A 56798-nucleotide genomic window follows, 5' to 3' on the forward strand; every position below is an offset into this window, starting at 1 on the left:
CAGCGCCTTCATGCGCGCGAGGAAGGCCTCGGCGCGCTTCTGTTCCTTGAAAGGCGGCGCCTCGATCTCGGTCAGCGTCCGGAGCTCCTCCACCGTGCGCTCGTGATCGGCCTTCACTGCCTCGAGCAGCTTCTGGATCGCGGGCGCGGCCATCAGCTGCGTGTAGACCTTGTCGACGTCGGGGCTCACCTGCGCCGGCGTGGGCGCCACCGGCGCGCTCTGCGCATGGGCGAGGGGGACGGCGGCGAAGGCCGCCAGGGCCAGGGCGACGGTCAGCGGGGCGAGCCGGGGCACGCGAAGCGGTCGATGCATGGGCGGGAGATCCTTTGGAAACGATGCAATGGAACGTGAAGCCCCATTGTTCCGAAAGGCCCGCGGACGTGCGTCGCGGAAAACACCCAGGAGGATGCGGGGCCGGCTCAGGCGAGGCGCACGAGCGCCGCGAGCGCGGCCGTCTCGGCGCGCAGCACGCGCGGGCCCAGGGTCACGGGGGCGAAGCCGCGCGCGAGGGCCTCGGCCTCCTCGGTGCCGCTCAGGCCGCCCTCGGGGCCGCTGAGCACCCGCACCGCGGCCGGATCGCCGCCGGCCTGCGCGAGCGCCTCGCCGAGCGCGCGCGTGCCCTCGGCCAGGCTCAGCACGAGGCGAAGCACCGGGCCGGGCCCATCGGCCTCCGGCGCCGCCTCGAGCCAGCCCGCGAACGGCCGCACCGGATGGATCGCCGGCACCCGGTTGCGCCCGCACTGTTCGCAGGCGGCGATCGCGATGGCCTCCCAGTGCGCGCGCTTCTTCTCGGCGCGCTCGCCGGCCAGCCGCAGCACGCCGTGCGCCGTGACCAGCGGCTGGATGCTCGCCACGCCGAGCTCGGTGGCCTTCTCGACCAGCCAGTCCATGCGCTCGTTGGCCGGCATGCCGACCGCCAGGTGCACGGCGCGCGCGGCCTCGCTCTCGCGCGCCGTGTGCGCCCCGACCGTCACGCTGACCTCGCTGCGGCCCATGCGCTCGACCGTGGCCGCGTACTCGCCGCCGTTGCCGTCGAACAGCGTGATGGTGTCGCCGGGCTGCAGCCGCAGCACCTGGACGTGGCGCGCGGCACCCGCGGGCAGCGCCAGCGTGGTGCCGGCGTGCAGCGGGACGGCGCAGTGAAAACGCGGCATTGCTATGAGATTCGTAGCTGTATCCCCATGGGAAATGGGCGATACGGCATTGTTTTCTTCAGATTTCGTTCAGTGCTTCTTCAGCGCTCAGACCCGGCCATAGGCGAAGCCCGTGACCGCGGTCGTGCCCTCGACCTCGTCGATCACCCGCAGCAGCGGCGTGAGTTCGCTGTAGCGGCTGGCGGTGGCGCGGATGTAGGCGATGAAGCGCGGCGTGTCGGCGAGGTAGCGCGGCTTGCCGTCGCGCAGCGTGAGCCGCGCGAAGATGCCCGCGACCTTGAGGTGGCGCTGCAGGCCCATCCACTCGACCGCGCGGTAGAAGGCGCCGAAGTCCTCGTCGACCGGCAGGCCGGCCTTGCGGGCTTTCTGCCAATAGCGCACGGTGATGTCGAGCACGAACTCCTCGTCCCAGCTCAGGAAGGCATCGCGCATCAGGCAGGCGATGTCGTAGGTGATCGGGCCGTGCACGGCGTCCTGGAAGTCGAGCACGCCCAGCGGCGTCTTGGCGCGTTCGGCGAGCGTGTCGCCCGGCGCCACCATGAGGTTGCGCGGCATGAAATCGCGGTGCACGTAGACGCTGGGCGCGGCGAGGTTGCTGTCGACGATCAGCTTGAAGCTGCGCTCCAGCCGTTCCTTGAGCTTGCCCTCGATGGCGACGCCGCGGTGGCGGCCCAGGTACCACTCGGGAAACAGCGACAGCTCGCGCTCGAGCAGCGCCCGGTCGTAGGGCGGCAGCACGCCGGGCTTCGACGAGAGCTGCCAGCGGATCAGCGCGTCGATCGCCTGGTCGTAGAGCGGGCGGCTGGTGTCGGGGCGCGCGGGGTCGAGCACCTCGAGCATGGTCTGGCGGCCGAGGTCGTCGAGCAGCAGGAAGCCGTGGGCCTGGTCCCATTCGAGCACCCGCGGCGCATGCACGCCGGCCTCGGCCATGAGCCGTGCCACCTGGACGAAGGGGGCGCTGTTCTCCTTGTCGGGTGGCGCGTCCATCACGATGCGCGTGCCCTCGGGGCCGCTGCTGTCGAGGCGGAAGTAGCGGCGGAAGCTCGCATCGGCCGAGGCGAGCCGCACGGTGTCCGGGCGCAGCGCGTGTGCGTCGGCGATGCCGGCAAGCCAGGTCCGGAACGCTTCGGCCCGTTGAGGATCAGTCCAGGAAATGGCCCCAGGGAGGGCCGGGGCCGTCGGGGCCGGGGGCAGGGGTGCTGTCATGGATAATCGATTCTACAAACCGCCCGGCGCGGCAACCTCTGCGATCGAAGCCCGATCGGACCGGTTCGCCGTCGGCTCCCGCAACCGGCCGGCCTGCCGCGCCGCCTCCCCCGACGTTTCCTTTGTCCGAACCGATGCCTACGAATCCATGCCCCGACGCCTGGCACCTTGTGCGCTCGCTGCCTTCCTCGGGAGGACGCCGGGCTCTCCTCGGAACGGATCGGCGGGAGGTCTGATGAGCCGACGAGTCGACGTGCGCCGTTCCGGCCCGCCGCTGCCGCTGGCCATCCTCACGCTGGCGCTGCTGCACGCGCATGGCGCATCGGCCCAGGGAACGGGCCTCGACGGCCCGCTCACGCTCAAGCGCACGCCCCAGCTGGCGGAGACCATTCCGCCGCTGCTGCGCAGCCAGCTGCCCAGCCTCGTCACCGGCGACCGCATCTCGGGCCGGCCCGACCTCGAGACCGTGGTGGAAGGCAATGCCAGCCTGCGGCGCGGCGAGACCGCCATCACCGCCGACCGCCTCGAGTACTACCAGCCCGACGACCGCGCGCGCGCCACGGGCAACGTGCGCGTCAACCAGGCCGGCAACGTCTACGAGGGCCCCGAGCTCGAGCTCAAGCTCGAGACCTTCGAGGGCTTCTTCAACAACGTGCGCTACACCTTCCTCGCCAACGGCGGGCACGGCGACGCGCAGCGCATCGACTTCGTCGACGCCAACGTGTCGGTCGCGCGCGAGGCCACCTACACCACCTGCCGGCGCGAGGACTTCCCGGGCTGGATGCCCGCCTGGATCCTGAGCGCCGCGTCGATCACCACCGACACCGAGGAGAACGTGGGCGTCGCCAAGGACGCGCGGCTGAGCTTCATGGGCATCACCACGCCGGCGCTGCCCAGCATGAGCTTCCCGCTGTCGAACGAGCGCAAGAGCGGCCTGCTGCCGCCCACCATCGGCATCGACAACACCAACGGCATCGAGTACGCGCAGCCGTACTACTGGAACATCGCGCCGAACCGCGATGCCACTTTCACGCCGACGCTGATGTCCAAGCGCGGCATCAACCTGGGTTCGGAGTTCCGCTATCTCGAGAAGGGCTACAACGGCACCATCCGGCTCGACCTGATGGGCAGCGACCGCCTGGTGGGCCAGCGCTTCAACGAGTCGCGCGCCACGCAGCTGCAGCAGCTGGCCAGCGGCCAGATCCAGGCCAAGGACCTCGACCTGCGGCAGCCCAATTCCCGGCGCTGGGGCATCTGGGCCAACCACCGCCAGGATTTCGACGCCAAGGCGCTCGGCCTCGATTCGCTCTCGGGCAGCATCAACATCAACCGCGTCAGCGACGACGACTACTGGCGCGACTTCACGCGCACGCCCACGCTGTCGCAGCGCCTGCTGCCCAACGACGCCACGCTCAACTGGAGCAAGGGCGACTGGAACGGCGTGGTGCGCGCGCTGCGCTACCAGACGCTGCAGTACAGCCTGGCGCCGGTCGTGCCCTCGTACGACCGCATGCCGCAGATCACGGCCAACTACAACAAGTACGACTGGGGCGGCTTCGACTTCTCGTTCACCACGGACTACACGCGCTTTCGCGTGAACCGCATCGCCGCCGGACAGCCCGGCTACGACGCGATCCAGCAGTCGCAGCCCGACGGCGACCGCCTGTACGCCGTGGCGGCGCTGAGCCGGCCCTTCATCACGCCGAGCACCTTCGTCATTCCGAAGGTGCAGCTGCACGCCACCAGCTACAGCTACTACGTGCCGCAGGCCGACATTCCGAAGCTCACGGTCAACGGCGTGCAGTACGTGAACGGCATTCCGTACGACCCGAGCTCGCCGGTGTTCTGGTCTACCTCGGCCAACCGCACGGTGCCGACCTTCAGCCTCGACAGCGGCCTGATCTTCGAGCGCGACGCCAGCTTCTTCGGCCGTGCCTTCCGCCAGACGCTGGAGCCGCGCGCCTACTACGTCTACACGCCCTACCGCGACCAGAGCAAGCTGCCCAACTACGACACGGCGGCCAACGACTTCAGCTTCGCGACCATCTACACCGAGAACGCGTTCTCGGGCAACGACCGCATCTCGGACACCAACACGCTCACCATGGGCGTGACCTCGCGGCTGATCGATCCCGACACCGGTGCCGAGGCCGCGCGCTTCGGCGTCGCGCAGCGCCTGCGCTTCTCGGACCAGCGCGTCACGCTGCCGGGCGCGAATCCGGTCACGGACCGCGCGAGCGACCTGCTGCTGGGCGGCCAGATCAACTGGACGCCAAAGTGGAGCCTGGACACGGTCATCCAGTACAACCCCGACACCCGCAAGTCCACGCGCAGCGCCATCAGCGCGCGCTACAACCCCGCGCCCTATCACAACGTGAACATCGCGCTGCGCTACCAGGCGCCCAGCGATGCCTACCTCGCGGCCAAGGCACTCAACCCGAACACCACCGCCGTCAACGACGGCAGCAAGTCGATCGACGTCGGCTGGCAGTGGCCGCTCAACGACTTCTGGGGCGACAAGGGCAAGGACCTCGGCCCCGGCAAGGGCCAGGGCGGCGGACGCTGGTACGCCGTGGGCCGGCTCAACTACGACCTGCAGGACCGCAAGCTCACCGACGGCGTTCTCGGCGTCGAGTACGACGGCTGCTGCTGGATCGGGCGCGTGGTGCTGCAGCGCATCACCACCGGCCAGGTGACGGCCAACACCCGCATCATGTTCCAGCTCGAATTCGTCGGCTTCGCGGCCATCGGCTCGAGCCCGATGCAGGCCCTGCGCACCAACATCCAGCGCTACCAGCCCCTGCGCACGCCGGTCGAAGGGCCGAGCCGCTTCACCAATTACGACTGAGACCAGAGACCGAGCTACGCCATGAAACACATCCGTTCCATCCTCAGCCTGGCCTGCCTCGCCGCGCTGGCCGCAACTGCCGGCGCCCAGCAGGGTTTCCGTTCCGGCGGCGGCATCACCGACATCATGCGCACCGGCCCGCGCCTGGCAGCGCCGGCCGCCCGGCCCGCCGCGCCCGCTGCGCCGGTGCAGCGCGCGGCCGAGTTCATCGTCGCGCTGGTCAATTCCGAGCCGATCACCAACACCGAGGTCCTGACCCGCGTGCAGCGGCTGATCCAGGAGAACCCCGACGCCGAGCGCGTGCCGCGTCCCGAACTCGCGCGCCTGGTGCTCGAGCGGCTGATCTCCGAGCGCGCGCAGCTGCAGCTCGCCAAGGAAACCGGCATCAAGGTCGACGAGATCGCGGTCGACCAGGCCGAGCAGACCGTCGCGCGCCAGAACCAGCTGACCCTGCCCGAGCTGCGCCAGCGCGTGGCCGCCGAGGGCATCAGCCAGCAGGCCTTCCGCAACGACCTGCGCGACCAGCTCATGCTCACGCGCCTGCGCGGCCGCGAAGTCGATTCGAAGGTCAAGGTCAGCGACGCGGAAGCCGACCAGTTCCTGCAGGACCAGCGCAACAGCGGCGGCAAGGGCGATCCGTCCATGCTGAACCTCAACCTCGCGCAACTGCTGGTGGCCGTGCCCGAGAACGCCACCGAGGCGCAGGTGGCGCAGGCGCAGCAGAAGGCCCAGGGCCTCGCGCAGCGCGCGCGTTCCGGCGAGGACTTCGCCAAGCTGGTGCAGACCAGTTCCGACGCGCCCGACCGCGCCAATGGCGGAGCGCTCGGCATGCGCACGGCCGACCGCTATCCGCCGCTGTTCGTCGAGGCCGTCCAGTCCACGGCCGTGGGCGGCATCGTCGGCCCGGTGCGCTCGGGCGCGGGCTTCCACGTCGTCAAGGTGATCGCCAAGGAGCAGATCGGCTCGGCCGACGCCGTGGTCACGCAGACCCATGCGCGCCACATCCTGCTGCAGAACGACCCCAAGCGCACCACCGAGCAGGCGGTGGCGCAGCTGGCCGAATTCAAGCGGCGCATCGAGGCCAGTGGCGGCAGCGTCGACTTCGCCAGCCTGGCGCGCGATAACTCTCAGGACGGCAGCGCCAAGGACGGCGGCGACCTCGGCTGGGCGCGCCCGGGCATGTTCGTGCCCGAGTTCGAGGAGGCCATGAATCGCCTCGCGCCGGGCCAGATCAGCGATCCGGTGGTGTCGCGCTTCGGCGTCCACCTGATCCAGGTGCTCGAGCGCCGCAACGTCAAGCCGAGCCAGGACGAGCAGCGCGAAGCCGCGCGTGCCGTGCTGCGCGAGCAGCGCACCGAGGAAGCCTTCAACACCTGGGCGCAGGAAGTGCGCGCGCGCGCCTACGTCGAGTTCCGCGACCCGCCGCAGTCCTGATTGACACACGATGGCGCACATTCCCAGGAAGCGCTTCGGCCAGCACTTCCTGTCCGACGGCGGCATCATCGACGCGATCGTGCGCGAGATCGCGCCGCAGCCCGGCGACCCCATGGTCGAGATCGGCCCCGGCCTCGCGGCGCTCACGCAGCCACTGGTCGAGCGGCTCGGCCGGCTCACCGTCATCGAGCTCGACCGCGACCTCGCCAAGCGGCTGCGCAGCCATCCGCAGCTCGAGGTGGTCGAGTCCGACGTGCTCAAGGTCGACTTCGCGGCGCTCGCGGCGAAGGTGCCCACCACCGCGCTGCGCGTGGTCGGCAACCTGCCCTACAACATCTCCACGCCGATCCTCTTCCACCTGCTGGGCTATGCCCACCTGGTGGCCGACCAGCACTTCATGCTGCAAAAGGAAGTGATCGACCGCATGGTGGCGCGGCCCGCCACCTCGGACTACGGCCGGCTGAGCGTGATGCTGCAGTGGCGCTACGCGATGGAGAACGTGCTGTTCGTGCCGCCCGAGAGCTTCGATCCGCCGCCGCGCGTCGACAGCGCCGTGGTGCGCATGGTGCCGCTGGCCGCGCCGCCGGCGGTCGATGCGAAGCGGCTCGAGGAGATCGTGCAGGTCGCGTTCAGCCAGCGCCGCAAGCTGCTGCGCCATACGCTGGGCCGGTGGCTCGACGAGCACGGTTTCGCCGGCGAATTCGACACGCAGCGGCGGGCCGAGGAAGTGCCGGTCGAGGCATACGTGGCGCTGGCGCAGACGCCGGGGCTCGGTTGAGCAGGCGGCATGGAAACGAAAAAAACCCGTCGATGACGGGTTTTTTCATGCGCTGCCGGAACGCGTCCGGCGAACTCTTTCTTAAGCCGCGGCGAGCCAGTAACCCGCGTTGAACGGGCTGCTCATGCGCAAGGCGAGCGGCGAGACGTCGACGAGCTTGTCGGTCGGCATTTTCTCGCCGGTCGGTTCGTCGGTCGCGGTGGCGGTCACCGCGGGGGTGACGGTGGCCGGGTCGATCTGGATGCCATCGAGGGTTGCCGCACCGGTCGGCTGGGCCTCGTTCGCCCGTTCTGCTTGGCTGGTTTGTGCAGAACGGGCTACAGAAAAGAATAGAAGCACCGGAAGGGGACCTTGCGGTCGCCCCAGTAGTCCGACGCGTCGCGGAAGATGTCGAGCAGCTGCTCGCGCGCTTCCTTGTCGAACTTGCCGTTGGCCGGGATCTGCTCGAGCACGATCACGAAACCGGGCTGCGGGCCCGATTTATGCAACGGGTCGGTCATGCAGTCGTACAGCGCGTCGAAGTTCTTGCCGAAGTGCGCCGGAAAGGTGAACTGCTGGGCGATCAGGTCGAGCACGTCCTGCTTCGTCTGCGCGTTGCCCAGGTTGGCATACAGGAAGTGCTGGCCTGCTGCGTTGGCGGCGTCCTGCAGGTCGCTCACGCGGAACGCGCGGATCGATTGCACGATGTTCGGGCGTACGCCACGAAGGGATAAAGTCATCTCCGCTGGTCTTTCCATAGTCATCATCATTTCTTCGGGGCGCTTCGGTGCACCGCTCAAATCGTTGTCGTCGCCGCTCATGGCTTGATCCGTCTGAAACTCGCGTAATGGTCCGCCGTGTACCAGCAGGCCTCGGGTGCCGTGCGCTGCTCGCCGCCGCAGACGATGCGCCGGGCGCCGCGATCGCGCGATCCGGGCGTGGTCACCGTGTACTCGCGATAGTGGCCGCGCCGGGCCGGGGGCAGGAGCCGCTCGCGATTGCCGAACACCGAGCCGTCCTTGTCGTACCGGAAGGGACCGCCGTTCAGGATGGCTTCGTAGGTACGCTGGCCTTGCACCGGCAGTTCGGCCAGCGCAATCGTTTCCTGGGCGGTGGAATTCCCGGCGCCGAACCATCCGCGGGCCTCGGCCCCCGTCGTCGCCAGCGCCGCCAGCATGAAGCCGGTGAGCGCAAACTTAGCGACAGAGGACGTGATCGAGGCGCAAGACGCCATCGCCATAAAGAGGCACCACAAGAAAAGAGCGGGGGGGTTCGGATCAGCGATCAACCTTGGGGTTAACCCGCAAATCCAAGCCCGCGAGTGTGCACCACGCTGGCGAAAATAGCAAGCGACTGCCCAAAGTTTGAGCAGTATCGAGGGCTTGACAGGGACGCCATAAGTTGGCGTCCACTCTCGAAGAAATGCTTGCTAAAGCTTAACGTTCTGCGTTGGCGTCGGCCACTGTGAGTGCCGTCATGTTCACAATGCGCCGCACCGTGGCGCTCGCCGTGAGAATGTGCACAGGTTTGGCCGCTCCGAGCAGCACCGGGCCGATCGCGATGTTGCCGCCGGCCGCCGTCTTGAGCAGGTTGTAGGAAATGTTGGCGGCGTCGATGTTCGGGAAAACCAGCAGGTTGGCGTCGCCGGCCAGCGCGCTGTGCGGCATGACCACCGCGCGCTGCTTGCTGTCGAGCGCCACGTCGCCGTGCATTTCGCCGTCGACCTCGAGCCAGGGCGCCTGCACGCGCAGCAGGTCGAGCGTGCGGCGCATCTTCAGCGCGCTGGGCTCGTTGCTGGTGCCGAAATTCGAGTGCGACAGCAGCGCCGCCTTGGGCTTGAGGCCGAAGCGCATCATCTCCTCGGCCGCCATGGTCGTGATCTCGGCGAGTTCCTCGGGCGTCGGGTCGTAGTTGACGTGGGTGTCGACCAGGAACACCTGGCGCTCGGGCAGCAGCAGGCCGTTCATGCAGGCGTACACCGGCACGTCCTGCGGGGTGCTGGCGCAGCCGCCGGGCCGTTTGCCGATCACCTGGTCGATGTAGTGCAGGTGGATCAGCGTGGTGCCCCAGGTGCCGCAGATCATGCCGTCGACCTCGCCCTTGTGCAGCAGCATCGCGCCGATCAGCGTGAGGCGGCGGCGCATCTCGATCTTGGCGACCTGCACCGTGATGCCCTTGCGCTCGGTCATGCGGTGGTAGGTCTGCCAGAAGTCGCGATAGCGGTGGTCCTGCTCGACGTTGACCACGTCGTAGTCGAGCTCTTCCTTCAGGCGCAGGCCGAACTTCTCGATGCGCTGGGCGATGATGGCCGGGCGGCCGATCAGCGTCGGGCGCGCGATGCCCTCGTCGACCACGATCTGGGCGGCGCGCAGCACGCGTTCTTCCTCGCCCTCGCAGTAGGCCACGCGCTTCTTCGGCGCGCGCTTGGCGGCGTCGAAGATCGGCTTCATGGTGGTGCCCGAGGCATAGACGAAGCTCTGCAGCTTGTCGCGGTAGGCGTCCATGTCCTTGATCGGACGCAGCGCCACGCCGCTTTCCTCGGCCGCCTTGGCCACGGCCGGCGCGATCTTCATCATCAGGCGCGGGTCGAAGGGCTTCGGGATCAGGTATTCGGGGCCGAACGACAGCTTCTCGCCGACGTAGGCGGCCGCCACGCGCTCGCTCTGTTCGGCCTGGGCCAGCTCGGCGATGGCATGCACCGCGGCGATCTCCATCTCGTCGGTGATCGTGGTCGCGCCCGAGTCGAGCGCGCCGCGGAAGATGTACGGGAAGCACAGGACGTTGTTGACCTGGTTCGGGTAATCGGTGCGGCCGGTGGCCATGATGATGTCGTCGCGCACCGTGCGCGCGTCTTCGGGCGTGATTTCCGGATTCGGATTGGCCAGCGCGAAGATCACCGGGCGCGTCGCCATCTTGGCGACCATCGCGGGCTTGAGCACGCCGCCGGCCGAGAGGCCCAGGAACACGTCGGCGCCCTCGATCACCTCGGCCAGCGAGCGCGCCGTGGTGTTCTGCATGTATTGGCGCTTGTCGTCGTCCATCAGCTCGGTGCGGCCTTCGTAGACCACGCCGGCCAGGTCGGTCACGAACACGTTCTCGCGCTTGAGGCCGACCTTGAGCAGCAGGTTCAGGCAGGCCAGCGCCGCGGCGCCCGCGCCCGAGGTCACGAGCTTCACGTCGGCGATGTTCTTGCCGGCCACCTTCAGGCCGTTGAGCATGGCCGCGGCCACGGTGATCGCCGTGCCGTGCTGGTCGTCGTGGAAGACCGGGATCTTCATGCGCTTGCGCAGCTCGCGCTCGACGTAGAAGCAGTCGGGCGCCTTGATGTCCTCGAGGTTGATCGCGCCGAAGGTGGGCTCGAGCGCGGCGATCACGTCCACCAGCTTCGCCGGGTCCTTCTCGTCGATCTCGATGTCGAACACGTCGACGCCGGCGAACTTCTTGAACAGGACGCCCTTGCCTTCCATCACCGGCTTGGAAGCCAGCGGGCCGATGTCGCCCAGGCCCAGCACCGCGGTGCCGTTGCTGATGACCGCCACCAGGTTGCCGCGCGCGGTGTACTTGAAGGCGTTGGCCGGGTCCTTGACGATCTCCTCGCAGGGCGCCGCCACGCCGGGCGAATAGGCCAGCGACAGGTCGCGCTGGTTGACCATCTGCTTGGTCGCGGCGATCGAGATCTTCCCGGGGACCGGAAGCTCGTGGTACTCGAGGGCGGCACGTCGAAGTTCGGCGCGTTTGTCTTCGGGCGAGGGAGTCGAGGATGACGAAGGGGTCGTGTCGGACATGTGCCGTAGCTCCTGAGGCGCTTCTTCTGGGGGCGCCGATTGTAGACCTCGGACGGTGACGGACTATGACGCCTGGCCAGGGTGCAGCCATGACCAAAATGACCAAAAGCACGGGTCTGCGGTCAAGTCGCTGTGGCAATATGCCAAGTCCGCACAAAAACCCTCTAGAGGAGCGCAGCCATGGCCCTGATGGATTTCATCAAGAAACAGTTCATCGACATCATCCAGTGGACCGAGTCCGGCGATGGCACGCTGGCCTGGCGCTTCCCGATGGCGGAGATGGAAATCCAGAACGGTGCCTCGCTGACCGTGCGCGAGTCGCAGGTCGCGGTGTTCGTCAACGAAGGCCAGGTGGCCGACGTGTTCGGTCCCGGCATGTACAAGCTCACCACGCAGACGCTGCCGGTGCTGACGTACCTGAAGAACTGGGACAAGCTCTTCGAGTCCCCCTTCAAGAGCGACGTCTACTTCTTCAGCACGCGCCAGCAGGTCGACCAGAAGTGGGGCACGCCGCAGCCGATCACCATCCGCGACAAGGACTTCGGCGCCGTGCGCCTGCGCGCCTTCGGCAACTACTCGTTCCGCATCGGCGACGCCAAGCTGTTCCACACCGAGATCTCGGGCACGCGCGACACCTACACCGTGGCCGACCTCGACGGTCAGCTGCGCGGCCTGGTGCTGCAGAACATCAGCAACGCCATCGCCTCGAGCGGCGTGCCCTTCCTCGACCTCGCCGCCAACCAGATCCAGTTCGCGCAGGCGTTGGCGGCCCAGCTGGTGCCCGAGTTCGCCAAGATCGGCATCAAGCTCGAGAACATCACGGTCCAGAACGTCTCGCTGCCCGAGGAACTGCAGAAGATCCTCGACCAGAAGATCGGCATGGGCATGGTCGGCAACGACATGGGCAAGTTCATGCAGTACCAGACGGCGCAGGCGATCCCCAAGTTCGCCGAGGGTGCCGCCAACGGCGGCGGCATCGCGGGCGACGCGATGGGCCTGGGCGCCGGCGTGGCGCTCGGCCAGGTGCTGGCGCAGAACCTCGCGCAGGGCCTGAGCCCGAACGCGGCGGCGCAGGCGGCCGCGACCCAGCAGCAGCCGGCGGTGGCGGTGGTGAATCCCAACGACGTGATGACCACGCTCGAGAAGCTCGGCGAACTCAAGACCAAGGGCATCCTGACCCAGGAAGAGTTCGACGCCAAGAAGGCCGAACTGCTCAAGAAGCTGGTCTGACCCGGCGCTATGTTCTGTATAGCGCCTGACGCCCGCTCGACGGGCGTGAGAGGCATGATCGGCTGGAAGAATGCTGCGGGCCTCGAGCCCGCGCGTGCGCGCCATGGCTGAGGAAGCCGGCGGCATCCAGCGCTACTACCGCGCGCCCTGCCCCGGCTGCGGCGCGCCGGTCGAGTTCCGATCGGCCCAGTCGACCCATGCGGTCTGCCCCTACTGCCAGAGCACGGTCGTGCGCCAGGGCGACACGCTCGCGCGCACCGGCAAGATGGCCGAGCTGTTCGACGACTTCAGCCCGCTGCAGCTGTTCGCCGCGGGCCGGATCCAGGACAAGCCCTTCACCATCGTCGGCCGGCTCCAGTACAAGTACGCCGGCGGCCGCTGGACCGAGTGGATCGCGGCCCTCGACGGCGACCGCACCGGCGTGCTCAGCGAGGACAACGGCGCCTACGTCTTCTCGCTGCCGTTCGAACTGCAGCGCACGGCGCCGGCCGCGGCCGACCTGCGCGTGGGCGCCACCAGCGCTTTCAACGGCCAGAGCTACACCGTCGCCTCGAACGAAGAGGTGACGCTGGTCTCGGCGCAGGGCGAACTGCCGCACCTGCCCGAGCTGGGCCGGCCGTTCCAGGTGGTCGAGCTGCGCAACGACAAGGGCCTGGTGCTGAGCCTGGACTACGGTTCGCAGCCGCCCACGGCCTCGCTGGGCCGCTCGGTCGATCTCGAATCGCTGCAGCTCACGGGCCTGCGCGAGGATTCGGCCAAGGACGAGAAGGGCCGCAGCTTCAACTGCCCCAACTGCGGCTCGCCGGTCACGCTCAACCTGGCCGACAGCAAGAGCGTCACCTGCCGCTCGTGCAACAGCATCATCGACCTCACGCAGGGCATCGGCGGCGAGCTCAAGCACGCGGCGCAGAACGAGCCGGTGCGCCCGCTGATCGCGCTGGGCAGCATCGGCCAGCTGCAGGGTGCCCAGTGGCAGGTGGTGGGCTTCCAGCACCGCATGGGCAGCGAGCCAGGCGACGACGAGCAGTTCGGCTGGGACGAATACCTGCTCTACAACAAGAAGCGCGGCTTCAGCTTCCTGGTCGATGCCGAGGACGGCTGGAGCATGGTGCGTCCCACCACCGGCGCGCCGGTGATGGCCGAGAACGGCAGCACCGCCACCTACCTCGGCAAGCGCTACCAGCAGCAGTACGCCTACAACGCCGAGACCACCTACGTGGCCGGCGAGTTCTACTGGCAGGTCGAGCGCGGGCAGAAGACCTTCAACCGCGACTTCGCGGTCGGCGGCGCCCTGCTGTCGATGGAGCGCTCGGTCAACGAGCTCACCTGGTCCTCGGGCAGCAAGATCGACAGCGGCGCGGTCGCCACGGCCTTCAAGCTCGACGCCAAGAAGGACCTGTTCGAGCGCTCCGACGCGTCGCCGGTCAGCGCGGCCTCGGGGCTGGGCTGCGGCACCATCGTGGTGATCGCGATCGTGATCATCGTGCTGCTCATCATCCTGAGCACCTGCAGCAGCAGCGGTTCGAGCGGCGGCTACCGCAGCTCGGGCGGCTCCTACGGCGGCTCGTCGAGCGGCGGCGGCCACAAATGACGAAGATCGCATGGCCGCTACCGATTCATCGACTGATAGATACGACTGGAGGTCCCCATGGGATTTGAATGGCTGAAACCTGGCGTGGTCCTCGGATCGCTCGTGTACGCGCTGATCGGCGTGGTGATCTTCTGGGTCTGCTTCCTGATCATCGACAAGATCACGCCCTATGACCTGTGGGGCGAGATCGTCGAGAAGCAGAACGTGGCGCTGGGCCTGGTGGTCGCCGCCATGAGCCTGGGCATCAGCATCATCGTCGCCGCCGCCATCCATTGAGCGAAGAGCAGGCCCTGTCCGCGCGCCCGGCCGATGCGCGCGGGCCGCAGCCCGTCGAGATCGCGCTGCTCGCCAGCGTCTTCGTGGTCGCCGCCTGCGGCCTGGTCTACGAACTCAGCGCGGCGGCGCTCAGCTCCTACCTGCTGGGCGACTCGGTGCTGCAGTTCAGCACCATCATCGGCACCTACCTGTTCGCGATGGGCGTGGGCTCGTGGCTGTCGCGCTACTTCGACCGCCAGCTGCCGGCCCACTTCCTGCGTATCGAGCTGATGGTGGCGCTGATCGGCGGCGCGCTGCCGGCGGTGCTGTTCCTCGCCAACGCCTACGCGCCGGGCGCGTTCCGGCTGCTGCTGTACGGGCTGGTGATCGTGGTGGGCACGCTGGTCGGGCTCGAGATCCCGCTGGTGATGCGCATCCTGCGGCGCAATGTGGCGCTCAAGAACCTGGTGTCGCAGGTGCTGACCTTCGACTACCTCGGCGCGCTCGCCGTGTCGGTGGCCTTCCCGCTGATCCTGGTGCCGCAGCTCGGCATGATCCGCACCGGCCTGCTGTTCGGCTTCATGAACGCGGCGGTGGCGGTGTGGGCGCTCTGGCTGTTCCGCCACGAGCTGCGGCGCGTGGGCGCGCATGCGCTCGCCTGCTTCCTGTCGCTGGCGGCGCTCTTGGGCGGCTTCATCGGTGCCGACCACATCACCACGCTGGCCGAGGACAAGTTCTACCAGGACCGCATCGTCTTCAGCGCCACCTCGCCCTACCAGCGCATCGTGGTCACGCGCGGGCTGCTCGGGCACCGGCTGTTCCTCAACGGCAACCTGCAGTTCGCCGAGCGCGACGAGTACCGCTACCACGAGGCGCTGGTGCACCCCGTGATGGCCGCGCACGGCGCGCCCAAGAAAGTGGCGGTGCTCGGCGGCGGCGACGGCATGGCGGTGCGCGAGGTGCTCAAGTACCCCTCGGTGGAATCGGTCACGCTGGTCGAGCTCGATCCGAACATGACGAAGCTGTTCACCGATCACGAGACGCTGGCCGCGCTCAACGGCCATTCGCTGTCGTCGCCGAAGCTCAGGATCGTCAACACCGATGCCTTCCAGTGGCTGCAGCAGCGCGGTGACGACGACCTGTTCGACGTGATCGTGGTCGACTTTCCCGATCCCACCAACTTCGCGATCGGCAAGCTCTACACCAACAGCTTCTACGCGCTGCTCGACAAGCGCCTCGCGGCCAGCGGCTACGCGGTGATCCAGACCACCTCGCCGCTGGTGGCGCGCAAGAGCTTCTGGACCGTGGCGCAGACGGTCGAGTCGGTGGGCCTGACCGCGACGCCCTACCACGTGCACGTGCCGAGCTTCGGCGAATGGGGCTTCATCATCGCGAGCCATCGGCCCTACCGGAAGCCCGATGCGCTGCCCGCGGGCCTGCGCTTCCTGTCCGCGCCCACGCTGCCGCTGATGTTCGACTTCCCGCTCGACATGGCGCGCGTGCCGGCCGAGGTCAACCGGCTCTCCAACCAGGTCCTTGTCACCACCTACGAACAGGAGTGGGGCAAGGTCATGGCACATTGAGCGCGCGGGCGATGCGGCCATGAGGCGGCGCGGCTTCCTCGGCACGGTCGGCGCCGCCGGTGCGCTCGCGCTCGCCGGCTGCGATGCGCCGCCACCCATCGAAGGCGGCTTCACCGGGATCGACATGGCGCGCGGCCACGCGATGCGCGACGGCACGCTGAAGTCGCGCGCGCCCGCGAGCACCCGCAAGACCCGCGTGCTGATCGCCGGCGGTGGCGTCGCCGGGCTCGCGGCGGCGCGCGCGCTGCGCCTCGCGGGCATCGACGACTTCGCGCTGCTCGAGCTCGAGGACAGCGCGGGCGGCAATGCGCGCGGCGGCATGGTCAACGGCATCGCCTGCCCGCTCGGCGCGCACTACCTGCCGGTGCCCGGCGACGATGCGCGCGAGGTGCAGGACCTGCTCGAGGAACTGGGCCTGCGCCAGCGCGTGGCCGGCCGCTGGGAATACGACGAGCGCACGCTGTGCCACAGCCCGCAGGAGCGGCTGTTCTTCCACGGCGAGTGGCAGGACGGCCTGCTGCCGGTGCATGGCGTGGACGCCGGCACGCAGGCGCAGTACCGCCGCTTCGCGCAGCGCATCGACGCGCTCCAGCATGCGGCCCACTTCGCCATTCCCACGCTCAAGGTCGCGGTCACGCCCGAGCTGCTGGCGCTCGATGCGCAGGCCTTCTCGGCCTGGCTCGACCGCGAGGGCCTGAGCGATCCGCACCTGCGCTGGTACCTCGACTACTGCTGTCGCGACGACTACGGAGCGGGCATCGAGCAGGTCTCGGCCTGGGCCGGCATCCACTACTTCGCGAGCCGGCACGGTTTCCACGCGCCCGGCGATCCGTCGGGCAGCGCCAACGACACCAACCCCGAGCGCGACGGCGTGCTGACCTGGCCCGAAGGCAACGGCTGGCTCACGAAGCAGCTGGCCAAGCCACTGGGCGAACGGCTGCGCACGGGCCAGGTGGTCGTGCGCATCGCCGAGGTGCGCGGCGGCGTCGAGGTCGATGCCTGGGATGCGGCCTCGCAATCGCTGGTGCGCTGGCAGGCCGCGCATTGCATCGTCGCGCTGCCGGTGTTCGTCGCCGCGCGCGTGGTCGAGAACGCGCCCGCGGTGCTCGTGCATGCCGCCGCCCACGTGCGCCATGCGCCCTGGCTGGTGGCCAACGTGCACCTGCGCGGCCCGCTGATCGACCGCCCCGGCGCCGCGCCGAGCTGGGACAACGTGGTCTACGGCACGCGCGGCCTCGGCTATGTCGATGCGCGCCACCAGACGCTCGACCCCACGCCGCGCGGCACCGTGCTGAGCTGGTACCGGCCGCTGGGCCCGAGCCGCTACGACGAGGGCGACGGCCGCCGCCTGCTGCTCGAGCGGCCCTGGACCGGCTGGCGCGACGACCTGCTGGCCGAGCTCTCGGTGCCGCACCCCGACCTGCCCGCGCTGGCCACGCGCATCGAGATCACGCGCTACGGGCACGCCATGGCCATTCCACGGCCCGGCCTGCTGGCGCAGATCGGTTCGCAGCGCACCGCGCCCGACGACGCGCACCGCGGCAGCGTGATCGCGGGCCGGCTGTCGTTCGCACATGCCGACTGGTCGGGCTATTCGATCTTCGAGGAGGCCTTCACGCGTGGGCATGTGGCGGGAGCGAGCCTGGGATGAGGACGCTGGTGCTCGAAGGCTTCGGCAACTTCGGCGCGCGCGTCGGCCGCCCGGCCGATGACGAGCGCCTGCTGCGTCTGAGCCTCGTCCCGGTGAACAGGCAGGGTCGCCAGGCCTGAACCGGACCGGGATGCGCGCCCGTGCGGTTTTCACGCAGACTTCACACACGCCGCGATTGCTTCACAGACAGCCTGGAGACTGCCAGGCGCCAACAAAAACACCGGGGGAGCTTCCATGCTTCAAGTTGCCAATCGAAAACTCGCGTCGCTCAGCGACGTGCTCTTCACCGGGCTGGGCCGCGCGCTCGGCTTCCTGCGCCCGCTCGCGCGCGGGCTCATCGGTTCCTGGCGACCCCCGGGCTGGCTGCGCATCGCCGGTGCCCTGCTGCTGCTCGGACTGCAATGGCTGCAGCAACGGCTCGCCTGGGTGCTGCTGCTGGTGCTGCTGGCGTTCGCGGGATGGATGACCAGCCCGCAGCTCCTGAAGTGGTGGCATGGCCTCACGCCCGATCGCGTCGAGCCCATCGTGGCGACCGCGCAGATCGTGCCGCCGCCGCGCACGCAGATCGAGCTCGACAAGGGGCCCAATCCGGTCGTCATCAACTTCTCGGCCTCGGTCGCGCCGATCGCGCGTGTCGGCCAGGAGGCGACGGGCGTCGGCATCGAGCCGGCCATCGCGGGCCGCTGGACCTGGACCGATGCCAAGAAGCTGGAGTTCCTGCCCGCGCAGGATTGGCCGGTGGGCCAGGCCTACAAGGTGCAGCTCTCGAAGGAGGCGCTCGCGCCGCACATCGAGATCGAGCAGCGCAAGTACGACTTCAGCTCGGCCGAGTTCAGCGCCCGCATCGCCGGCGCCGAGTTCTATCAGGACCCGGTGCAGGCCAACGTGCGGCGCGCGCTGTTCCAGGTGCGCTTCTCGCATCCCGTGAACACCGCCGAGTTCGAGAAGCGGCTGGTGCTGACCTATGACCAGGCCTGCAGCAGCTCGTTCTTCAGCGTCGGCAAATGCGCGAGCGAGAAGTTCACGGTCAGCTACGACAAGCTGCGCCTCACGGCCACGGTCCAGTCCGAGCCCCTGCCCATTCCCGAGAAGACCCGCCCCGTGCTGCTGAGCCTCACCGCCGGCGCGGTGGCGCAGAAGGGGGGCCCGGGCCAGCGCAACGACGTCTCGCGCGCGGTCGACATCCCAGGCCTCTTCAGCCTCGATATCGCGAGCGTCGAACCCACCATCGTCACCGGCGAGAACGGCGAGCCCGAGCACGTGATGCACGTCAGCGCCTCGATGCCGGTGCACGAGCGCGAGATGGCGCGCCTGGTGCAGGCCTGGCTGCTGCCGGCCACCGAAGATCCCAAGGGCGACCCGGAAGACAAGTTCGACTGGTCCGCCGATCCCGCGAAGATCACCGACGCGGTGCTGCGCCGCGCGAAGAAGATCGGCCTGCAGCCGATCGCCAGCGAGCGCGAGGTGACCGAGACGGTCAGCTTCCGCCTGCCGCAGGCCGAGGGCGGGCGCTACCTGCTGGTGCGCGTGGCCAAGGGCCTGAAGACGCCCGGCGGCTACCAGCTCGGCACGGCCTTCCAGAGCGTGCAGCTGCTCAAGACCTTCGCGCCCGAGCTCACGATCATGAGCCAGGGCTCGCTGCTCGCGCTGTCGGGCGAACGCAAGCTGCCGATCCTGGTGCGCGACCTGCCGGGCGTGCGCGTCGAGATCGGGCGCCTGCTGCCGCAGCAGCTGCAGCACCTGGTGACGCAGAGCAACGGCGATTTCTCGCATCCCAAGTTCTACGGCGGCCTCGGCTCCGACAACCTGGTCGACCGCTTCGAGAAGCAGATCCCGCTGGCCATTCCGCCCGGCAAGGCGCACTACGAGACGGTCGATTTCGCCGAGTACCTGCGCAGCGACATCAGCGACCGGCGCGGCGTGTTCCTGCTCAAGGTGCAGGGTTTCGATCCCAAGGCGAAGAAGAAGCCCGAGGGCGAAGCGGACGCCACCGAGACGTCGTCCGAGGACGAGGAGCAGCAGTCGTCCGGCGAGGACGAGGGCAACCCCGAGAGCGGCAACCCCGAGGACCAGAAGGACGAGCGGCTGGTGCTGGTCACCGACCTGGGCATCGTCGCCAAGAAGTCGCTCGACGGCACGCGCGACGTGTTCGTGCAGAGCATCGCCAACGGCCAGCCCGTGGGCGGCGCGCTGGTCGAGGTGTGGGGCCGCAACGGCATGATCGTGGCGTCGCAGGCCACCGACGCCACGGGCCGCGCGAAGCTGCCCAACCTCGCGGGCTTCCAGCGCGAGAAGCAGCCGGTGGTGCTGGTGGTGCGCAAGGACGGCGACCTGAGCTTCCTGCCCTTCAACAAGACCGACCGCACGCTCGACATCTCGCGCTTCGACGTCGGCGGCCTGCGCGCGGCCGGCGTGCCGAACCAGATGACGGCCTATGTCTTCAGCGACCGCGGCATCTACCGTCCGGGCGACACCATGCACATCGCGATGATGGTGAAGGCCGGCAACTGGGGCACCTCGCTGCGCGACCTGCCGCTCGAAGCTGAGATCATCGATGCGCGCGGCCTGAGCGTGCGGCGCGAGAAGCTGCGCCTCGGCCCCGGCGGCGCGGCCGAGATCGCGCACGCCACGCAGGACACCTCGCCCACCGGCAACTACACCGTCAACCTCTACCTGCCGCGCGAGTCCTCGCCCGGCGCGCCCGAGGTGCAGGGGTTGCTGCTGGGCAGCACCACGGTGAAGGTGCAGGAGTTCCTGCCCGACCGCACCAAGGTCACGGCCAAACTCAGCAGCGAGATCGCCGAAGGCTGGGTGAAGCCCAAGGACATGAAGGCGCTGATCGACGTGCAGAACCTCTTCGGCGCGCCCGCGCCCGACCGCAAGGTCGAGGGCACGCTCACGCTGAGCCCGGCCTTCCCGGTGTTCCGCGCCTTCGCCGACTACGCCTTCTTCGATCCGCAGCGCGCGGCCGAGAAGCAGGTGGACGACCTCGGCAGCGTGCAGACCAGCGCCGAGGGCAAGGCCGAGTTCGACCTGCGGCTGTCGCGCTTCGAGGCCGCCACCTACCAGGTGCACGTGCTGGCCAAGGCCTTCGAGCCCGAGGGCGGGCGCAGCGTGTCGGCCGAGGCGCGCACGCTGGTGAGCGACCTGCCCTACCTGGTGGGCGTCAAGGTCGACGGTGACACCGGCTACGTGAGCAAGGGCGCTGCGCGCAATGCACACGTGATCGCGATCGACCCGCAGGCGAAGAAGACCGCGGTGGCCGATCTCGTGCTGCAGCGCGTGGAGCGCAAGGTGCTGTCGGTGCTGATCAAGCAGGACAACGGCCTGTACCGCTACGAATCGCGCCGCAAGGAGATCGTGCTCGACGAGAAGCCGCTGGCCATCGCCGCGGCCGGCAACAACGTGGCGCTCGACACCGGCACGCCCGGCAACTTCGCCTACGTGGTGCGCAATGCCGGCGGGCTCGAGCTCAACCGCGTCGAGTACAGCGTGGCGGGCAATGCCAACGTCAGCCGCTCGCTCGACCGCAATGCCGAGCTGCAGCTCACGCTCGACCGCAAGGACTACGAACCCGGGCAGGAGATCGAGGTCAGCATCCGCGCGCCCTACGTCGGCGCGGGCCTCATCACCATCGAGCGCGACAAGGTCTATGCGCATGCCTGGTTCAAGACCGACAAGACCGCCTCGGTGCAGAAGATCGTGCTGCCCAAGGACTTCGAGGGCACCGGCTACATCAACGTGCACTTCGTGCGCGACCCGGCCTCGGACGAGGTCTACATGAGCCCGCTGTCCTACGGCATCGCGCCCTTCGCCACCAGCCTGTCGAAGCGCACGGCCAACCTGCAGCTCACCAGCACCGAGCTCGTGAAGCCCGGCCAGACGGTGAAGATGAAGCTCACCAGCGACCAGCCCACGCGCGCCGTGGTGTTCGCGATCGACGAGGGCATCCTGCAGGTGGCGCGCTACAAGACGCCCGACCCGCTCAAGCACTTCTTCCAGAAGCGCGCGCTCGAGGTCGGCACGCTGCAGACGCTCGACCTGATCCTGCCCGAGTTCAAGAAGCTGATGCAGGGCGCCGCGCCCGGCGGCGATGGCGAAGGCGAGCTCGGCAAGCACCTGAACCCGTTCAAGCGCAAGCGCGACAAGCCGGTGGCCTACTGGTCGGGCCTGGTCGACGTGAACGGCAGCCGCGAGTTCAGCTACACCGTGCCCGAGAGCTTCAACGGCAGCCTGCGCGTGATGGCGGTGGCCGTGAACGACGAGACCACGGCCGCGAAGGGCACCCGCACCACGGTGCGCGGCGACATGGTGATCCTGCCGAACGCGCCGCTTGCCATGGCGCCCGGCGACACGGTCGAGGTCGGCGTCGGCCTGGCCAACAACATCGCGGGCTCGGGCAAGGAAGCGCCCATCGCGCTCACGCTCACCGCCTCGGGCGGGCTCGAGGTGGTCGGCGATGCGACGCAGACGCTCAAGGTCAACGAGCGCGGCGAGGCCAGCACGAAGTTCAACGTGCGCGCCAAGCCTGGCGAGCAGGCTGTGCTGGGTTCGTCGGCGCTGGTGTTCACCTCCACGCACAAGAACTTCAGCGCGCGGCTCGCCACCGAGGTGAGCGTGCGGCCCGCCTCGCCCTTCGTCTCGCTGGTGCAGGCCGGCAGCTTCCAGCGCTCGGGCGAGATCGCGAGCAAGGGCGACTTCTATCCGAACTTCCGCCGCAGCGACCTCGCGGTGTCGGCCGCGCCCTGGGCCTTCGCCACCGGCCTCATGCAGTACCTCGAGGCCTATCCGCATGGCTGCACCGAGCAGATCACGAGCCAGACCTTCCCGGCCGTGCTGCTCTCGGGCCGGCCCGAGCTGCTGAAGGAAATGGCGCGGGGCCGCACGGCCGACCAGGGCCCGCTGCCCGAGGCGCGCAAGACGCTCGAGCGCTACCTCGTGCAACTGCGCGCGCGCCAGACGGCCGACGGCGGCTTCTCGCTGTGGCCCGGGGCAGGTGCCGATCCGTTCGCGACGCTCTATGCGGTGCACCTGCTGGTGGAGGCGCGCGACCACAAGCTGCCGGTGCCGCAAGACCTGCTGCAGCGCGCCAACACCTACCTGCAGGGCTGGCTCGGCAGCGGCGACTCGTCGCTCGACGGCTGGCGCCAGCGCACGCAGGCGGCCTACCTGCTGACGCGCCAGGGCATCGTGGTGCCGGCCGCGCTGGCGAACCTGCGCGAGACCTGGCGCAACCAGCAGTCGAAGCAGACCGCGGGCTGGAGCGACGACCTCGGCGCCGTCTACCTCGCGGCGAGCTACCAGCTCGTGAAGCAGGAGCAGGTGGCCAACGAGTTGCTCAACCCCGTGTGGGCCGACCTGCTCGCGCGCAGCGAGAAGAACCAGCGCCGCAACGTCTGGGGCCGCTACTACGACCCGCTGGTGCACGACAGCATGATGCTGCACCTGGTGGGCCGGCATTTCCCGGCGCGGCTCAAGACGCTGAAGCCCGCCGTCTGGGAAGGCATGGCCGGCATGGTGCGCGACGGCTGGTACAACAGCCTGTCGTCGGCTGCGATGCTGATGGCGGTCGATGCCTACTTCGACGCCGTGGCGCAGAACGCCGAGGGCAAGCTCACGGCCTCGGCCATCGATGCGCAGGGCAAGGCCGCGGCGCTCGCGCTCGGCGCCGTCAACCCGGTGGCGCGCGCCGCGGTGCCCGCCGGCACCGCGAAGCTGGGCCTCGCGAACGACAGCGACTTCAACCTCTACTACAGCTGGACCGAACAGGGCTTCGAACGCAAGCTGCCCGACACCGCGGTGAACCAGGGGCTGGAGGTGTTCCACGAGGTGCTCGACGCCAAGGGCAATCCCGTCATCAAGGCGAAGCTCGGCGAAGAGGTCACCGTGCGGGTGCGCGTGCGCAGCCTCGAGCGCCCGCAGATCGCCGACGTCGCGCTGGTCGACCTGCTGCCCGGCGGCCTCGAGCCCGTGCTGCAGGCCGTGGGCGACGATGCCGAGGGCGAGAACGCCGACGCACCGGTCTGGAAGAAGCGCCTGGGCGGCAACGGCTCGTGGAAGGTGCAGTACGCCGACATCCGCGAGGACCGCGTGGTGTTCTACGGCAGCGTCGACAAGAACCTGCTCGAAGTGACCTACAAGGCGCGCGCCACCAACGTCGGCGACTTCGTGGTGCCCGCGGCCTATGGCGAGGCGATGTACGACCGGCGCATCTACGCGCGCTCGGCCGGTGCGCGCTTCCAGGTGGTCGCGAACTGAGGCCGGAGCGGAACGCGGCATGACCCGGACCTTCGCGCGTCGGGCCCTGGTCGCGGGCGTGCTGCTGGCCCTGCTGCTCGCGCTGCTGCGGCTGTGGCCTCATGCCCCGCTCAGCGAGACCGTGGGCAGCTCGCGCGCCGTCTACGCGCGTGGCGGCGAGCTGCTGCGGCTCACGCTCGCGGCCGACGAGCAGTACCGGCTGTGGGTGCCGCTCGATCGCATCTCGCCCACCCTGATCGACGCGGTGCTGCTCTACGAGGACCGGCGCTTCTACGCCCACCCGGGCGTCAATCCCGCGGCGCTGGTGCGCAGCGCCTGGCGCATCGCGAGCGGCGAGCGTCGCCAGGGCGGCTCCACCCTCACGATGCAGCTCGCGCGCCGGCTCTACGGCATCGACAGCCGCACGGCCGGCGGCAAGGTCGCGCAGATCGCCGCCGCGCTGTGGATCGAGGCGCGCCACGGCAAGCGCGAGATCCTCGAGGCCTACCTCAACACCGCGCCCTACGGCGGCAACATCGAGGGCGTGCAGGCCGCGAGCCTGATCTATTTCCGCAAGGATGCCGCCAGGCTCAGTCTGCCCGAGGCGCTCACGCTCGCGGTGATTCCGCAGAACCCGGTCAAGCGCATCGCCGAGCGCGGCCGCAACACCGAGCTGCAGGCCGCGCGCGAACGCCTCTGGGCGCTGTGGGCCGAGCGCGATCCCGCCGCGCGCCAGCATGCGCCCGACGCGCAGCTCGTGCTCTCGGCGCAGTCGCGCGGCAGCCTGCCCTTCCTGGCGCCGCACCTCACCGACATGTTGCTCGCGCAGCCGCGAAGCGATGCCGGCGTCGCGGCGCCGGTCGAGATCCGCGCCACCCTCGACCTGCGCATGCAGTCCACGCTCGAGCGCGTGATGGCCCAGTACCTGCGCACGCATGCCGACGTCGGCATGAACAACGCGAGCGCGCTGCTGCTCGATGCCTCGACCATGCAGGTGCGCGCGCTGATCGGCTCGGCCGACTGGCACGACGACGCCATCGCGGGCCAGGTCAACGGCACCCAGGCCAAGCGCTCGCCGGGCTCCACGCTCAAGCCCTTCATCTACGCGCTCGCGCTCGACCAGGGCCTGCTGCATCCGAAGACCATGCTGAAGGACGCGCCGACCGCCTTCGGTCCCTACACGCCCGAGAACTTCGACCATCGCTTCGCGGGACCGTTGGCGGCACAGGAGGCGCTGATCCGCAGCCGCAACGTGCCCGCGGTCGCGGTGGCCGCGAAGCTCTCGAAGCCGGGCCTCTACGACTTCATGCGGCTGGCCGGCGTGCAGAAGCTGCAGAGCGAATCGCACTACGGCCTCGCGCTGGTGCTCGGCGGCGGCGAGGTCACGCCCGAGGAGCTCGCGGGCCTCTACGGCACCCTGGCCAACGGCGGCATCGCGCAGCCGCTGCGCTACACCGAGCCCGCGCCCGACGAGCGGCCCGCGCAGCCGCTGCGACTGCTGAGCGAGGAGGCCTCGTTCATCACGCTCGACATGCTGCGCCAGACGCCGCGCCCCGACACCACCTTGCCCGCGCGGCCCGCCATCGCCTGGAAGACCGGCACCTCCTGGGGCTTTCGCGATGCCTGGACCGCGGGCGTGTTCGGCCGCCACGTGCTGGTGGTGTGGGTCGGCAACTTCGACGGCAGCAGCAACCCCGCGCTGGTGGGCGTCGACGCAGCCGCGCCGCTGTTCCTGCGCATGGTCGACGCGCTGCGCGCCGAGCGGCTCGATCCCGGCGAGGTCGCGACCACGCAACCGGCCAACCTGCGCCAGGTCGAGGTCTGCGCCGCCACCGGTGGCCTGCCCGATGCGCTGTGCCCGGTGCGCACGCGCACCTGGTTCATCGCCGGCAAGTCGCCGATCCAGGTCAGCAACCTGCACCGCGCCGTGTGGGTCGACGAGACCACGGGCAAGGTGGTCTGCGGCCCGCAACCGAACGCGCGGCAGCAGGTGGTCGAGCAATGGGGCAGCGACATGCGCCGCCTGTTCCGCCAGGCCGGCCTGCCGCGCGCCAGCGTACCCGCCGACGGCTGCGATGAGAAGGACGCGGGCGCGCCCGAGGCGGCCCCGCTCATCAGCTCGCCGCTGCGCGGCGTGCGCCACACGCTGCGCGTGGCCAGGCCCGAGCCGCTGGTGCTGCGCGCCGAGGCCGCGGCCGGCACGCAGACCCTCTACTGGTTCGCCGACGACGCGCTGGTCGGCCGTGCCGCGCCCGGCGAGGGCATCGCCTGGATGCCCGACCTGGCCGAGTCGGGGCGGCGCTACGTGCTGCGCGTGGTCGACGACCAGGGGCGGGCCGAGTCGCGTGAAGTGATCGTCGATATCGCACCTTAGTGGCAGTCATGTCACCGCGGCGTCACGCGTGGTCGGCAAGGTCTCGCGTTTTCGACTCGGACTCCCGACCTCCATGAAGAAGACGCGCCTTTCCCTCCTCGCCCTGGCCGCCGCCGCTGCGTTCGCCGCCACCGGTGCCTCGGCCCAGACCGCCTTCCCCGCCACCCTCGCCGGCCATGCCGTGCTGCCCGCGCAGAGCTTCGTCGCCGCGCCCAAGGACGCACCGGCCGACCTGCAGGTCAGCGGCAAGTTCACCACGCCGAAGCGCGTGGAAGCCATCGGCAGCGTCGAGGGCCTCTCGGGCGGCCGCGGCACCGGCGTGTCGCTGCCCTTCAAGGGCCAGCCGCTGCAGGGCCACTCGGGCATCAAGAAGATGGACGACGGCAGCTTCTGGATCCTCACCGACAACGGTGCCGGCGCGAAGGCCAACTCGCCCGACTTCATGCTCTACCTCAACCACTACAAGGTCGACTTCAAGAGCGGCAAGTTCCAGCGCCTGGCCACCGTGTTCCTGCACGACCCCGACAAGAAGGTGCCGTTCCGCATCGTCCACGAGGGCAGCAAGCAGCGCTACCTGACCGGCTCCGACTTCGATCCCGAGAGCTTCCAGTTCGCCGGCGGCGCGCTGTGGATCGGCGAGGAGTTCGGGCCCTACCTGATCAAGGCCGACCTCAAGGGCAAGGTGCTCGCCGTGTTCGACACCCAGGTCGACGGCAAGGTCGTGCGCTCGCCCGACAACCCCGCCGTGACCACGCCCGGCGTGCCCGGCGGCGCGGTCGAATTCCAGATCAAGCGCTCCAAGGGCTTCGAGAGCATGGCCGCCTCGAAGGACGGCAGCAAGCTCTACGCGCTGCTCGAAGGCCCGGTGTGGAACGCCGAGGCCAAGGACTTCGAGAAGGTCGAGGGCAAGGAAGCGCTGCGCGTGCTCGAGTTCGACGTGGCGGGCGAGAAGTGGACCGGCCGCCACTGGAAGTACGTGCTCGAGGCCAACGGCAACGCCATCGGCGACTTCAACATGATCGACGGCACCACGGGCCTGATCATCGAGCGCGACAACGGCGAAGGCACCAGCGACAAGGCCTGCCCCGAAGGCCAGAAGCGCAACGACTGCTTCCACGACATCGCGAAGTTCAAGCGCGTCTACAAGGTCGAGCTCGGCGACGCCAACGTCGGCGGCCCGGTGCGCAAGATCGGCTACATCGACCTGCTGAACATCGCCGACCCCGACAAGCTCGCGCGCAAGCCGCTCAACGACGGCGTGCTCAAGTTCCCGTTCTTCACCATCGAGAACGTCGACGTGGTGGATGCCACCCACATCGTCGTCGGCAACGACAACAACCTGCCCTTCTCGAGCAGCCGCGAGCCGAACAAGGCCGACGACAACGAGCTGGTGTTGCTGGAGGCGGGGGCGCTGCTGCAGGCGAAGTGAGCGGCGGGAACGCCCGCTATCGCCCTGCGCCCGGGTCGAGATAGCAGGGTGTTTCCTTGGGGAAATCGTGCCAGATGAGTATTATTCTCATTCTCCAGGCCTTGGCCTTTCCCCTTTTTCCATGACTTCCCGAACGACTTCGCACGCCGTCCGGCGCGCGGCGTGAGCGCCGGCCTGCGCTACCGCCTCGGCGTGGCCTCGCGCGCCGTCGCCGCCATCGCCGGCGGCTACGGCGTGGCCGCGCTCTCCGCCGCCGCGCTCGCGCTGTGCCTGCCCGCCGCCTTCGGCATGGCACGAAGCGAAGCCGCGATGACCGGCACGCTGGCCTCCTTCCTCGTGTTCGCGGTCGCGGTGATGTGGGTGTTCGCGGCGCGCAGCGCATGGCGTGCCTGGATCGGCCTGGTCATCGCCGCGGCGCCGCTGGGCGCGCTGCTGCTCGTGTTGCCGACGCCGGGAGCGGGCGCATGAAGGAAGGCTTCCGCCAGTCGATGGCCTGGCTGCACACCTGGTCGGGCCTCCTGGTCGGCTGGGTGCTGTTCATGGTGTTCGCGGCCGGCACGGCCTCGTACTTCAAGGACGAGATCACGCTCTGGATGAAGCCCGAGCTACACGGGCTCTCGCGCGCGCCGGTGCCGCAGGCGCAGGCCACCGAGGGTGCCTACGCCTATCTGCAGCAGCATGCGGCCGATTCGCCGCGCTGGTTCATCACGCTGCCCACCGAGCGCGAACCCTCGACCAGCCTGTTCTGGACCCGGCCCGCGCCGCCGGCCGGCTCGCCGCCGCGCGACCGGCGCGACCGCTTCGGCCGCGCGGTGCTCGACGCGGCCAGCGGCCAGCCCTCGGCGGCGGTGCGCGAGACGCGCGGCGGCGAGTTCTTCTACCGCCTGCACTTCGACCTGCACTACATGCCCGCGATCTGGGGCCGCTGGATCGTCGGCTTCTGCGCGATGTTCATGCTGGTGGCGATCCTCAGCGGCATCGTCACGCACAAGCGCATCTTCAAGGACTTCTTCACCTTCCGGCCGAAGAAGGGCCAGCGCTCCTGGCTCGACGCGCACAACGCGACCGCGGTGCTGGCACTGCCCTATCACGCGATGATCACGTACACGGGCCTGGTCACGCTGATGTTCATGTACATGCCCTGGGGCCCGCAGGCGGCCTACAAGGACAGCGGCGGCACGCAGACCTTCTTCTCCGAGGCCTTCGCGGGCGGCGTGCGCGAGCAGTTCAAGGCCGCGGGCCAGAAGGCGCCGATGGCACCGGTCGCACCGATGCTCGCGCAGGCTTCCGCGCACTGGGGCGGCGCGCCGGTCGGCCGCCTCACGGTCAACTCGCCGAACGATGCCAATGCGACGGTCATCGTGCGCCGCGCCGAAGGGCCGCAACTGGGGTCCGAGCAACCGTCGATGGTCTTCAACGGCGTGACCGGCGCCCTGGTCGGTGCCTACGGCGACAGCATGCGGCCCGCCGTCGAGACGCGCAGCGTGCTCTACGGCCTGCACATCGGCCGCTTCGGCGATCCGCTGCTGCGTGCGCTGTTCTTCATCTCGGGCCTCGCGGGTTGCCTGATGGTCGCCACCGGCCTCCTGCTGTGGGCCGTGAAGGAGCGCCAGAAGTTCGCGAAGCGGCTCAAGCAGGGCGGCCGCGTGAGCTTCGGCCTGCGGCTGGTCGACGGGCTCAACCTCGGCGCGATCGCGGGCCTGCCGCTCGCGATGGCCGCCTTCTTCTGGGCCAATCGGCTGGTGCCGTTCGACACGGCCGACCGCGGCGCGGCCGAGATCGGCTGGTTCTTCGCGGTCTGGGGCGCGGCCGCGCTGCTGGGTCTCGCGCGGCCCACGCTGCGCATGTGGCAGGCGCAGCTCGCCGCGGGCGCGCTGCTGTTCGCGCTGCTGCCGGTGCTCAACGCCTTCACCGGGCCGGCGCCGCTCACGGTCAGCCTGCGTTCGGGCCCGAGCGCCGTCGCCGGCTTCGACCTGGTGTCGATCGCGCTGGGCCTGGGGCTCGCGGGCGCGGCCTGGATGGTGGAACGCAAGCGGCGCAAGGCCCTGAGCGTTTCGGCGAAAAAAACCGCGAAGGCCGGCCCGGCCGATGGCGCGGTGGAATCGCCTTCGCTCGCCACCTCGGGCCAGGGATCGTGATGAACGCCTTGCTGATCGCGACGGTGTTCGCCGCTTCGCTCGCGGGCTTCTGCGCGCTGGGCCTCGCAATGGACCGCCACAGCGAGGACGTCTTCGGCCGCGGCAGCACGCCCGGCCCGTGGCGCCGCTGGCTGCAGCTCGGCGGCAGCGTGGCGCTGTGCCTGTCGCTCGTCGCCAGCCTGCGCGCCGCCGGCCATTCGATCGGCTGGGTGCTCTGGTTCGGCGCGCTCACGGCGGCCGCGCAGACGGTGGTGGGGCTGTTGAGCTATGCGCCGCGCCGCTTCCACTGGGTGGCGTCGGCGGCGGCGGCGATCGCGGTGCTGGCGGGGCTCGGGTGCCTGGTGTTGGCCGCGCTGGGCGACTGAGCCTCTCTCACTCCCCGCGGCGCGTCGAGGTGCCGCCATGCAGCACCCCCTGCGTCATCGGCAGCGCCATGAAGTCGTGCGGAAACCCCAGTGCGATCGCGCTCGCCGCATCAAGCCGTCGCAGCGCCTGTGCATCGAGTTCGATCTCGAGCGCTCCGAGGTTGTCCTCGAACTGCGCGAAGGTGCGCGCGCCGATGATCGGCATCACCGTCGGCCCGCGCCGGTGCAGCAGCCAGGCCAGCGCGATCTGCGCGCTCGAGCGGTCCTGCTCCTTCGCGATCTGTGCCACCACGTCGGCGATGGCGAGGGCGCGTTCCGAGAGCGCGCCGTTGCCCACGGCCACGTCCTTGCGCGTGCCGGTCACGCGCGGGTCGAGGCCCTTGGCGTGGTCGAGGTCGGCGCGGCTGTACTTGCCGGTCAGCACGCCACTGCCCAGCGGCGACCAGGCCATCACGCCGAGGCCGAGCTCGCGCGCCATCGGCAGCAGCTCGCGCTCCACGGTGCGCTCGATCAGGCTGTACTCGATCTGCAGTGCCACCAGCGGCGCCCAGCCGCGCAGTTCGGCCAGGGTCTGCATGCGCGCGACCTGCCAGGCGGGCGTATCGGAGATGCCCGCGTAGAGCACCTTGCCCGCGCGCACGAGGTCGTCGAAGGCGCGCATCACTTCGTCGAAGGGCGTCAGGCCGTCCCAGATGTGCAGGTACAGCAGGTCGATGTAGTCGGTGCCCAGGCGCTTCAGGCTGGCCTCGACCGAGCGCACCATGTTGCGCCGGTGGTTGCCGCCCGCGTTGGGATTGCCGGGCTGCATGTTGAGCGTGTACTTGGTGGCCAGCACCACCGACTCGCGCCGGTCGGCGAGGAACTGGCCCAGCAGCCGCTCCGAGCTGCCGTTGGTATAGAAGTTGGCGGTGTCGACGAAGTTGCCGCCGCGTTCGAGGTAGGCGTCGAACATGCGGCGCGATTCGCCGGCGTCGGCACCCCAGCCCCAGTCGCTGCCGAAGGTCATGGTGCCGAGCGAGATCGGGCTGACGCGCAGGCCCGAGCGGCCGAGAGTGAGGTAGTCGTCGAGTTGCATGGGGATGTCCTTTCGAGGGGGGAAGGCGCCGCGGTGCGCGAGCGCCATGGACTCGAATGTCGTTCCACCATTGCATTGGAAAAATACCGCTGTGCTTGATGCTTTGTGAAGCCTCTCTTCATAATGCCCACATGTCCCCCGACCTTCTCCCCGCCATCGCCGCCTTCGCCCGCGTGGCCCATCACGCCAGCTTCACGCGCGCGGCCGAGGAACTCGGCGTCTCGCCCTCGGCGCTGTCGCAGACCGTGCGCACGCTCGAGGCCAAGCTCGGCGTGCGGTTGCTCGACCGCAGCACGCGCAGCGTCGGCGCGACCGAGCTGGGCCGGCAGTTCCTCGAGGGCGTGCGGCCGGCGCTCGCGGCGCTGGCACAGGCAGTGGAAGGCATCGACGAGGCACGCGACAAGCCGGCGGGGCTGCTGCGCCTGAACGTGGCGCGGGTCTCGGCCGAGCTGCTGCTCTATCCGCACTTCGGCGATTTCGCCGCGGCCTATCCAGACATCGTGCTCGAGCTGGTCTGCGACAACCGCATGGTCGACCTGGTCGAGGGCGGCTTCGATGCGGGCATCCGGCTCGGCGAGAGCCTGGCGCAGGACGTGGTGGCGCTGTCGATCGCGGGGCCGCAGCGCATGGTGAGCTTCGCCGCGCCGCGTTACCTGGAGGGACGGACGCCGCCGCGCACGCCCGAGGACCTGCGCGAGCACCGCTGCCTCAACTTCCGGCTCACGACCGGCGGTCTCTACCGCTGGGAGTACGCGCAGGACGGCCGCGAGCTCGACGTGGAGGTGGCGGGGCCGGTGATCGCCAACGACAGCGAGGTGCTGCTGGCGGCCGCGCGCGCCGGCGCGGGCATCGCGGTGGCCTTCGAGGGCACGGTGCGCGAGGACTTCGACAGCGGCCGGCTGGTGCCGCTGCTCGAGCCGTGGTGGCCGACCTTCCCGGGCTTCTATCTCTACTACCCGAGCCGCGCGCAGATGCCGCGCAAGCTGCGGGTGTTCATCGACTTCCTGCAGGCGCGGCATGCGCCGCAGGCCCCGCAGCGCGCGGCGCTCAGGCCCGCATCAGCGCCTCGATCTCGTCCGCCTTCACCGGCACGCCGCGCGAAATGAGCTCGCAGCCGGTGGCCGTGACGATGGCGTCGTCTTCGGTGCGGATGCCGATGTTGTGGAACTGCTCGGGCACGCCGTCGGCGGGGCGCACGTAGATGCCGGGTTCGAGCGTGAGCACCATGCCGGGCTGCAGGATGCGGCTCGGGCGGTTCTTGATGAGTTCGTTCGACAGCGGATCCTTGCGTTCGCTGACCTCGCCGACCTGCGTGGGCTCGACGTAGCTGCCGCAGTCGTGCACGTCCATGCCGAGCCAGTGGCCGGTGCGGTGCATGTAGAACTGGAAGTAGGCGCGGCTGTCGATCACGTCGTCGAGGCCACCGACCTTGTTGGCGTCGAGCAGGCCCAGGTCGAGCATGCCCTGCGCGAGCACGCGCACGGCGGCGTCGTGCGGGTCGTTGAAGCGGTTGCCGGCCTTGGTGGCGGCGGCCGAGGCGTCCTGGCTCGCGAGCACGAGGTCGTACAGCGCCCGCTGCGGGCCGGTGAACCTGCCGTTGGCCGGAAAGGTGCGCGTGATGTCGCTGGCGTAGCCGTCGAGCTCGCAGCCGGCGTCGATCAGCACCAGCTCGCCGTCGCGCACGGGCGCGGCATCGGCGCGGTAATGCAACACGCAGGCGTTGGCTCCGGCCGCGACGATGGAACCGTAGGCCGGGTACTGCGAGCCGCCGAGGCGGAACTCGTGCAGCAGCTCGGCGTCGAGGTGGTACTCGCGCACGTCCTTGCCCTCGCGCAGCATGCGCGCCGACAGCTGCATCGCGCGGATGTGGGCGCGGGCGCTGATCTGGGCGGCGCGGCGCATGATGTCCTGCTCGTGCGCGTCCTTCACGAGGCGCATCTCGTCGAGCGGGCCGCACAGGTCGCGCTGCTCCTCGGGGCACAGCGCGCCGTAGCGCACGCGCGCGCGCACCGACTGCAGCCAGCCGTCGACGCGGGTCTCGAGGCCCTTGTGGGTGGCGAACGGATACCAGACGACCGAGCGGTTCTCGAGCAGCTTGGGCAGCTTCGCATCGAGCTCGGTGACCGAGAAGGCCTCGTCGAGGCCGAGCGCCTCGGGCGCGGCGTCGGGGCCGAGCCGGTAGCCGTCCCAGATCTCGCGCTCCAGGTCCTTGGGCGCGCAGAACAGCGTGGCGCGGCCGTCGCCGCCGAGCACCAGCCAGGCATTGGGCTCGGTGAAGCCGGTCAGGTAGTAGAAGTAGCTGTCGTGGCGGAACAGGAAGTCGCTGTCGCGGTTGCGCTGGCGTTCGGGCGCGGTCGGGATGATCGCGATGCCGTCCTTGCCCAGTTGCGAGGCGAGGCGAGCGCGGCGCTCGGCGTAGATCTTCTTGGTGTCGGTGGTGGTCATCGCGTGGAGACTTCCTGTGAGACGGGCTGGCTACGAAGGCCGGTTGAGTTCGGCGAGGCGCTCGGGCGTTCCCACGTCGGTCCAGGGGCCGGTGTAGAGCTCGGCGCTCACCAGGCCATTGTCCATCGCGGCACGCAGGATCGGCGCCAGCGGGGCTTTGACGCCGCCGGGGTTGCCGCCAGGGATGGCGCAGTACGGCGGCGCGAACAGCGCGGCGCGGTACAGGCCGATGGTCGAGAAGGTGTGGCGCGGGCCGTCTTGCGTGTTGAGCGCGAGGCCCTCGGCCGAGAGGCCGAAGTCGCCCTTCGGGTTGTGCGCGGGATTGGGCACCAGCCACAGGTGCGCGAGCTTGCCGCCCGCCACGAAGCGCTCGACCGCGGCCTGGGTGAAGACGAAGCCGGGCGCGAACACGTCGCCCGCCGCGACCCAGAACGGATCGCCCAACAGCGGCAGCGCGCGCACGATGCCGCCCGCGGTCTCGAGCGCGCCGCCGAAGTCGCGGGCCTCGTCGGAGTATGAAATCGATAGCGGCACCTGGCCACCCAGCAACGGTTTCGGGCCGAAGTGGCTGGAGATCCGGTCGCCGAGCCAGGCGGTGTTGAACACCAGCTCGGTGAAGCCGCCGGCCGCCAGCGCCTCCATCGGCCATTGCATCAGCGGCTTGCCGCGAACCTCGAGCAGGGGCTTGGGGGTGGTGTCGGTCAGCGGCCGCATGCGCTCGCCGCGACCGGCCGCGAGCACCATGGCCTTGGCCGCCACCGTCGCGTTCCCGCTCAAGCGCCGGCCGCCACGCGCCCGCGTTGCAGCTCGTTGCGTTCGCTGTGGCGCGGGCGGAACAGCGAGACCAGGCAGTCCATCAGCGCATGGGCCTTGGCCGAGTGGTCGCCGCCGAAGTTGCAGACGTAGACGTCGAGCGTGACGGCGCGCTGCTCGGGCCAGGTGTGCAGGCACAGGTGCGATTCGGCCAGCAGCACGGTGGCGGTGACGCCGCCCGGGCCGTGCGCGGTGGCCGGGAAGCCGTGGACCAGCTTGCCCACCGGCTGCAGCCCCGCGGCCGACACGGCCTTGAGGCAGACGGCGCCGAGCGCCTCGCCGTCGGTGAGCCACTGCGCGCCGCATTGGCAGTCGTGAAGGTCGGCGGTGAGGTGCAGCCCGTGCATATGTCCGCGACTTTAGTACATCGCCCATGCGGGAAAACGCGGGTCCGGCCGGCTGCGCAAAATAAGCGCAGAGGGGTGTAAAGAGGCTGTCGGTGCCGGTTCGGGCTCGCCCGGTAAAATCGCGGGTTCTCCCGAGTCCCACCCACCCAACTCCCCCGAAAGTTCCCTGCCCATGGCCAACCAAGCCCTGATGGCCAACGCGATCCGCGCGTTGGCGATGGATGCCGTTCAACAAGCCAACTCCGGACATCCGGGCGCACCGATGGGGATGGCCGACATGGCCGTCGCGCTGTGGGGCGAGCACCTGCGCTACAACCCCGCCAACCCGCACTGGTTCGACCGCGACCGCTTCGTGCTGTCGAACGGACATGCCTCGATGCTGCTGTACGCGGTGCTGCACCTGACCGGCTACGACCTGCCGATCGACGAGCTCAAGAACTTCCGCCAGCTGCACAGCAAGACCGCGGGCCACCCCGAGGTCGACGTGACCCCCGGCGTGGAAACCACCACCGGCCCGCTGGGCCAGGGCATCACCAATGCCGTGGGCTTCGCGCTGGCCGAGAAGCTGCTGGCCGCCGAGTTCAACCGCCAGGGCCACGACATCGTCGACCACCACACCTACGCCTTCCTGGGCGACGGTTGCATGATGGAAGGCATCAGCCACGAAGCCTGCGCCCTGGCCGGCGCCTGGCACCTCAACAAGCTGATCGCGCTGTACGACGACAACGGCATCAGCATCGACGGCCAGGTCAAGCCCTGGTTCATCGACAACACGGAACAGCGCTTCAAGGCCTACGGCTGGAACGTCATCGGCCCGATCGACGGCAACGACGCCCAGGCCGTGTCGAAGGCCATCGCCGAGGCGAAGAAGGAAACCTCGCGCCCGACGCTGATCGCCTGCAAGACCACCATCGGCAAGGGCAGCCCGAACCGCGCCGGCACCGCCAAGGCGCACGGCGAGGCGCTCGGCGCCGAAGAGATCAAGCTCACGCGCGAAGCCCTGGGCTGGACCGCGCCGGCCTTCGAGATCCCGACCGAGGTCTATGCCGACTGGAACCACAAGGACGAAGGCCACCGCGTCGAGACCGACTGGAACGAGCGCTTCGCCGCCTACGCCGTCGCCTATCCCGAGCTGGCCGGCGAGTTCACGCGCCGCATGAAGGGCGAGCTGCCCAAGGAATTCCACCAGGTCGCGTTCGACACCGTGGTGGCCGCGCACACCAAGGCCGAGACCGTGGCCAGCCGCAAGGCCAGCCAGCTCGCGCTGGAAGCGTTCACCGCCGCGCTGCCCGAAATGCTCGGCGGCAGCGCCGACCTGACCGGCTCGAACCTCACCAACACCAAGAGCACGGCCGCGCTGCGTTTCGATCCGAAGACCGGCGCCGTGGTGCTGAACGTGCCGGCGGTCGAGGCCAAGCCCGCCGCCGAAGACGAAGCCAAGCCGGCAGCGCCGGCCGAAGTCCCGCACGGCACCATCGGCCGCCACATCAACTACGGCGTGCGCGAGTTCGGCATGGCCGCGATCATGAACGGCGTGGCGCTGCATGGCGGCTACATCCCCTACGGCGGTACCTTCCTGACCTTCAGCGACTACAGCCGCAACGCGATCCGCATGGCCGCGCTGATGAAGCGGCGCGTGATCCACGTGTTCACGCACGACTCCATCGGCCTGGGCGAAGACGGCCCGACGCACCAGTCGATCGAGCATGCCGCCTCGCTGCGCCTGATCCCGAACCTCGACGTCTGGCGTCCGGGCGACACGGCCGAGACCGCCGTGGCCTGGGCCGTGGCGCTGCAGAACCAGTCGCGCCCGACCGCGCTGCTGCTGAGCCGCCAGAACATCGCCTACGCACCGAAGAGCGAACTCGGCGACATCAGCCGCGGCGCCTACGTGCTCGCCGAGCCGGAAGCGGTCGGCCTCAAGAGCAAGAAGACGGCTGCCGTCATCATCGCCACCGGCTCCGAAGTGCAGCTCGCGCTGGCCGCGCAGAAGCTGCTGGCCGAGAAGAAGATCGCGGTGCGCGTGGTGTCGATGCCCTCGACCACCACCTTCGACCGCCAGGACCTGGCCTACAAGAAGGCCGTGCTGCCGAAGAAGCTGCCGCGCATCGCGGTCGAGATGGGCTGCACCGGCGGCTGGTGGAAGTACGGCTGCGCCGCCGTCGTCGGCATCGACACGTATGGCGAATCGGCACCCGCGCCGGTGCTGTTCAAGCACTTCGGCTTCACGGCCGAGAACGTCGCCGCCACGGTCGAGGCCGCGCTGCGCGACTGAGGCAGAGCGTCTTCCGTCCGATCAAGATCAGAGAAGTTTTTCAACCTTAGGAGCAAGTCAGATGGCTATCAAACTCGGTATCAACGGCTTCGGCCGCATCGGTCGCAACGTGCTGCGCGCGGCCGTGCAGAACTTCAAGAACGACATCGAAATCGTCGCCATCAACGACCTGCTCGAGCCCGACTACCTGGCCTACATGCTGCAGTACGACTCGGTGCACGGCCGCTTCAAGGGCGAGGTCACGGTCGAGGGCAACACGCTGATCGTGAACGGCAAGAAGATCCGCCTGACGCAGGAGCGCGATCCCGCGAACCTGAAGTGGAACGAAGTCGGCGCCGACGTCGTGCTCGAGTCGACCGGCCTCTTCCTCACCAAGGAAACGGCGCAGAAGCACATCGACGCGGGCGCCAAGAAGGTGATCCTGTCGGCGCCGTCGAAGGACGACACGCCGATGTTCGTCTACGGCGTGAACGACAAGAAGTACGCCGGCGAAGCCATCGTCAGCAACGCCAGCTGCACCACCAACTGCCTGGCCCCGCTGGCCAAGGTGCTCAACGACAAGTGGGGCATCAAGCGCGGCCTGATGACCACCGTGCACGCCGCCACCGCCACGCAGAAGACCGTGGACGGCCCGAGCAACAAGGACTGGCGCGGCGGCCGCGGCATCCTGGAAAACATCATCCCGTCGTCGACGGGCGCGGCCAAGGCCGTGGGCGTGGTGATCCCCGAGCTCAACAAGAAGCTCACCGGCATGAGCTTCCGCGTGCCGACCTCCGACGTGTCGGTGGTCGACCTGACGGTCGAGCTGGTGAAGGAAGCCACGTACAAGGAAATCTGCGCCGAGATGAAGGCACAGAGCGAAGGCGCGCTCAAGGGCGTGCTGGGCTACACCGAAGACAAGGTGGTGGCCACCGACTTCCGCGGCGACCCGCGCACCTCGATCTTCGACGCCGAAGCCGGCATCGCGCTCGACGGCACCTTCGTGAAGCTCGTGAGCTGGTACGACAACGAATGGGGCTACTCGAACAAGTGCCTCGAGATGGTGAAGGTCGTCTCGAAGTAAGCCTTCGACGCCACCAGGAAAAAACGCGCTCCCCGGAGCGCGTTTTTTTTGGGCGCCGCGCGACGTTCAGCGCAGCTTCTCGTTGCGCCGTATCTCGCTCGCGAGCTGCGCTGCCATGCGTGCCGCGGCGCGGCGCGCGGCCAGGCCGAAATCGCTCTTGTATTCGTCGAACTCGGCGGTGCCGTTGCCGACCGCGCGCACCCGCGTGACCTCGGCGCCCGCGGCATCGGTGACCGTGCACTGCACCTCCGCGGTGAACGAGGTCGGCGGCCAGGCGAGCAGCGAACTGGAGCTCGAGTCGGTCGTGATCCTCGGCGTGAACACCAGCGCGATGCCGGTCGCCTGGTTGGCCTTCACGTCGTTCGCGGTGCGCAGCACCACCACGTCGCGGTACACCGCGCGCAGCGCATCGCGCACCGGCTTCTCGAGGTCGCGGTACGGGTAGTAGCTGACCTTGCTGCCGCTGCCGCCGGGCGTGACCACCTGGGTGTCGCGCTGCGCGTCGGTCATCACGTAGGCCACCTTCTTCTGCACCAGGTGCTGCAGCGAGCGCGGCGGTGCCGGGTCCGTGACCATGGTGATCGGATGGGTGCAGGCCGCGAGCAGCAGCGCGCCGAGGGCCAGGGCGGCGATGCCGGTGGCGCGCGAGAAAGCGGAAAGCAGGGACATGGCGGCGCCTCCTGTGGTTGTCGTCATGGCCGGATCGCCGCCACGAACTGCGCATCGGCATAGACCTGGCGCAGCAGCGCGCGCACCAGCCGCGGGTACTCGGCCTGGCCGGCCGGCACGGCCACCGCGCCGCCGTAGCCCGACTCGAACTTGGTCTCGGCGCGGTAGGTGCGGCGCAGCCGTTGCGTGTCGGCGCGCGTGACCACGATCTCGACCTCCATGCGGCCGCCGCCGTTGAGCACGCCGAGGTCGAGCTCGTTGACGAGGATGCGCGCCGCGATGCGCGTGGGCGCCTTCGGGTCGAGGATGGAGATCTCGGCCAGGTCGCGCCGCATCGCCTCCTCGAGGTAGAGCGCGAAGCTGCCGTTGGGCGAGACCAGGCGCGTGCTGCGCATGCGCACGTTGTTGACCTTGTCCTCGGGATCGGTGGGCTGGGCGCGCGCCACCGCCACCATGCCGGGACGCGTGGCCTCGAGGCGGTCGAGCGCCTCGTAGTCGGCCGCGTAGGGCGGTGCCATCAGCGGCGCGCAGCCGCTGGCCAGCAGCACGAGCGTGGCCAGCGCGGCGGGCACCGCGGCGGCTCGCGCGCGTCGGCGCGGGCCTTGCGAACGGAAGATCGCCATGTCCGTGGTCCCCTCTCTGTATCGTTGAACGGCTGCCGACGAAGGTAGCAGCATCCCGTGCGCACGAATACAACGGAAAGGGGTAGGCGGCGAAGGAGAAGCGCCCGTCGGGCGCGCGGCCTCAGACCGGCTCGAGCACGTGGATCAGCTTGCTCTCGACCAGTGCCTTGGTCTTCTCGCCGTGGGCCTTCATGTGCGGCGCGACCGCGTGGGCCTGCAGGTCGGCCAGCGTCTCCCACTTCTCGATCACGACGAAGGTGTCGGCGCCGAAGCTGGCCTTCGAGGGCGGGATGCCCTGCGCGTCGATGGTGGCGCCGTATTCGATGCAGCCCTTCTCGGCCAGCACCGCGGCGCGGTTCTCGGCGAAGGCCGCGAGCAGTGCGGCGCGCTGGCCGGGCTTGGCGGTGATGACGGCGACGACGTGGATCATGGGCGAGGGTCTCCTGGGGAAGGGAAGAACGGGCCGGTGCGGCCGCGAGCCTCTGAATCTAAGAGATTCCGCCCGGGCGTGCCGGTCCGCTGGGCGACAAGGCCCGAGGCTTGTCCCTATCATCGCGCGCATGTTCTTTCCGCTGCCCCGCACCGCCACCGCGCCCTTCTGTCCGTCGGAGGTGAAAGGCAGCGTCGCGGTGCCGCGGGAACTGTCCTTCGGCCGCAAGCTGCTGCGCTACGCGGGCCCGGGGCTGCTGGTGTCGGTGGGCTACATGGACCCGGGCAACTGGGCCACCGACATCGAGGCCGGCTCGCGCTTCGGCTACGGCCTGCTGTTCGTGGTGCTGCTCGCGAGCCTCGCGGCGATGCTGCTGCAGACCCTGTGCGTGCGGCTCGGGCTGATCGCGCAGAAGGACCTGGCGCGCGCCTGCCGCGAGCGCTATTCGCCGCGCGTCAACCGTTTCCTCTGGCTCGGCGCCGAGCTGGCCATCGTGGCCTGCGACCTCGCCGAGGTGCTCGGCAGCGCGCTCGCGCTGCATCTGCTGTTCGGCGTCTCGATCCCGGTGGGCATCCTCATCACCGCCTTCGACACCCTGCTGGTGCTGGGCCTGCAAGGTGCCGGCTTCCGGCGCGTGGAGGCGATCGTGCTCGGCCTGGTCGGCACCATCGCGGCCTGCTTCGTGGTCGAGCTCGCGATGGCGCCGCCCGACTGGTTCGGCGTGGCGGTCGGCTTCGTGCCGATGCTCGAGCGGCTGCACCAGCCGGGCGCGCTCTACCTCGCGATCGGCATCGTGGGCGCGACCGTGATGCCGCACAACCTCTACCTGCATTCGTCGATCGTGCAGACCCGGCTGGTGGCGCCGACCGAGCCCGCGCGGCGCGAGGCGGTGCGCTTCTGCACGCTCGACGCGGTGGTCTCGCTGTCGCTCGCGCTGCTGGTCAACGCGGCCATCATGGTGCTCGCGGCCAGCGCCTTCCATGGCACCGGCCACACGGCGGTGACCGAGATCGACGACGCCTACCGGCTGATCGAACCGGTGGTGGGCAGCGCGCTGGCGGCCACGCTGTTCGGCGTGGCGCTGCTGGCCTCGGGCCAGAGCTCGACCTTCACCGGCACCATTGCGGGCCAGATCGTCATGGAAGGCTTTCTCGACCTGAAGATCCCGTGCTGGCAGCGGCGCCTGATCACGCGCGCGCTGGCGCTGGTGCCGGCCTTCGTCGGCGTGTGGTGGTTCGGCGACGGCGGCGTGGGCAGGATGCTGGTGCTGAGCCAGGTGGTGCTGAGCTTCCAGCTGCCGTTCGCGATGTGGCCGCTGATCCGCTTCACGAGCGACCGCGCGCTGATGGGCGGCTTCGCGAACGGGCCGGTGCTGAAGTCGCTGGCCTGGCTGCTGTTCGCGGTGATCAGCGCGGCCAACGTGTGGCTGGTGGCGTCGGTGGTGCTGGGCATCGGCTGAGCGCCGACCGTCGGTCGCGGATTTGCATCCGGTTACCCGGCGTGGCTTCGGGCGGTCATGCGAAGGCCCTAGCATCGGGCCCGTCGCATCACCCAGGAAGCCCCGCGCATGTTCATCGTGACCCTCACCTACATCCGCCCTCTCGAGGAGGTCGACGCGCTGATCGACGCGCACATGGTGTGGCTGCGGAAGCACTACGAGAGCGGGCTGTTCATCGCCTCGGGCCGCCAGGTGCCGCGCCGCGGCGGCGTGATCATCGCGCGCTCGGGCGACCGCGCCGCGCTCGAGGCGGTGCTGGCGCGCGACCCCTTCGTGCAGGGCGAGGTGGCGCGCGCCGAGGTGATCGAGTTCGTGCCGAGCATGACAGCGCTGGGCGCCGAGATGCTCAAGACCTTCTGAGTCTTCAGGGGGCCGGCTTGTCCTCGCGCCCGCCCGGATGCCGCGCGAAGCGCGCCGGGTCGCGGCCATGCACCGGCGCCCCGTCGTCCCACGGCCAGCCGCCGAACTGCGTGCGGCGGTAGTCGGCCAGGGTCTGGCTGATCTCGGCCTGCGTGTTCATCACGAAGGGCCCGTACTGCACCACCGGCTCGGCGATTGGGCGGCCCTGCAGCAGCAGGAACTCGGCCGTGTCGGCGTCGCCGTTGACGATCTCGACCGCGGTGCCGGCATGCAACTCGATGGCCGCCGGCCCCTGCACCTCGCGGCCCGCGATGCGCGCCTGCGCACCCTTGAAGAAGTACAGCATGCGCCGCGTGCCTGCGCCGCTGGCGGCCGGCAGCGTCCAGTCGGCGCCGGGCGTCATGCGCAGGGTCCAGATCGCCACGTCGGCCTCGGTGCGCGCGGCCCAGGAATCGGGCGGCGGCGCCAGCGGATCGATGGGCGCGGGCGCGCCGGCCTCGGCCGCGTTGCCGAGCCGGCCCGCGATCACCGCGATCTCGGTGCGGCCGCCGCGCGGCGACTCGACCACCAGGCGAGGGATCGCTTCCGACCAGAACATCGTGAAATGGGGCTCGGCCATCTTGCTGGCGGCCGGCAGGTTCAGCCAGATCTGGAACAGCTCGAGCGGATTCGGCGCGCCGGCGTCGAGCAGCGGGAACATCTCCGAATGCACGATGCCCTTGCCGGCCGTGAGCCACTGCACGTCGCCGCCGCCGAAGCGCGCGGTGGCGCCCAGCGAGTCGGAATGGTCGATCAGGCCCTTGCGCACGATGGTCACGGTCTCGAAGCCGCGGTGCGGGTGCGAGGGAAAGCCCGGCACGGTCTCGCCGTGGTACATGCTCCAGCCGTCCTTGCGGCTGAAGTCCTGGCCGATGTCGCGGCCCGCGAGCGAGGCCTCGGGGCCCATCTGCGCGTTGGCGCGCGGATAGGCGTCGTCGTGGTAGACGCAGAACAGGAACGGGTCGACCGTCTCCCACGGGAAGCCCAGGGGCTTGACCCGCACGATGGGGTTGTTGCTGGCGGTGGCGGTGGGCACGTCGGCCTTCCTTTCGGGATCGGACGCCGTCGATGGCGCGGCGTCCTTGCCTTCCATGTCGGGGCGCCGGCGCCCATCGGAAGGGCGCGTGCGCGCGACAGTGCGGCTCGCGGATGGAACGATGGGCATCGCCGGACCGCCTGCAGCCCTTATTGCTGCGGCATCTGCGCGTTCGGGTCCATGAACACGAGTTCCCAGAGGTGGCCGTCGAGGTCCTGGAAGCCATGGCCGTACATGAAGCCGAGGTCCTGCGGCGCGCGCGGCGTGGTGCCGCCGGCGGCGACCGCCTTGGCCACCAGTTCGTCGACCTCGGCGCGGCTCTCGCACGAGAGGCACAGCAGCACTTCGGTGCTGGTGCGGGTGTCGGCGATCGCCTTGTCGGTGAAGGTCTTGAAGAAGGGCTCGACCAGCAGCATCGCGTGGATGCTGCCTTCCTGCACCACCATGCAGGCGGCGTTGGCGTCAGTGAACTGCGGGTTGAAGCTGTAGCCCAGCGCGTTGAAGAAGGCCTTGGACTTGTCGAGGTCCTTGACGGGGAGGTTCACGAAGATCTGCTTGGTGGCCATGGTGTTTCCTGTGCGTCGAAAGATGGGAACGAAAGAGGGGACTTCGGGGCGCTGGACTGGTTGTTGTGTACAGCGTCCACAAATTATGCAAAACAAAATGGACGGTGTCCACATCAATTTGCAAGAAGACGCTTCCGGCCCCCCAACGGCCCGTCCCGATGCCCGCGCGTACCGTGCGCCGATGGGTGGCGCCGCGTCGCGCAGCGTGCATCATGGCTGGCTCATGGAAATCGAATTCAAGTTCCACATCCCCGCCGACCGCCTGAAGGCCGTCGACGCCGCGCTGCGCCGCGGTGCCGTGGTGCGCACGCGGCTGCAGGCGCGCTATTTCGACACCGCCGACGAGCGGCTGGCCGCGCAGGGCATCGTGCTGCGGCTGCGCAAGGAGGGCCGGCGCTGGGTGCAGACGGTGAAGGCCACCGGCGACAACGCGCTGCACCGGCTCGAGCACAACGTCGACCTCGGCACCGCGGGCGCCTCGCCGGGCATCGACCCGCAGCGCCACCAGGGCACGCCGGTCGGCGAACGGCTGGCGCAGGCGCTCGCGGGCGAGGATGGGCAGCCCGCGGCGCTGGTCGAACGCCAGTCCACCGACATCGTGCGGCTCACGCGCGACGTGCGCAGCACCGGACCCGGCGGTGTCGTCGCCGAACTGGCGCTCGATGTCGGCAAGGTGGTCGCGCATGCCGGCACGCCCGAACAGCGCGAATCGCCGGTCTGCGAACTCGAGCTCGAACTCAAGCGCGGCAGCGTGCCGGGCCTGGTCGCGCTCGCGCAGCGCTGGTCGCAGCAGCACGGGCTGTGGTTCAGCACCATCTCGAAGGCCGAGCGCGGCGCGCGACTGCTCGCGGGGCTCGACGTGGTGCCCGCCATCAAGGCCGAGCCGCCGCGCTTCGCGAGCGCGCCCGATGGCCGCGCGATCCAGCGCGCCGTGGTCGCGAACTGCCTCGCGCAGATCCTGCCGAATGCCACCGAAGTGGCCGCGGGCAGCGACGACGAGGAACAGGTCCATCAACTGCGCATCGGCATCCGCCGCCTGCGCACGGCCCTGCGCGAACTCGAGGGGCTCGACCCCACGGGCGCCTTCGACCGCGCGGGCTGGGAGCCGGCGCTGGTCGACTGCTTCCGCGCACTGGGCGCGCTGCGCGACCGCGAGCAGGTGGCGAAGATCGCGCAGCCGAAACTGCGCGAGGCCGGGGCGCCCGAGGTGGATCCGCTGGCCGGCGAGGCGGCTGGCACGGACGCCGCGCAGCCCTCGCCCGGCGAGGCCGTGCGTGCGCCCGCGTTCCAGTCGGTGCTGGTGGCCTTGATCGGCTTCACCGCCACCGAGGCCCCGGCGCCCGAACCGGCCGCGGAGGGCGCGCCGCCCGTCACGCCGCTGGACTCCGACGACGCCCGCCGCTTCCTGCGCAAGCGCCTGCAACGCCTGCACGAGCAGGCCTTGCGCGATGGTGGCCGCTTCGAATCGCTGGACACCGACAGCCAGCACCGCGTGCGCAAGCGCCTCAAGCGCCTGCGCTACCTCGCCGAATTCGCGGCGCCGCTGTTCGAGACCAAAGACGAGAAGAAGGGCGACGACAAGAGCGCCGCCGAGCGTTATCTGAAGCGCCTGCGTCCCGCGCAAGACGCGCTGGGCGAATACAACGACGAGGTCGTCGCGATGGCCCTGTACCGTGAAGCCACCGCGCACGATGCGCATGCCTGGTTCGCGGTGGGCTGGTTCAGCGCGCGGCATGCGGCGGGCGCGGCGGCCTGCCGGGAGGCGCTGGAAAAGATCGAGGGCGCGCCGCGGTTCTGGAAGAAGGGCCGCGGCAAGTCCTGACGCGGGGCGCGCGAGCGAGCGCGTCCGATGTCAGTGGTGGTGGCCGTGCGCCCCGTGCACATGGCGATGCTCGATCTCCACCGGCAGCGCCTCGCGCACGTCCGTCACGGTCAGGCTGAAGCGCAGCGCCTTGCCGGCCCACGGATGGTTGCCGTCGAGCATGACGACCGGGCCCTTGATCTTCATCACGGTGAACACGTGCTCGCGGCCGTCGTCGAGGCGACCCTGCAGCTGGCCGCCCACCTTCACGCCCGGCGGGAAGTCGGTCTTGGGAATGCTGCGCACCAGCGTCTCGTCGCGCTGGCCGAAGGCGTCCTCGGGTGCGAGGTTCAGGGTGGTCTGGTAGCCCTTCTCCTGGCCGTCGAGCGCTTCCTCGATCTTGGGCAGCGTGTTCTCGTAGCCGCCGTGCAGGTAGGCCATGGGCTCGGGGCTGGCTTCGATCAGCTTGCCCTGGGCGTCGGCGACTTTGTACTTGAGGGTGACGACGGTGTCTTTTGCGATTTTCATCGGGCCATTTTCCGTGCAAACCGATGGGCCGTAGCAGCTAGGTCTTCCACGAGCGGAAGGCCTCGGGCAGCGTTTCCTCCGTGCTCAGCTTCTGCGTCACCATCGCGATGAAGGCCGACACCGCGAGCGGCAGGTGCTTGCGGCTCGGGTACAGCACGGTCAGCCCCTGCCCCGTGCGCTGGTACTGCGGCAGCACCGGCACCAGCCGGCCGGCTGCCACGTCGAGCCGGCCCATCGAGGGCGGCAGCAGCGCGATGCCCAGGCCGGCCACGGCCGCCCGGCGCAGCGCCTGCGCGGTGTTGCCGCTGAAGCGGCCCGTGACCTGCACTTCCTCCTCGCCGTCCGGCCCGGCCAACCGCCAGGTCGCGCGGCCGCTGGGATGCGCCGCGGTCACGCAGTCGTGCTGCGCCAGGTCCTGCAGCGTGGCCGGGGCGCCGCGCGCGGCGATGTAGGCGGGGCTCGCCACCAGGCCGTCGGTGCGCGGTCCCAGCAGCTTGCGGCCGACGTAGCCCGAATCGGGCTGCGCGCCGCCACGGAAGGCGACGTCGATCTGCTCCGCGATCAGGTCGGCCTTGGCGTCGCTGAGCACGAAGTCGACCCGCACCAGCGGATTCGCGGCCAGGAAGTCGGCCACCCATTCCATCGGGAAGAAATCGAAGAAGTCGGCGGTCGCCGCCACGCGCACGAGGCCGCTGGGCTCGCGGCTGCCGGTGACCAGCTCCTGCCCGGCCTCGACCAGTCCATCGACCGCGCCCGCGCAGCGCTCGTGAAAAGCCTGGCCCGCGCTGGTCAGCGTCAGCTTGCGTGTCGAGCGCTGCATCAGCCGCGTGCCCAGCTGCGCCTCGAGCTGCTGGATGCGCCGGCTCACGGTGTTGGGCGGCAGCCCGAGGCGCCGGGCGGCTTCGGCGAAGCTGCCGTGGCGCACCACCTGCACGAACATGGCGATGTCGTTGAGGTCGAGCATGGGATTCGATTCCTTCCAAGAATGGACGAGTGCAATCCGACTCTACCGTCTAGTCGATCAATGGGTGGCGCCCTAACCTTCGATCCATCGGGCCCGCAGGCCCGTCCATCCATCCATCGACCCCGAATCCCAGGAGCTTCCATGTCCACCACCCAACCCCTCATCGGCATCGTCATCGGCTCGACCCGCGAAGGCCGCTTCGGCGAGAAGCCCGCGCACTGGATCCACGAGATCGCGAAGCAGCGCACCGACCTCGCCTTCGAACTGGTCGACCTGCGCGACCATCCGCTGCCCTTCTTCGACGAAGCCGGCGCGCCGGCCTGGGGCCCGGTGAAGAACGAGGCCGCGCGGCGCTGGCAGGCGAAGCTGGCCAGCTTCGACGGCCTCGTCGTGGTCACGCCCGAGTACAACCACGGCCCGAGCGCGGTGCTGAAGAACGCGATCGACTGGGCCTACAAGGAGTTCGTGCGCAAGCCGATCGGCTTCGTGGGCTACGGCGGCGTGGGCGCGGCGCGCGCGATCGAGCAGCTGCGGCTGATCGCGGTCGAGATGCAGATGGCACCGGTGCGCAACGCGGTCCACATCGGCATGGTCGAGTTCCTCGGCATCTGGCAGCAGGGCAAGAACTTCGAGGACTTCCCGCACCTCGCGCAGTCTGCGGGCGGCATGCTCGACGACCTCGCGTGGTGGACCAAGGCACTGAAGACCGCGAGGGAGGCCGTATGACCGCTGAAGTCGCAACACGAACCCGCGCCATCGTCTACCGCACGCGCGGCATGAAGCACGGGCCGATCGCGCGGCTCGTGAGCCCGGGCGACCTCGGCGAATTCCTCAAGCCCTTCGTCTTCCTGGACCTGTTCGGCTTCGACACCGAGGGCGGTCACCGCGGCTTCGGCATGCATCCGCACTCGGGCATCGCCACGCTGACCTGGCTGATCGAGGGCGACACGCTCTACGAGGACACGACCGGCGAACAGGGCGTGCTGCGCGGCGGCGGCGTCGAGTGGATGCGCGCGGGCAATGGCGTCTGGCACACGGGCGCGCCGGCGCCGGGCGTGAAGCGCGTGCGCGGCTTCCAGCTCTGGGTGGCGCTGCCCGCATCGGAAGAGAACGCGCCCGCGCAGAGCATCTACCTCGCGCCCTCGCAGGTGCCGCGCGAGGGCCCGGCGCGCGTGCTGCTCGGCAGCTACGGCGCGGCGCGCAGCGCGATCCCGGCGCCCGCGCCGATCAACTACCTCGCGGTGCAACTGAAGGACGGCGAGCACTGGCGCTACACGCCGCCGGCCGGCCACACGGTGGGCTGGCTCGCGGTGGAGAGCGGGCGGCTCGACGCGGGCGATGCGGCCGGCGGGCCGATCGGCGACGGCGAGCTCGCGGTGTTCGAGGAGTCGGGCGAGGCCATCGAGCTGGTGGCGCACGGCGACACCTCCTTCGTGCTGGGCTCGGCGGTCAAGCATCCGCACGAGCTCGTGATGGGCCACTACTCGGTGCACACCAGCCGCGCGACGCTGGACCAGGGCGAGGTCGAGATCCGTCGCATCGGCGCGAAGCTGCGGCAGGAGGGCCGGCTCGGCCGAGCCTCGTAATCGAGCATGCGCGCGGCGGGTGGCTGCGCCAGAATCGTTCGCTTCCAGAACGATCCAGCCAGCCGCCCCCATGAACATCGTCGATTCCTTCGCCGACGTCGCGCGCTTCGTCGACATCCGGCGCGACATCCACGCCCACCCCGAGCTCGGCTTCGAGGAACACCGCACTTCCGAGAAAGTGGCCGGCCTGCTCGCCGAATGGGGCATCGAGGTGCACCGCGGCATCGCGGGCACCGGCCTGGTCGGCGTGCTGCGCAAGGGCACGGGTGCGCGCACCATCGGCCTGCGCGCCGACATGGACGCGCTGCCGCTGCACGAGGCCAACGAGTTCGCCCACAAGTCGCGCCACGCGGGCCGCATGCACGCCTGCGGCCACGACGGCCACACCACCATGCTGCTGGCCGCCGCCTGGCACCTGTCGCAACAGGGCCCGGACGACTTCGACGGCACGGTGCATTTCATCTTCCAGCCCGCGGAGGAGATGGGCAAGGCCGGTGCCAAGAAGATGATCGACGAGGGCCTGTTCGAGCGCTTCCCGTGCGACGCGGTCTTCGGCCTGCACAACTTCCCGGTCGGCGACGTGGGCCGCTTCGCGCTCAACGAGGGCGCGCTCATGGCCTCGAGCAACACCTACCGCATCACGCTGCACGGGCGCGGCACGCATGCCTCGATGCCGCACACCGGCATCGACCCGGTGGCGGCGGTGGTCAACCTCGCGCAGCAGCTGCAGACCATCGTCGCGCGCACCATCCCGAGCACCGAGCGCGCGCTGCTCGCGGTCACGCAACTGCGCGGCTCGGACGCGCCCAACATCATTCCCGACGAGGCCACGGTCGGCGGCACCATCCGCACCTTCTCGATCGAGGCCATCGACCTGCTGGAAGCCCGGCTGCGCGAGGTGGCCGCGGGCGTGGCGGCGGCGCACGGCTGCACGGCCGAGGTGTTCTTCAACCGCTCCTCGCCGCCGACGGTGAACCACCCGGCCGAGGCGCGCTTCGCGGCCGGCGTGATGCGAGAGGTGGTGGGCGACGACATGGTCACCACCGACTTCCCGGCGGTGATGGGCGCCGAGGACTTCGCCCACATGCTGCTGGCGCGGCCCGGCTGCTATGCCTTCCTCGGCAATGGCGACGGCGACCACCGCCTCGACGGCCACGGGCCCGGGCCTTGCATCATCCACAACAGCTCGTTCGACTTCAACGACGAGATCATCCCGATCGGCGCGAGCTACTTCGTGCGGCTGGCGCAGCGCTGGCTCGCGCCGGGGCGCTGAAGCGACCACGCGGACTTCTTCCTTTCTCCAACCCGACGAAAGCGGCCCCACCGATGACCACCCCGTTCGCCCGACGCTCGCTCCTCGCCCTGGCCTTCGCGGCGGCTGTACTGCCCGCGATGGCGCAGCAGCGCGTGATCCACATCGTCGTGCCCTTCGGCACCGGCGCGGTGCAGGACACCGTGGCGCGCGCCTTCAACAACGAACTCGGCGCGGCGCTCAATGCGAGCGCCATCGTCGAGAACCGCGCGGGTGCTGGCGGCACCGTGGGCGCGGCGATCGCGGCCAAGGCGCCGGCCGACGGCAACACGCTGGTGCTCGCGGCCGCGAGCCACAACATCGCGGGCTTCCTCTACAGCAAGCTGCCCTACGACCCGCTCAAGGACTTCGTGGGCGTGGCCAACATCGGCAACGCGGGCTACGTGCTCGCGGTGGCCAGCGGCATGAACGTGTCGACCACGGCCGACTTCATCAAGGAGGTCAAGGCCAATCCCGGCAAGTACAACTACGCCTCGGCCGGCAACGGCAGCGCCACGCACCTCGCGATGGCCTCGTTCCTCGCCAAGGCCGGGCTGCAGATGACGCACATCCCGACCAAGTCCACCGGCGAGGCGGTCAACGAGGTGCTCGCGGGCCGGGTGCAGGCGGTGATCTCGTCGAGCATCGGCGTGATGGGCTTCCAGAGCGATCCGCGCATGAAGCTGCTGGCCTCGACCGGCCAGTCGCGCAGCCCCTTCCTGCCGAAGCTGCCGACCGTGGCCGAGAGCGGCCTGCCCGGCTATGCCTTCGACTCGTGGATCGGCCTGCTCGCGCCGGCGGCCACGCCCAAGGCCGAGGTCGAGCGGCTCAACGCGGCCGTCAACAAGGTGATCGCCGACCCGGCGATCCAGGAACGCTTCACGCGGCTGGGCGTGGAGCCGCGCAGCCAGAGCGCCGAGGAATTCCAGAAGCTGCTGCGCGCCGACTGGGATGCGATGGGGGCGGTGGTGAAGGCTTCGGGGGCGAAGGTCGATTGAAGTCGAATACAAGCTTTGACAGATAAAAGGTAAATATAAGCATAAGCCTGTAAATTGACAAAACAAGGATAGGCCTATATCTTGAAGACAAGATGGACTACCCCCTTCGTTTTGCCGACCAGCTCCGGGCGCACCTCCAGGCGCTGCGGAAGAAGCGCGGCCTGACGCAGGCGCAGGCCGGCGCCCTCGTCGGCGTCAGCCAGGCCCGGATCGCCGAGATCGAGGCGAATCCGGGGGCCGTCGGCTTCGAGCAGCTGATGAAATTGCTGGCGGCGCTGGGCGCGTCGATCTCGCTGCGCGACGAGGACGAGGTTCCGGCGAATGCGGAACTTCCCGATGGCGACCCGCGCCCGAACGACCGCAACGCGGCGCGCGCCTATGGCCGGGTGCCTTCGCCGGCCGCGTCGGTCGTCCAGGAAAAAGGCGTGGAGCCGCCGCCGGCCGCCCCGTCGCCCCGTGAGCCGAAAGTGCCGCAAGCGCCGCGCCCCACCGCGGCTGGCCCCGCGCCCGCCGCCCGCGAGCGCTTCGCCGCCACACCGAGGAAGGGCTCCTGGTGAGGCGCGCGCTCAAGGCCTGGATGAACGGCGAGCTCGTCGGCACCTGGTCGGTCGATCGCGAATCCCACACCTTCCGCTACGAGCCCGCCTGGCTCGCGTCGCCGCGGCGCCGCTCGCTGTCGCTCTCGCTGCCGATCACCACGGCGCTCGAAGTCCAGGGCGAGGCGGTGCGCAACTACTTCGACAACCTGCTGCCCGACAACGAGCGGATCCGCGCGCGGCTGGGCCAGCGCTTCGGGCTCAGGAACACCAAGGTCTTCGACCTGCTCGAAGCCATCGGCCGCGACTGCGTGGGCGCGGTGCAGTTGCTGCCCGACGGCGCGGTGCCCGAAGGCTGGGACCGCGTGAACTGCGAGCCGCTCGCCGACGAGCAGGTGACCGAGCTGCTGCGCGCCGTGCCGACCGAATCGACGCCCGAGCGGCTGCGCGACCGCGACCTGTTGCGCATCTCGCTCGCGGGCGCGCAGGAAAAGACCGCGCTGACCCGCGTCGACGGCCGCTGGTGCCGCCCGCATGGCGCCACGCCGACCACCCACATCCTCAAGCTGCCGCTGGGGCTGATCGGTGGCTCGCGGCGCGTCGATGCCTCGGACTCGGTGCAGAACGAATGGCTCTGCGCGCGGATCGTCGGCGCGCTGGGTCTGCCGGTCGCGCCGACCGCCATCGAGACCTTCGGCGACCAGAAGGTCTTGGCGGTCGAGCGCTTCGACCGCGAGTGGATGGCGGGCGCGAACGGCGAGCGCTGGATCGCGCGCCTGCCGCAGGAAGATTTCTGCCAGGCGATGGCGCTGCCGCCCGAGCGCAAGTACGAGCAGCACGGCGGCCCCGGCATGACCCGCTGCCTGCAACTGCTGCAGGGAAGCCGCAGCCGGGACGACGGCACGCTGTTCCTGCTCGCGCAGCTCGCCTTCTTCCTGCTGGCGGCCACGGACGGGCATGCCAAGAATTTCTCGATCCACCTGCAGCGCGGCGATGCCTACGAGATGACGCCGCTCTACGACGTGCTCTCGATGTGGCCCTACTTCGGCAACGGCGCGAGCCAGTTCCAGCCGCGCCGGGCCGAGCTGGCGATGGCAGTGCGCTCGAAGAACGCGCACTATGCGTTGCACACCATCCAGGCGCGCCACTGGTGGGGGCTCGCGATGCGCAACGGCGGCGACGACACCTGGCGCGCGATGCTCGCGATGGTCGAGACCCTCGACGAGGCGCTGGCCGAGGTCGAGGCCGCGCTGCCCGCGGACTTTCCCGCGCGGACCTGGGAGGCCGTTTCCCGCGGCATGCGCGCCGAGGCGCGGCGCTTCCTTTCGGGCGTGGCGCCTGCCGCGACGTCCTGACCCGGTCTCGTCCTCCAGTCGGATGCGCTCGCCGCGTGCCGGCGTGTAGGACGCCCGTGCATTGACTTCGGCCTTCCGCGGGCGATGCTGGGAACGGGTTCCGGCTCGTAGGCCGGACCGCAGGAAGGAAGGCTTTCATGGAACAGACAACGACAACAGCCATGCCCTCGCGCCAGGGTGGAACACACAAGCTCTGGGTGGTGATCGGCGTGCTCGCGGTGGCGGTGGCCGCGCTCGGCGGCGCGCTGTGGCAGAAGCATCAGAGCAGCGGCACGGCGGCGTCACCGCCCGTGGCCCTGGCCACCGGCCCGGCGCCCGACGACTTCAAGCCCGATGCCGCGCCGCCGGCGCTCCAGCCCTTGCCGTCGGGCCCGACCGCCAACGCGACGGCGCCCGCGCCAGCGATGAGCGCCGTGCCGCAACCCGTGCCCGCCGCGGGCCCGGCGCCGATGGCCGCCGCGCCCGAACCCGCCGCCCCGCCCTGCGCGGTCTGCGGCCATGTCGAGACGGTGCGCGCCGTGCAGCGTACCCAGCGCCCGAGCGGCGTCGGCATGGTGGCCGGCGGCGTGGTCGGCGGGCTGGTGGGCAACCAGATCGGCCATGGCGGCGGCCGCACGGCCGCGACCGTGCTCGGCGCCGTCGGCGGCGGCTATGCGGGCAACGAGATCGAGAAGCGCACCCACACGGTCACCGTCTACCAGGTTGGCGTGCGCATGGACAACGGCACGCTGCGCAGCGTCGAGACGCGCAGCGCGCCGCCGATCGGCAAGGCCGTCAGGCTCAAGGGCCACACGCTGAGCCCGGCCGACGGCCACAAGTAGACCCCACCGGTGTTTCGAGACACGCCCGGCCTTCCGGCCGGGTATGCGCGTTTACGAGAATATTGACGGTATATCCTTAATATATTTAAATCCGCTCCGTCCCAGCCCCGCCCATCCGGGCCCATCCAAGGAGCGAATTCGTGAGCAACCCCCGCTGGCAAGGCATCTTTCCCGCCGTCACCACCAAGTTCCATGCCGACGAGCGCATCGATGCCGAAGGCACCGCGCGCCACATCGACTTCCAGATCCGCAACGGCATCCACGGCCTCGTCACCTGCGGCTCGCTCGGCGAAGCCAGCACGCTGTCGCTCGAGGAGAAGCTGCAGGTCGCGCAGATCGCGCTCGAGGCCGCCGACGGCCGCATCCCGGTGCTGGCGAACGTGTCCGAGACCAGCACCCGCGAGGCGCTGCGCTACGTCGAGGGCGGCAACAAGCTCGGCGTGGCCGGCTACATGGTCATGCCCTCGGTGATCTACGTGGCCGACGCGCGCGAAGCCATGCTCAACGTGCGCACCATCGCCAACGCGGCGCAGAAGCCGGTGATGGTCTACAACAACCCGGTGGCCTACCGCGTCGACCTCAAGCCCGAGCACATGGTCGAGCTGGCCGACTGCGAATGGATCGCGGCCATCAAGGAGAGCACCGACAACATCCGCCGCATCACCGACCTGCGCAACACGGTCGGCGACCGCTACCAGCTGTTCCTCGGCGTGGACGACCTCGCCTACGAGGGCCTGGCGCTGGGCTGCGACGGCCTGCTGGCCGGCGTGGGCTGCGCGTTCCCGCGCGAGACCGTGGCGCTGTACGACCTGATGAAGGCCGGCCAGTTCGCCGAGGCGCTCAAGCTCTACCAGTGGATGACGCCGATGCTGCATCTCGACGTCTCGACCAAGCTGGTCCAGAACCTCAAGCTCATCGACCACCTCGTGGGCGTGGGCACCGAGCACGTGCGCCGTCCGCGCCTGCCGCTGGTGGGCGCCGAGCGCGAGGCCATCGAGGCCATCGTGAAGAAGGCGCTCGCGACCCGTCCGGCCAAGTACCAATCGGTCGCCTAAGCCCTTCGTTTGCTGCGTTTCCCCCGAGGGCGGCGCCCTCGTTTCCCTCGTACCCTCCGTGTCCCCTTATCCAGGAAGAAGCATGAAGACACCATCGAAGATGATTCCGCTGCTCGGCCTCGTGGCGCTGGCCCTCGCAACCCAGGCGAAGGCGCAGGAGCAGGTGGTCAAGATCGGCCATACCGGGCCGCTCTCCGGCCCCAATGCGTTCGCGGGCAAGGACAACGAGAACGGCGTGCGCCTCGCGATCGAGGAGCTCAACGCCAAGAAGCTCGTGGTCGGCGGCAAGACGCTCAAGTTCGAACTGAAGTCGGAGGACGATGCCTGCGACGCCAAGAGCGGCGTGGCCGTGGCGCAGAAGTTCGTCGACGACAACGTCAAGTTCGTCATGGGCCCGTACTGCTCGGGCGTGGCCATCCCGGCCTCGCGCGTCTACAGCGACGGCGGCGTGCTGCTGTCCACCGTGGGCACCAACCCGAAGGTCACGCAGGGTGGCTACAAGAACCTCTACCGCATCATCGCGAGCGACAACCAGATCGGCGGCAGCATGGCGGTCTACGCGGCCAAGGTGCTCAAGGTCACCAAGGTCGGCGTGATCGACGACCGCACCGCCTTCGGCCAGGGGCTCGCCGAGGAGTTCACCAAGGAAGCGAAGAAGCAGGGCCTCACCGTGGTCGGCCAGGAGTTCACCACCGACAAGGCGGTCGACTTCACCGCCATCCTGACCAACATGAAGGCCAAGCAGCCCGAGGCGATCTTCTTCGGCGGCTATGCGCCGCAGGGCGCGCCGATGACGCGCCAGATGAAGCAGCTCGGCATCAACGCCAAGCTGCTCGGCGGCGACACGCTGTGCAGCCCCGCGATGGGCAAGCTCGGCGGCGACGCGGTCAACGACGCGGTGTTCTGCGCCCAGGGCGGCTCGATCCTCGAGAAGGCGGTCAGCGGTCCGGCCTTCAAGGAGAAGTTCAAGAAGCGCTTCGGCGTCGACGCCGATGCCTACGCGGCTTCGTACTACGACCAGGTGATGTTCATCGGCGAGTCGATGGCCAAGGCCAACTCGATCGATCCCGACAAGGTCGGCGCCGAGCTCTACAAGACCACCTACAAGGGCGTGGCCGCGACCTATGCCTACGACGACAAGGGCAACATGAAGCAGGCGCCGATCACGGTGTTCACCTTCAAGAACGCCGCGCCGACGGCGCTCGCGAGCTACTGAGCCACGCCTTCCCGGAAGGGGCCGCGGCCCCTTCCTCCTCCTTTTCCTTCAACGCATCGCCGTCTTCAAGGAAGGCGATGCGCCCATCTCCATGCACCGCATCCAGATCATCGACTCGCACACCGGCGGCGAGCCCACCCGCCTCGTGACCGGCGGCTTCCCGGACCTCGGCCGCGGCAGCATGGCCGAGCGCCGCGCGCTGCTGGCCGAGCATCACGACCAATGGCGCGCCGCCACCGTGCTCGAGCCGCGCGGCAGCGACGTCGTGGTCGGAGCGCTGCTGTGCGAACCGGTCGCGCCCGATGCAGCGGCCGGCGTGATCTTCTTCAACAACGCGGGCTACCTCGGCATGTGCGGCCACGGCACCATCGGCCTGGTCGCGAGCCTCGCGCACATGGGCCGCATCGGCCCCGGCGAGCATCGCATCGAGACGCCCGTGGGCACCGTCACCACCACGCTGCACGCGGACGGCGCGGTCAGCGTGCGCAACGTGCCGGCGTACCGTCACCTGCACCAGGTGGCCGTCGAGCTGCCGGGCCATGGCACCGTGCGCGGCGACGTGGCCTGGGGCGGCAACTGGTTCTTCCTCGTGAGCGAGGCCGCGCACGGCCAGCGCGTGGCGAGCGACAACCTCGCCGCGCTCACCGACTACACGGCCGCGCTGCGGCGCGCGCTCGCGGCGCAGGGCATCACCGGCGCCGAGGGCGCGGAGATCGACCACATCGAACTGTTCGCCGACGACGCGGACGGCGCCGACAGCCGCAACTTCGTGCTGTGCCCCGGCAATGCCTACGACCGCTCGCCCTGCGGCACCGGCACCAGCGCCAAGATCGCCTGCCTCGCGGCCGACGGCAAGCTCGCGCCCGGCCAGGCGTGGACGCAGGCCAGCGTGATCGGCAGCCGCTTCGAGGCCAGCTACGAGCCCGCCGACGACGGCCGCGTCATCCCCACGCTGCGCGGCCGCGCCCACATCAGCGCCGAAGCCACCCTGCTGATCGACGAGGCCGATCCCTTCGGCTGGGGCATCCGGCTCTGACACGGCAGATGGCCGACGCGGACGCGATCGTCATCGGCGCCGGCATCGTCGGCGCCGCCTGCGCGCATGCGCTCGCGCGCGCCGGCCGCCGCGTGCGCGTGATCGATGCGCGCCTGGGCGGTGCCACCGGCGCCGGCATGGGCCATCTCGTGGCGATGGACGACAACCGCGCCGAGCTCGAACTCAGCAGCCGCTCGATCGACCTGTGGCGCACGCTAGCGCCGCGCATGCCGGCCGATTGCGCGCACAGCGCCTGCGGCACGCTCTGGATCGCCGCCGACGACGCGGAGATGGCCGAGGCCGAACGCAAGCGCGAACGGCTCGCCGCGCTGGGC

General features: G+C 69.6%; 48 protein-coding genes and 1 pseudogene (1 of these 49 running past the window's edge). 31 read left to right on the forward strand and 18 right to left on the reverse strand.

The window, feature by feature from the left end:
• The 3 genes and pseudogenes from KV106_RS07980 to KV106_RS07990 all read right to left on the reverse strand — a co-directional run.
• Positions 1–312: pseudogene (locus KV106_RS07980) on the reverse strand (M20/M25/M40 family metallo-hydrolase); the annotation flags it as partial.
• A gap of 107 nt (positions 313–419) precedes the next feature.
• Positions 420–1154 carry a 16S rRNA (uracil(1498)-N(3))-methyltransferase gene (locus KV106_RS07985; RefSeq protein ID WP_261208799.1) on the reverse strand — a complete coding sequence of 245 codons (735 nt, stop codon included), beginning with the start codon at positions 1152–1154 and terminating at the stop codon, positions 420–422.
• Between the two features lie 87 nt (positions 1155–1241).
• Complete coding sequence (locus tag KV106_RS07990) at positions 1242–2360, reverse strand: aminoglycoside phosphotransferase family protein (RefSeq protein ID WP_261208800.1); 1119 nt, start codon at positions 2358–2360, stop codon at positions 1242–1244.
• A 235-nt stretch (positions 2361–2595) separates the two neighbouring features.
• Between KV106_RS07990 and KV106_RS07995 the strand changes: the two genes are divergently transcribed.
• Genes KV106_RS07995 through rsmA form a run of 3 tightly spaced genes read left to right on the forward strand, consistent with a single transcriptional unit; the run spans position 2596 to position 7420 of the window.
• Positions 2596–5208: an LPS-assembly protein LptD gene (locus KV106_RS07995; RefSeq protein WP_057593274.1), complete on the forward strand. Its 2613-nt coding sequence runs from the start codon at positions 2596–2598 to the stop codon at positions 5206–5208.
• 21 nt (positions 5209–5229) lie between these two features.
• The gene (locus KV106_RS08000) at positions 5230–6642 is read left to right on the forward strand and encodes a peptidylprolyl isomerase (RefSeq protein WP_261208805.1); all 1413 of its coding nucleotides are present in this window, start codon (positions 5230–5232) and stop codon (positions 6640–6642) included.
• Positions 6643–6652: 10 nt separating this feature from the next.
• Positions 6653–7420 carry a 16S rRNA (adenine(1518)-N(6)/adenine(1519)-N(6))-dimethyltransferase RsmA gene (gene rsmA / locus KV106_RS08005; RefSeq protein WP_057593272.1) on the forward strand — a complete coding sequence of 256 codons (768 nt, stop codon included), beginning with the start codon at positions 6653–6655 and terminating at the stop codon, positions 7418–7420.
• A gap of 81 nt (positions 7421–7501) precedes the next feature.
• Here rsmA and KV106_RS08010 read toward each other — a convergent pair whose 3' ends face one another.
• The 4 genes from KV106_RS08010 to KV106_RS08025 form a co-directional block, all read right to left on the reverse strand.
• Positions 7502–7759: a hypothetical protein gene (locus KV106_RS08010; RefSeq protein WP_172705478.1), complete on the reverse strand. Its 258-nt coding sequence runs from the start codon at positions 7757–7759 to the stop codon at positions 7502–7504.
• Positions 7738–8163, reverse strand: coding sequence for a barstar family protein (locus KV106_RS08015; RefSeq protein WP_172705479.1), 426 nt, complete (start codon positions 8161–8163; stop codon positions 7738–7740). Before KV106_RS08015 ends, KV106_RS08010 begins: the two co-directional genes overlap by 22 nt.
• A 53-nt stretch (positions 8164–8216) precedes the next feature.
• The gene (locus KV106_RS08020) at positions 8217–8633 is read right to left on the reverse strand and encodes a guanyl-specific ribonuclease (RefSeq protein ID WP_261209522.1); all 417 of its coding nucleotides are present in this window, start codon (positions 8631–8633) and stop codon (positions 8217–8219) included.
• Between the two features lie 202 nt (positions 8634–8835).
• Positions 8836–11184, reverse strand: coding sequence for an NADP-dependent malic enzyme (locus tag KV106_RS08025; RefSeq protein WP_057593271.1), 2349 nt, complete (start codon positions 11182–11184; stop codon positions 8836–8838).
• Positions 11185–11364: 180 nt separating this feature from the next.
• On the opposite strand from KV106_RS08025, the gene KV106_RS08030 reads away from it, so the two are divergent.
• From KV106_RS08030 to KV106_RS08080, 11 genes are all read left to right on the forward strand, one after another.
• Entirely contained in the window at positions 11365–12414 is a 1050-nt protein-coding gene (locus tag KV106_RS08030) for an SPFH domain-containing protein (RefSeq protein WP_057593270.1), read from the forward strand.
• Positions 12415–12517: 103 nt separating this feature from the next.
• On the forward strand, positions 12518–14005 hold the full coding sequence (locus KV106_RS08035; RefSeq protein ID WP_261208810.1) for a DUF4178 domain-containing protein: 1488 nt from the start codon (positions 12518–12520) through the stop codon (positions 14003–14005).
• Positions 14006–14062: 57 nt separating this feature from the next.
• On the forward strand, positions 14063–14281 hold the full coding sequence (locus KV106_RS08040; protein WP_057593269.1) for a DUF350 domain-containing protein: 219 nt from the start codon (positions 14063–14065) through the stop codon (positions 14279–14281).
• Positions 14278–15843: a polyamine aminopropyltransferase gene (locus KV106_RS08045; protein WP_409976494.1), complete on the forward strand. Its 1566-nt coding sequence runs from the start codon at positions 14278–14280 to the stop codon at positions 15841–15843. Before KV106_RS08040 ends, KV106_RS08045 begins: the two co-directional genes overlap by 4 nt.
• Positions 15844–15862: 19 nt before the next feature.
• Positions 15863–17494 (forward strand): FAD-dependent oxidoreductase, encoded by a 1632-nt coding sequence (locus KV106_RS08050; RefSeq protein WP_261208814.1) that lies wholly within the window; start codon positions 15863–15865, stop codon positions 17492–17494.
• A gap of 234 nt (positions 17495–17728) precedes the next feature.
• Entirely contained in the window at positions 17729–23752 is a 6024-nt protein-coding gene (locus KV106_RS08055; protein ID WP_261208816.1) for an alpha-2-macroglobulin, read from the forward strand.
• A gap of 19 nt (positions 23753–23771) precedes the next feature.
• Positions 23772–26105, forward strand: coding sequence for a penicillin-binding protein 1C (pbpC, locus tag KV106_RS08060; RefSeq protein WP_261208818.1), 2334 nt, complete (start codon positions 23772–23774; stop codon positions 26103–26105).
• Between the two features lie 73 nt (positions 26106–26178).
• Complete coding sequence (locus tag KV106_RS08065) at positions 26179–27534, forward strand: esterase-like activity of phytase family protein (RefSeq protein ID WP_261208819.1); 1356 nt, start codon at positions 26179–26181, stop codon at positions 27532–27534.
• Between the two features lie 162 nt (positions 27535–27696).
• Positions 27697–28002 (forward strand): DUF3649 domain-containing protein, encoded by a 306-nt coding sequence (locus KV106_RS08070; RefSeq protein ID WP_261208821.1) that lies wholly within the window; start codon positions 27697–27699, stop codon positions 28000–28002.
• A complete protein-coding gene (locus KV106_RS08075; protein WP_261208822.1) occupies positions 27999–29672 on the forward strand; it encodes a PepSY-associated TM helix domain-containing protein in 1674 nt (557 codons plus the stop codon). The genes KV106_RS08070 and KV106_RS08075 overlap by 4 nt, the downstream gene beginning before the upstream one ends.
• Complete coding sequence (locus tag KV106_RS08080) at positions 29672–30037, forward strand: DUF3325 domain-containing protein (RefSeq protein WP_057593263.1); 366 nt, start codon at positions 29672–29674, stop codon at positions 30035–30037. The genes KV106_RS08075 and KV106_RS08080 overlap by 1 nt, the downstream gene beginning before the upstream one ends.
• 7 nt (positions 30038–30044) lie before the next feature.
• Here KV106_RS08080 and KV106_RS08085 read toward each other — a convergent pair whose 3' ends face one another.
• On the reverse strand, positions 30045–31112 hold the full coding sequence (locus tag KV106_RS08085) for an aldo/keto reductase (protein ID WP_261208823.1): 1068 nt from the start codon (positions 31110–31112) through the stop codon (positions 30045–30047).
• A 131-nt stretch (positions 31113–31243) separates the two neighbouring features.
• On the opposite strand from KV106_RS08085, the gene KV106_RS08090 reads away from it, so the two are divergent.
• Positions 31244–32218, forward strand: coding sequence for a LysR family transcriptional regulator (locus KV106_RS08090; protein ID WP_261208825.1), 975 nt, complete (start codon positions 31244–31246; stop codon positions 32216–32218).
• Here KV106_RS08090 and KV106_RS08095 read toward each other — a convergent pair.
• Genes KV106_RS08095 through speD form a run of 3 tightly spaced genes read right to left on the reverse strand, consistent with a single transcriptional unit; the run spans position 32160 to position 34717 of the window.
• Positions 32160–33557 (reverse strand): aminopeptidase P N-terminal domain-containing protein, encoded by a 1398-nt coding sequence (locus KV106_RS08095; protein WP_057593260.1) that lies wholly within the window; start codon positions 33555–33557, stop codon positions 32160–32162. The two genes, KV106_RS08090 and KV106_RS08095, sit on opposite strands and share 59 nt — an antisense overlap.
• A 30-nt stretch (positions 33558–33587) precedes the next feature.
• Complete coding sequence (locus KV106_RS08100; protein WP_261209526.1) at positions 33588–34301, reverse strand: nucleotidyltransferase family protein; 714 nt, start codon at positions 34299–34301, stop codon at positions 33588–33590.
• A 29-nt stretch (positions 34302–34330) separates the two neighbouring features.
• Positions 34331–34717, reverse strand: a complete 387-nt coding sequence (gene speD / locus KV106_RS08105) for an adenosylmethionine decarboxylase (RefSeq protein ID WP_057593259.1) — start codon at positions 34715–34717, stop codon at positions 34331–34333.
• A gap of 172 nt (positions 34718–34889) precedes the next feature.
• On the opposite strand from speD, the gene KV106_RS08110 reads away from it, so the two are divergent.
• The gene (locus tag KV106_RS08110; protein WP_261208827.1) at positions 34890–36992 is read left to right on the forward strand and encodes a transketolase family protein; all 2103 of its coding nucleotides are present in this window, start codon (positions 34890–34892) and stop codon (positions 36990–36992) included.
• Between the two features lie 61 nt (positions 36993–37053).
• On the forward strand, positions 37054–38055 hold the full coding sequence (gap, locus tag KV106_RS08115; protein WP_203203438.1) for a type I glyceraldehyde-3-phosphate dehydrogenase: 1002 nt from the start codon (positions 37054–37056) through the stop codon (positions 38053–38055).
• 66 nt (positions 38056–38121) lie between these two features.
• Here the strand turns inward: gap and KV106_RS08120 are convergent, their stop codons facing one another.
• From KV106_RS08120 to KV106_RS08130, 3 genes are all read right to left on the reverse strand, one after another.
• Positions 38122–38724 carry a hypothetical protein gene (locus tag KV106_RS08120; protein ID WP_261208828.1) on the reverse strand — a complete coding sequence of 201 codons (603 nt, stop codon included), beginning with the start codon at positions 38722–38724 and terminating at the stop codon, positions 38122–38124.
• Between the two features lie 23 nt (positions 38725–38747).
• Complete coding sequence (locus KV106_RS08125) at positions 38748–39347, reverse strand: hypothetical protein (RefSeq protein WP_261208830.1); 600 nt, start codon at positions 39345–39347, stop codon at positions 38748–38750.
• Between the two features lie 121 nt (positions 39348–39468).
• Positions 39469–39777, reverse strand: a complete 309-nt coding sequence (locus KV106_RS08130; RefSeq protein WP_057593255.1) for a putative quinol monooxygenase — start codon at positions 39775–39777, stop codon at positions 39469–39471.
• A 130-nt stretch (positions 39778–39907) separates the two neighbouring features.
• On the opposite strand from KV106_RS08130, the gene KV106_RS08135 reads away from it, so the two are divergent.
• Together KV106_RS08135 and KV106_RS08140 are read left to right on the forward strand one after the other, a co-directional pair.
• A complete protein-coding gene (locus KV106_RS08135; protein ID WP_261208833.1) occupies positions 39908–41236 on the forward strand; it encodes an Nramp family divalent metal transporter in 1329 nt (442 codons plus the stop codon).
• Positions 41237–41344: 108 nt separating this feature from the next.
• On the forward strand, positions 41345–41635 hold the full coding sequence (locus KV106_RS08140) for a YciI family protein (protein ID WP_057593253.1): 291 nt from the start codon (positions 41345–41347) through the stop codon (positions 41633–41635).
• A 4-nt stretch (positions 41636–41639) separates the two neighbouring features.
• On the opposite strand, the gene KV106_RS08145 is transcribed toward KV106_RS08140, so the two are convergent.
• Both KV106_RS08145 and KV106_RS08150 read right to left on the reverse strand, forming a co-directional pair.
• A complete protein-coding gene (locus KV106_RS08145) occupies positions 41640–42839 on the reverse strand; it encodes a pirin family protein (RefSeq protein WP_261208836.1) in 1200 nt (399 codons plus the stop codon).
• A gap of 20 nt (positions 42840–42859) precedes the next feature.
• Entirely contained in the window at positions 42860–43276 is a 417-nt protein-coding gene (locus KV106_RS08150) for a VOC family protein (RefSeq protein WP_057593252.1), read from the reverse strand.
• Between the two features lie 223 nt (positions 43277–43499).
• On the opposite strand from KV106_RS08150, the gene KV106_RS08155 reads away from it, so the two are divergent.
• Positions 43500–45098, forward strand: coding sequence for a CYTH and CHAD domain-containing protein (locus tag KV106_RS08155; protein ID WP_261208837.1), 1599 nt, complete (start codon positions 43500–43502; stop codon positions 45096–45098).
• 30 nt (positions 45099–45128) lie between these two features.
• Here KV106_RS08155 and KV106_RS08160 read toward each other — a convergent pair whose 3' ends face one another.
• Together KV106_RS08160 and KV106_RS08165 are read right to left on the reverse strand one after the other, a co-directional pair.
• Complete coding sequence (locus tag KV106_RS08160) at positions 45129–45605, reverse strand: FKBP-type peptidyl-prolyl cis-trans isomerase (protein WP_057593250.1); 477 nt, start codon at positions 45603–45605, stop codon at positions 45129–45131.
• Positions 45606–45642: 37 nt separating this feature from the next.
• A complete protein-coding gene (locus KV106_RS08165; RefSeq protein ID WP_261208840.1) occupies positions 45643–46569 on the reverse strand; it encodes a LysR family transcriptional regulator in 927 nt (308 codons plus the stop codon).
• A gap of 141 nt (positions 46570–46710) precedes the next feature.
• Between KV106_RS08165 and KV106_RS08170 the strand changes: the two genes are divergently transcribed.
• The 11 genes from KV106_RS08170 to KV106_RS08220 all read left to right on the forward strand — a co-directional run.
• Positions 46711–47295 (forward strand): NADPH-dependent FMN reductase, encoded by a 585-nt coding sequence (locus KV106_RS08170; protein WP_261208844.1) that lies wholly within the window; start codon positions 46711–46713, stop codon positions 47293–47295.
• Positions 47292–48155: a pirin family protein gene (locus tag KV106_RS08175; protein ID WP_261208845.1), complete on the forward strand. Its 864-nt coding sequence runs from the start codon at positions 47292–47294 to the stop codon at positions 48153–48155. Before KV106_RS08170 ends, KV106_RS08175 begins: the two co-directional genes overlap by 4 nt.
• Positions 48156–48225: 70 nt before the next feature.
• Positions 48226–49428 (forward strand): M20 aminoacylase family protein, encoded by a 1203-nt coding sequence (locus KV106_RS08180; RefSeq protein WP_093351605.1) that lies wholly within the window; start codon positions 48226–48228, stop codon positions 49426–49428.
• Between the two features lie 53 nt (positions 49429–49481).
• Positions 49482–50444 (forward strand): tripartite tricarboxylate transporter substrate-binding protein, encoded by a 963-nt coding sequence (locus KV106_RS08185; RefSeq protein ID WP_261208846.1) that lies wholly within the window; start codon positions 49482–49484, stop codon positions 50442–50444.
• Between the two features lie 92 nt (positions 50445–50536).
• Positions 50537–51001: a helix-turn-helix domain-containing protein gene (locus KV106_RS08190; RefSeq protein WP_261208848.1), complete on the forward strand. Its 465-nt coding sequence runs from the start codon at positions 50537–50539 to the stop codon at positions 50999–51001.
• Between the two features lie 20 nt (positions 51002–51021).
• Positions 51022–52335, forward strand: coding sequence for a HipA domain-containing protein (locus KV106_RS08195; protein ID WP_261209528.1), 1314 nt, complete (start codon positions 51022–51024; stop codon positions 52333–52335).
• A gap of 161 nt (positions 52336–52496) precedes the next feature.
• The gene (locus tag KV106_RS08200) at positions 52497–53156 is read left to right on the forward strand and encodes an outer membrane lipoprotein (RefSeq protein ID WP_261208851.1); all 660 of its coding nucleotides are present in this window, start codon (positions 52497–52499) and stop codon (positions 53154–53156) included.
• Positions 53157–53296: 140 nt separating this feature from the next.
• Entirely contained in the window at positions 53297–54211 is a 915-nt protein-coding gene (locus KV106_RS08205; protein WP_057593243.1) for a dihydrodipicolinate synthase family protein, read from the forward strand.
• A gap of 82 nt (positions 54212–54293) precedes the next feature.
• A complete protein-coding gene (locus KV106_RS08210; protein WP_057593242.1) occupies positions 54294–55427 on the forward strand; it encodes a branched-chain amino acid ABC transporter substrate-binding protein in 1134 nt (377 codons plus the stop codon).
• A 91-nt stretch (positions 55428–55518) separates the two neighbouring features.
• Complete coding sequence (locus KV106_RS08215; RefSeq protein ID WP_261208855.1) at positions 55519–56463, forward strand: 4-hydroxyproline epimerase; 945 nt, start codon at positions 55519–55521, stop codon at positions 56461–56463.
• 8 nt (positions 56464–56471) lie between these two features.
• Positions 56472–56798, forward strand: the 5' end (the start) of a protein-coding gene (locus tag KV106_RS08220; protein ID WP_261208856.1) for an NAD(P)/FAD-dependent oxidoreductase. The gene runs 783 nt beyond the window's last position; the window shows 327 of its 1110 coding nt (coding positions 1–327); its start codon is at positions 56472–56474; its stop codon lies off the right edge, out of view.

The sequence above is a fragment of the Variovorax endophyticus genome (assembly GCF_025376855.1).
In the GTDB taxonomy this organism is placed as follows: domain Bacteria; phylum Pseudomonadota; class Gammaproteobacteria; order Burkholderiales; family Burkholderiaceae_C; genus Variovorax.

What these genes read in the sequence shown, in the direction of transcription:
- KV106_RS08185 (WP_261208846.1), top strand. Translation starts at nt 49,482, where the DNA reads ATGACCACCCCGTTCGCCCGACGCTCGCTCCTCGCCCTGGCCTTCGCG.
- KV106_RS08075 (WP_261208822.1), top strand. Translation starts at nt 27,999, where the DNA reads ATGAAGGAAGGCTTCCGCCAGTCGATGGCCTGGCTGCACACCTGGTCG.
- KV106_RS08100 (WP_261209526.1), bottom strand. Translation starts at nt 34,301, where the DNA reads ATGGTGCTCGCGGCCGGTCGCGGCGAGCGCATGCGGCCGCTGACCGAC.
- KV106_RS08065 (WP_261208819.1), top strand. Translation starts at nt 26,179, where the DNA reads ATGAAGAAGACGCGCCTTTCCCTCCTCGCCCTGGCCGCCGCCGCTGCG.
- KV106_RS08000 (WP_261208805.1), top strand. Translation starts at nt 5,230, where the DNA reads ATGAAACACATCCGTTCCATCCTCAGCCTGGCCTGCCTCGCCGCGCTG.
- KV106_RS08150 (WP_057593252.1), bottom strand. Translation starts at nt 43,276, where the DNA reads ATGGCCACCAAGCAGATCTTCGTGAACCTCCCCGTCAAGGACCTCGAC.
- KV106_RS08165 (WP_261208840.1), bottom strand. Translation starts at nt 46,569, where the DNA reads ATGCTCGACCTCAACGACATCGCCATGTTCGTGCAGGTGGTGCGCCAC.
- KV106_RS07995 (WP_057593274.1), top strand. Translation starts at nt 2,596, where the DNA reads ATGAGCCGACGAGTCGACGTGCGCCGTTCCGGCCCGCCGCTGCCGCTG.
- KV106_RS08040 (WP_057593269.1), top strand. Translation starts at nt 14,063, where the DNA reads ATGGGATTTGAATGGCTGAAACCTGGCGTGGTCCTCGGATCGCTCGTG.
- KV106_RS07990 (WP_261208800.1), bottom strand. Translation starts at nt 2,360, where the DNA reads ATGACAGCACCCCTGCCCCCGGCCCCGACGGCCCCGGCCCTCCCTGGG.
- KV106_RS08125 (WP_261208830.1), bottom strand. Translation starts at nt 39,347, where the DNA reads ATGGCGATCTTCCGTTCGCAAGGCCCGCGCCGACGCGCGCGAGCCGCC.
- KV106_RS08025 (WP_057593271.1), bottom strand. Translation starts at nt 11,184, where the DNA reads ATGTCCGACACGACCCCTTCGTCATCCTCGACTCCCTCGCCCGAAGAC.
- KV106_RS08020 (WP_261209522.1), bottom strand. Translation starts at nt 8,633, where the DNA reads ATGGCGTCTTGCGCCTCGATCACGTCCTCTGTCGCTAAGTTTGCGCTC.
- KV106_RS08195 (WP_261209528.1), top strand. Translation starts at nt 51,022, where the DNA reads ATGAACGGCGAGCTCGTCGGCACCTGGTCGGTCGATCGCGAATCCCAC.
- KV106_RS08170 (WP_261208844.1), top strand. Translation starts at nt 46,711, where the DNA reads ATGTCCACCACCCAACCCCTCATCGGCATCGTCATCGGCTCGACCCGC.
- KV106_RS08135 (WP_261208833.1), top strand. Translation starts at nt 39,908, where the DNA reads ATGTTCTTTCCGCTGCCCCGCACCGCCACCGCGCCCTTCTGTCCGTCG.
- KV106_RS08095 (WP_057593260.1), bottom strand. Translation starts at nt 33,557, where the DNA reads ATGACCACCACCGACACCAAGAAGATCTACGCCGAGCGCCGCGCTCGC.
- KV106_RS08180 (WP_093351605.1), top strand. Translation starts at nt 48,226, where the DNA reads ATGAACATCGTCGATTCCTTCGCCGACGTCGCGCGCTTCGTCGACATC.
- KV106_RS08210 (WP_057593242.1), top strand. Translation starts at nt 54,294, where the DNA reads ATGAAGACACCATCGAAGATGATTCCGCTGCTCGGCCTCGTGGCGCTG.
- KV106_RS08175 (WP_261208845.1), top strand. Translation starts at nt 47,292, where the DNA reads ATGACCGCTGAAGTCGCAACACGAACCCGCGCCATCGTCTACCGCACG.
- KV106_RS08090 (WP_261208825.1), top strand. Translation starts at nt 31,244, where the DNA reads ATGTCCCCCGACCTTCTCCCCGCCATCGCCGCCTTCGCCCGCGTGGCC.
- KV106_RS08120 (WP_261208828.1), bottom strand. Translation starts at nt 38,724, where the DNA reads ATGTCCCTGCTTTCCGCTTTCTCGCGCGCCACCGGCATCGCCGCCCTG.
- KV106_RS08030 (WP_057593270.1), top strand. Translation starts at nt 11,365, where the DNA reads ATGGCCCTGATGGATTTCATCAAGAAACAGTTCATCGACATCATCCAG.
- speD (WP_057593259.1), bottom strand. Translation starts at nt 34,717, where the DNA reads ATGCACGGGCTGCACCTCACCGCCGACCTTCACGACTGCCAATGCGGC.
- KV106_RS08215 (WP_261208855.1), top strand. Translation starts at nt 55,519, where the DNA reads ATGCACCGCATCCAGATCATCGACTCGCACACCGGCGGCGAGCCCACC.
- pbpC (WP_261208818.1), top strand. Translation starts at nt 23,772, where the DNA reads ATGACCCGGACCTTCGCGCGTCGGGCCCTGGTCGCGGGCGTGCTGCTG.
- KV106_RS08145 (WP_261208836.1), bottom strand. Translation starts at nt 42,839, where the DNA reads ATGCCCATCGTTCCATCCGCGAGCCGCACTGTCGCGCGCACGCGCCCT.
- KV106_RS08190 (WP_261208848.1), top strand. Translation starts at nt 50,537, where the DNA reads ATGGACTACCCCCTTCGTTTTGCCGACCAGCTCCGGGCGCACCTCCAG.
- KV106_RS08085 (WP_261208823.1), bottom strand. Translation starts at nt 31,112, where the DNA reads ATGCAACTCGACGACTACCTCACTCTCGGCCGCTCGGGCCTGCGCGTC.
- KV106_RS08110 (WP_261208827.1), top strand. Translation starts at nt 34,890, where the DNA reads ATGGCCAACCAAGCCCTGATGGCCAACGCGATCCGCGCGTTGGCGATG.
- KV106_RS08200 (WP_261208851.1), top strand. Translation starts at nt 52,497, where the DNA reads ATGCCCTCGCGCCAGGGTGGAACACACAAGCTCTGGGTGGTGATCGGC.
- KV106_RS08160 (WP_057593250.1), bottom strand. Translation starts at nt 45,605, where the DNA reads ATGAAAATCGCAAAAGACACCGTCGTCACCCTCAAGTACAAAGTCGCC.
- rsmA (WP_057593272.1), top strand. Translation starts at nt 6,653, where the DNA reads ATGGCGCACATTCCCAGGAAGCGCTTCGGCCAGCACTTCCTGTCCGAC.
- KV106_RS08080 (WP_057593263.1), top strand. Translation starts at nt 29,672, where the DNA reads ATGAACGCCTTGCTGATCGCGACGGTGTTCGCCGCTTCGCTCGCGGGC.
- KV106_RS08015 (WP_172705479.1), bottom strand. Translation starts at nt 8,163, where the DNA reads ATGACTATGGAAAGACCAGCGGAGATGACTTTATCCCTTCGTGGCGTA.
- gap (WP_203203438.1), top strand. Translation starts at nt 37,054, where the DNA reads ATGGCTATCAAACTCGGTATCAACGGCTTCGGCCGCATCGGTCGCAAC.
- KV106_RS07985 (WP_261208799.1), bottom strand. Translation starts at nt 1,154, where the DNA reads ATGCCGCGTTTTCACTGCGCCGTCCCGCTGCACGCCGGCACCACGCTG.
- KV106_RS08130 (WP_057593255.1), bottom strand. Translation starts at nt 39,777, where the DNA reads ATGATCCACGTCGTCGCCGTCATCACCGCCAAGCCCGGCCAGCGCGCC.
- KV106_RS08155 (WP_261208837.1), top strand. Translation starts at nt 43,500, where the DNA reads ATGGAAATCGAATTCAAGTTCCACATCCCCGCCGACCGCCTGAAGGCC.
- KV106_RS08055 (WP_261208816.1), top strand. Translation starts at nt 17,729, where the DNA reads ATGCTTCAAGTTGCCAATCGAAAACTCGCGTCGCTCAGCGACGTGCTC.
- KV106_RS08140 (WP_057593253.1), top strand. Translation starts at nt 41,345, where the DNA reads ATGTTCATCGTGACCCTCACCTACATCCGCCCTCTCGAGGAGGTCGAC.
- KV106_RS08050 (WP_261208814.1), top strand. Translation starts at nt 15,863, where the DNA reads ATGAGGCGGCGCGGCTTCCTCGGCACGGTCGGCGCCGCCGGTGCGCTC.
- KV106_RS08035 (WP_261208810.1), top strand. Translation starts at nt 12,518, where the DNA reads ATGGCTGAGGAAGCCGGCGGCATCCAGCGCTACTACCGCGCGCCCTGC.